Origin of the sequence: Enterococcus sp. DIV0174, assembly GCF_050529065.1 — a bacterium.
Taxonomy (GTDB): domain Bacteria; phylum Bacillota; class Bacilli; order Lactobacillales; family Enterococcaceae; genus Enterococcus_B; species Enterococcus_B thailandicus.
This window is the reverse complement of the sequence record NZ_CP172881.1, coordinates 2,532,672-2,589,532: the sequence shown is the minus strand read 5'-3', so window position 1 is coordinate 2,589,532 and position 56,861 is coordinate 2,532,672. Positions and strand designations below refer to the sequence as shown.

Below are 56,861 nucleotides of genomic sequence, written 5' to 3'. Positions count from 1 at the left end.
AACGGCTACTTCTGAGCGCAATGTATCATAAATATCATCTTCAATTAATGAACTGATTGCTTGGTATTCAGTTAGCGGAATATCCTGCAAAAAACAGCCCTTTTGTGTGCAGTGGAGTACAAGTTTTCCGACAATCTCATGCGCTTGTCGGAAAGGGATTCCCTTGGTAGCTAAATAATCGGCTAATTCTGTTGCATTAGAAAAATCTTTTTGCGTGGAGGTGTACATACGTGATTGGTTGACTTTCATTGTCGCAATCATGCCATCCATAATCGTTAAACTAGCTAGGACTGTTTCACTTGAGTCAAACATACCTTCTTTATCTTCTTGAAAATCTTTATTATATGCAAGAGGCAGACCTTTCATCAATGTTAGAAGACCAAAAAGATTTCCGTAAACTCTCCCGGTTTTCCCTCGAATGAGCTCAGCCATATCTGGATTTTTCTTTTGGGGCATAATAGAACTTCCCGTAGAGAAAGTATCTGTCAATTCAACAAATTGAAACTCATGACTGCACCATAAAATCAATTCCTCGCAAAAGCGCGAAAGGTGCATCATTAAAAGGGAACAGTTACTTAGGAATTCTAAGATAAAATCACGATCACTTACAGCATCTAAGCTGTTTTGATAAATACCAGAAAAACCTAATTCTTTTGCAGAAAATTGACGGTCGATTGGAAAGGTAGTTCCAGCCAGTGCAGCGCTGCCCAGTGGCGATAAATCAATCCTTTTTAAACTTTCTGTAAAGCGTTCCGTATCTCTGGTCAGCATTTGATAATAGGCGAGCAGATGATGGCCAAAGGAGATTGGTTGTGCATGTTGAAGGTGCGTATATCCAGGGGCAATTGTTTCAACATGTTCTTCTGCTGTCTTGACCAAAGTTGTTCGTAATTGCTGAAGTTTGGTGATTAATTCCAAAACAGTTTCCTTGAGAAAAAGATGCATATCTGTCGCAACTTGATCATTTCGACTGCGAGCGGTATGTAACTTTCCTGCAACCGCACCGATTTCTTGATGAAGCAACGTTTCAATATTTAAGTGGATATCTTCGTTTTCAATGGTAAACTGTAACTCATTTTCTGCTAATTTTTGCTGCAAAGTTTCTAAACCAGAAATAATTGCTGAAGTTTCATCTTTAGTTAAAATTCCTGTATGTCCTAACATTTTGACATGAGCTAAGCTACCAAGAATATCTTGCTCTGCTAACTTCTGATCGAAAGAAATCGATGCTCCAAATTCATCAATCCACTGTTCACTTTTTCCTTGAAAACGACCACCCCAAAGTTTTTCCATGTCTATTCCTCCCAAAAAATTATGTAAAACAATGAAGACTTCTTTTTCCTGTTATAACGTAAAGAAATCTTCATTGGCTAATATATTTAAATTATTTGTGACAAGTTTTCTTGCTGCGATTGTACCTCTGCGTGAACCTTAGAAGGTAGTCCCCAAAGTTTGATGAATCCAATAGCGGCTTGTTGATCAAATGTATCTGCCGATGTATAAGTAGCAAGTTCTTCACTGTAAAGGCTATTGGATGACTTCCGCCCCTCCACAATTATATTTCCTTTAAAGAGCTTGACCCGAACGGTACCATTTACATAAATTTGAGTTGATTTTAGAAATTGTAATAAAGCTTCCGTTAAAGGATTGAACCATAAACCATCATAAATCATTTGACCAAGTTGTTGCTCAATCAGTGGTTTAAAGTGCGCTAGTTCACGAACAAAAGTCAAATCTTCCAATTCTTTGTGCGCTTGCATCAATGTTACCGCACCTGGACATTCATAAACTTCACGAGATTTGATACCAACTAACCGGTTTTCAACATGATCAATCCGACCGATTCCGTGTTTACCAGCGAGCTGATTTAATGTCAAGATTAGTTGTGATAAAGACATCTTTTCTTTATTTAATGCAATTGGGATACCTTGTTCAAACGTTAGCTCAATTACATCTGGCTGGTCTGGTGTGTATTCCAAAGCAGTCGTTAACTCATAAGCTCCTGCTGGTGGTGTTGCCCAAGGATCTTCTAGAATTCCGCATTCACATGCGCGACCCCAAAGGTTTTGATCAATTGAATAGGGGTTATCTAAATTTGCAGGAATCGGAATACCATTTTCTTTTGCATAAGCAATTTCTTCTTCACGAGACCACTGCCATTGACGAACGGGCGCAATGATTTTTAAGTCAGGTGCTAACGCATTGATTGCAACTTCAAATCGAACTTGGTCATTTCCTTTTCCGGTACAGCCATGAGCAATGGTTGTAGCTCCTGTTGTTCGAGCAAGCTCGACTAGTTTCTTCGCAATTAAGGGGCGTGAAAGAGCAGAAACTAATGGATATGATTGTTCATAGAAGGTATGTCCTTGAAGCGCGACCAAAGCAAATTCTTGTGCAAATTCCTCTTTAGCATCAATTGCATAAGAAGCACTAGCGCCAACTTGTAAGGCTTTTTCTTTGATAAAGGCAGTATCTTTTCCTTCACCAATATCTAAACAACAAGCAATCACGTCATATCCTTCATCTGTCAGCCATTTAATTGCAACAGATGTATCTAATCCACCGGAATAAGCTAAAATAATTTTCTCTTTCATAAAAAACTCCCCTTACTTTGCATTCTTTTTGAAAATTGATGTTTCAAATAATAGCATCATAAAAATAAAAAAGCAATACTTTTATTTAATAAATATGCATTATATTATAAATAAATTATTTAATATACAAAAAACAATGCAGTTTCTTTCTTTTTTATACAAAAAATAGAATTTTAAATGTAACAGGGAAATGAAAATAGCTAAGAGGTGTAAACTTTTGGAAAATTTTTCATGCGAGCAGAAAAACGTTGACATTATGCAAAGTAGCAGGTAATATGTTAAATGGTATTGTTTGCCCCACAAAGAGCCCCGGAAACTCGAAGTGTATGTCAAACATCAGAACTTAAATTGGAGGAAACTAACGTGCGTACAACATATATGGCCAAACCAGGCGAAGTAGAACGTAAATGGTATGTAGTAGACGCAACTGATGTTCCATTGGGACGTCTTTCAACAGTTGTTGCATCTGTACTACGTGGTAAAAATAAACCAACTTTCACACCTCATGTGGATACTGGCGATTTCGTCATTGTTATCAATGCAGATAAAGTGAAATTAACAGGTAAAAAAGCGACTGACAAAATTTATTACCGTCACAGCAACTACCCAGGTGGATTGAAATCAGTCACAGCTGGCGAATTGCGTGCTAAAAATTCTCGTCGTTTAATCGAAACTTCAGTAAAAGGAATGCTTCCTAAAAACACTTTAGGCCGCAAACAATTTACTAAATTGAACGTATATGGTGGTTCAGAACATCCACATACTGCTCAACAACCAGAAGTTTTAGATATCACAAACTTAATCTAATAGGAGGGAATTTCATTGGCACAAGTTCAATATATCGGCACAGGCCGTCGTAAAAATGCAGTTGCTCGCGTACGTTTAGTACCAGGAACTGGTAAAGTTATTGTAAACAAAAAAGATGTTGAAGAATACATCCCACATGCTGACTTGCGTGAAGTTATCAATCAACCTTTCGCTGTTACTGAAACAAAAGGCGCATATGACGTTTTTGTTAACGTAAACGGTGGAGGCTATGCTGGACAATCAGGAGCTATCCGTCATGGTATCGCTCGTGCATTGCTAGAAGTTGATCCTGACTTCCGTGCAGCTCTTAAACGTGCTGGCTTACTTACTCGTGACGCACGTATGGTCGAACGTAAAAAACCAGGTCTTAAAAAAGCTCGTAAAGCATCTCAATTTTCAAAACGTTAAAAACAGCTTCATATCAGTACTTTCAGGCGTTTCGCAATTCATTTTGCGAAGCGTCTTTTTTTGAGTTGACACCATTGTTGACACCATTCCGGTCTGACTCTTTTTGAGACAATTTACGATAGGCAATTTCACCAATGGGCATTTGAATGACGTTTGGTGTATTTACATAAGTTCTTGTGATATTGGTATCGCTGTGAGTCAAGGCTTCAGAAATTTGTTCCAGAGCGACACCAGCTTGTTTGGCTAAAGTTGCCCCAGTATGTCGTAACTTATGTGGGGTCGCATGGGTAAGGTGTTTATGTCGTCGCTCAATGGATTTCATACGGTAATTTAAATAATCTGTATGAAGCCGTTGATTGATATTCCCTTTATCATCAAAGAAGGTAAAGAGAAGCTGTTCTTCAGTTTGTTCGATTTCAAACTGAGCTAGTTCTGCTTTTTGCTGGACTTTCCACTGTTGAAGTAATTGCTTTAGTTCATTTGGAATATGAAAAATTGTCGTTTTATTCCCTTTTGTGCTTTTTTCATTGCCAAATTTATCCAAGGCTTTACCAATCGTAATCTGGGAAGTAGTGAAATTCACGTTCTTCCATTTGATAGCGTAAGTTTCTGATTTTCGATCAGATAAAAAGAAGGTAGTCAGAAATAATACATAGTCCTGTAAAGTCAATTGCCCACTTTCATAATCACTTTGGACGGCAGTTAGCCATTCTTGAAGTTGTTCAAAGGAAAGGTACAAGTCTTCTTCTTTTTTAGCTTCTTGCAGTTGGTTTTTCTTAGTAGCGTTGATCCGTTTGAGCGATTTTTCTAGTTTATTCCGTTCGATGTATTCAAGCTCTTCTGCCCAATCAAAAATAGAATTAACGTAGCTACGTAGTATTTTGAAGTTTGCGTATTCGGCAGCCTTTTGAGTCATAATTTTTAGAACAAAGGCTTTGTTTTGATTCAGATAGTTCAATGTGTATTTTCCAAACATTGGTAAGATGTGAAGTCGAAAAATATCTTTTGTATTCGCGATTGTGACAGGAGTAGGAGACTTTGTGTTTCGAGAAGTTAAGCCAGCTGTATAAGCATCAATCCAGATATCTTCATAGAAATCTTTGAACAGTGCTTCGCCACCTAGTTCAAAAGCATTCTTTTCTTTGTTTTCCCGTAGCTCTTTAATTTTGGCATAAAAATCAATTTCTGCTTCTTTTGCCTCCTTTCTAGTTTTGAAAGTTTTGGAATAAAGTTTGTTTATACCTATCATCTCTTGGATATCTTGTGGATAGTAAAGCCGTAAACGGTAAGTCTCATTTTCTGTTTTGCTAATTGCCATAGTATTTCCCTCCGAATTTGCGAGCCGAAATCAAATACTATATATGGAGTATAACGATGTCGGAATTATTTTGCTAGGCTTGCTAGCCATTGATCAATGGCGATACGGTCAAATCTATTTGAAACGTGGATTTGAATAAGGGGCAAGCCCTCTTTAATCCAGCCATCTAACGTATTATTGGAAACTTGTAGATAGTTACAAGTTTGTTTTTTATTCATATAGCGGTGTTGCAGGTTTTCCTGTGTCTTAATTTTTTCGATTTCAGTTGTGATTAAATCAGATAGTTAAGTAGAAATGATGCCCATCTGATCATCACTGAGTAAAATTTTCATTTCGGTCATGTTCTCACTTCCTTTGAATTTTGCGTAGGGAATAATGAATTATTTTTTTATCTTGGTATAGCGAACAGTACTTTCTTGAAAATCCATCACTTGTTCTGGATTTCCACCTTCATTTATCGCACTATAAAATATCGGACGTCTTACGAGATACTCATTGGTATAAAGTACCTCTTGATTTGTGGAATCAAAAGGTTGATCCACGAGTTGCTTTGTGACTCTGGGCACTTTGAGATTGCGCGATTTGAAGAAGGCTTTTTTCTTATGCTCTTTCAAATCCAAGTCTTTATCGAAATATTTACTGATATAGCGTCCACGGTTTTCGATACTATTCACATCAATCTTGTTGATTTTGACAAATCCATGTCCCCAGATGGTAGTAAGGCGATTGATAGAGATAAAAGGAAAGTCAAATAGGATGATGTGGTAATGGATCGCACCTCGTTCTTGTTTTTCCCACGTGGCAAGGTATTTTAGATGTGCTTTTTTTGTATGATAGAGTTCATAGTTTAGTCGTTTGATAAATTTTTTAAATTCATTATTCGCATAGGCAATGTCTTGAATGTTTTCTCTGAAAGTGAGGGTTAAAAATTTTGTCTGATTGTCAAAGTTCATATCCACGAGTCTGGCGATTTCAAAGCGCATATTTTGATAGTATTTTTGTTTTCGTTTTAAGCTGTCGTATTGCCCTTGAGCAGATAATTCATCATAGTTTTTTCTTTTATCTCTAGTTGGATTTTCTTCTTCATAAAGCCAAGCTAATTCTTTCTTTCGTTTTGGGTTGGTTTCATTTTTGTCTGCTTTTTGTTTAGGAGTAATGATTGCTTCATAATCATAAATTTCAAGGTACGTGGGAGTTTCAATGATTTTCTGATTATAAGCTTTCAAAAATCATCACTCCTTGATGTGTATTCAGTTGTCAAAGAACCATCATTTTTCGCCTGATGTTGTTCTATAAATCAAGTTAAGGGGAAGTCCTGCAAAGCAGTCCTTCCAGCCTATGGATTTATTGGGCGGTCTTAACGGACAGAAACGGCTCTATGGCGCTGCCCCGCCGTTTCGTCCTAACCACCCAACAAACCCATAGGAAAATTAGTTTTGCGTAGTGTTACCTTGTTTTTTTGGAATCAAAGTTGCCGCATCTGCCGTGGCTGATAAACCATAGCTGACAAATTGAGCGTTAGAGCGACCCCAAGGTGCAATCACTAAATTGGCAAATGTAACCATGGCTAAACCTTGTTGGGTAAGTTCTTCCGGAGTAATCACGGGATTTTCAGATTTGACTTTGACACTGATTTTTTCGTAGCGGAGTTTAGGTAGGATACATTCGTAACTCCAGCCTAGAATTTCCCCATCTTTTTGCCAGCGAGTAACATTGACGACTTGGTATTCTTTTTCGAGTTTTTCTTTTGGTAAGGTAAGATCGTTGATTTTAATTGGCATAATAGCCCTCCTTAGTTATATGTTGAAGGTTTTCATAGAATGTTGGTAGCTACCTTTCTTTTTTTCCTTCGTTAATAACAACAATTTAAATTTGATTTTTGATACTAATCTATTCATTTTTCATCAAAAACTTAGATAGGTATCTGATTACCCTTCATTATTACTACAATTTGGGAGGGGGACATTTTTCGAAAAAAAGGGGGTAGACATTTTGATTGTAAGAGTTTCTTAAGCTTTTATATCCTCAATGGTGAAGGACATTTTTTATAAAACTTAAAAAAGACGTGTAGACGAACCGGGCTTTGCGTTGCTAGCCGGTCTGTTTACACGTCTTCGGAATTTATTTTAGTGATTTTTAGAAATTACGATGACAGCGGGAGAAAATTATTCAATTTACAGATAAGAGAAAATAGTTAAATCAGATATTACTAATACAATTATTACTAGGTTAATAGCGGAGAGGAAAATTCCAAATTTTGAATAGAATCTATATTGTTTCTCGCTCAATCCAAATTTATATTCATTTACCAAATATAATAACCCAAATGCGGCAAGTGGAGTTAAACAGGATGCTAACGTCAATAATTTGAGAAGTGAAAGTTTTTGATTGTCCAAAGATACTGGTTGTGGTTCCTTAGCTTCATAGATAGGAGACGCATCTGGGATAGTATCTCCATCAATTAAATAACTAACCGTAACCTTAAAAAAACTTGCTAATAGATGTAAATTTTCCATATCTGGTTGAGAAAATCCTCGTTCCCAATTCGAGATTGTCTGCCTAGAAACTTTTAGTTGTAGCGAAAGTTCTTCTTGAGTCAAATTATTTTTTTTTCGTAAATTACGTAATCTATTTTCCATTTTTTATCCTCCAAAATGCAATTCCAAATAAATGTCAAAGGATTTTGACAGTAAATTGTAGTGATATCATCGATAATTTCCTTGTAACTTCAAAACCAATTTTATCATATTAGGAGGATGTACAATGAAAAAAAATTTTGCAACTAAAGGAGGGGTAGTATTAGTTTTATCATTAATCTTAGGATCTACTTTGACACCACTAACTACCTTCGCAGCAGAAATAACGGATAATCAAAAAATTGACTATTCAGAATCTCAAAAAGAAAAAAGTGATATAAAAAAACAATTTAACTTATCTGAATGTTATCTAGATTCAATTGATAAAACCCAATCTTTTGAATTGAATCCTGAGCAACAGGATAAATTAGATAAACTGATTTTTCAACATGATAAGGTACGTTTCTTTGGTGTTGATGATGTATTAGCATTAATCGCAATAGCTGGAGTAGGATATGGAGCAGGGCATTGGGCAGCGAAAGAGGCACATAAACGATTTGGTCTTTCTGTAGCAAGCTATAAAAAAAACAGATGGTGGTGGAGAGCTGGGATTTCAGCAGCAGCGGGCATTCCAACGGCAGTGGGCTTTGATGATTATTTCTATGGTATTTAAATAGTTAGAAATGTTTTTATGATGCTTAAAAAGATAAGAAAGATTGCTAATAATTGATTTTAAGAGAGAAGGAAAAATAATGAAATTTTTAAAGATAGGTTCACTGACAATTGCTATGCTGACGGTACTGTCTATAGCAGTAACAACTACTTCTACTGTACAAGCAGCAGAGAATATGACCTCAATCGATAGTTCTGAACCTGATAATCCTACTACCATCATGGGGTTAAAGTTAGATGTAAGTGAACAGAATAGTCTGATAGACTCCAATGAGTCGGAAGATATTGATATTCAAAATCTATCTCAGAATAAAAAGAACTTTCTATTACAAGTGGCAGCAAAGTCAGCAGAGCAAATTGATGGGATTGAGACTGTAGAGCAGCAGGCAGTAGCAGCAGAGTATATTCTTGGAGTGTTTGATTCAAACTCTGATTATTATCAAAATCCTTTGAAGGCTCAATCCGAGATGCAAAATAGATTAAAAGAAGAATTTGGGATTCAAATATTACCTAATCTAAATTCTATGGGCAAATCACATGGGCTGCTTTCTGTTGGCGTTTTAGGTGCAATCATTAATACAGGACTAAGCGTAATTACTGGTGGATCTATTTCTGCTTATGTGAAGAAAAAGGGATGGAATGCGTTAGTAAATGCTCTTCAAAGCAGACTCATGGCTACTTTGAGATTTAAACAATTGGGTAAAATTATTGGAGGCTTGAGTGGAACTATTATGAAAATTTTGGATCCCGGAACATTTATTGCAGAACAAATTGATAATAGTAGATTTGATAAAATTAGAGGTAATGGATGGATTGAATTGTGGTAAAGTTATGAATAGAAATGATTCTTTATGGGGAGAAAGTATATGGATATTATTATAGAAATACTTTACTGGATATTTGTCTTCTCTGATGATTTATTTGATTTTACTACTAAAAATGAAAGAAAGAGTTACTTCAAAGTATTCATTGCTGTAGGAATCTACATGTTGAATATAATAATATTTTTGATATTTTTTCTTATAACTTTATCTATGCTAAAAGTACTAATTGGAGATTTCCAAATTAATTGGGATCTGCTTCTACTAGCTTTATTTATTCTACTAACAATTTATTTTGGTAGAAATGTTGTTGGATATACTTTTCAACTTTTAAGTACTAGAAAGTAAAGTTACTTTGGAACAAAAGTAGTAAAAATAGTTTAGAATAAGTAAGATATAAATAGAAATTCACTAACTTTTATGTTACTCCACCCCACTCCGTAGCTGGTTCAGTATGTTTTATCGAAAGTATCTATTTTTTATTAAGAGGAAACTGTTGATAAATGGAAAAGGGGGTTAAACGGTTCGAGTTTACACTTCAGTTTCATAGTTGGACAAATTTGAGGAGGAATTTCTATGGGTTCTAGAAGAAACGTCAAATTGAGACTCAGACTATTGCAAATTGTTTTCTTATTGTTGATGCTATTTTCACTTTTAAATAGACACTATATTTTGACCTTCAGCTTTGGAATTAGTTCTACAATTTTTTATCTTTTCCAGAAAACTTACAAAGATATTTAGTAATTGAGTTTAAGAGAAAGCTAAGGGGTATAAATGTTAGAGACAACTACTAATATAATAATGACTATCTTTCCAATTTTAGCATACATGTTTGTAGGTATTGATAGAAAAAGATGGTTATCTTGGACTCAAAATAAACAAGTTTTTTTTCTTCTTAGTTGGCTAGCTGTATCTGCTGTACTAGTATATTCTGATCTCTATATCTTAGTTTTAATATCAATAGTGCTTTTTTTAATCGAGCTTTACTTGTAGCTAATAAATTTTTTGAATTGTAATTTTGAAAAAGTTCCTGAAGTAGTAAGAAATGAAAAAATAGAACCTTGTCAGATGATGGTGGAGAGCCGGAATTTCTGCTGAGGCTGGGATTCCAGCTGCGGTTGGATTTGACGACTATTTTATGGGATTTAAGTGAAATATAAAATTAAGGCTTCGAGTGTTTCAGGTGTTTTTTCTGTTACTGATGATTATTTCATTGCTAGAAAAGAGCTATATTCTTGCAGTTAGTTTTGGAGTTACATCTACATTTTTTTATCTTTTTCAAAAGATGCACAATAAGTAAAAAAAAAATAAAAATGGTAATTTGAAAGGAAAACAACAAAAAAATAAAGAATGTATATGAAAGTGAGGGATTTTAATGTTTTTTAAAAAATTAGTACCAGCAATGCTACTTGCAAGTTGTATGACAGGGTTGTTTTTTGGAGGAAGCAATGTTTCTGCATCAGAAGAAAAGAATATGGTTGTTAATAGCGTTCAGTATGAAGGTGTTTTAAAAACAGATGATTCGATTTACTTTAAAGATGTAGATAGCCTAACTACATTCGCATCAAATAATAATTTAAGTACATCAATTGATTTGGAGCCTTATTTCTATGAGGATTCTCAAGGAAATATTCAATTAGACTTAAGCAATCCAGAATTACGAACTAAGTTAAACTTATCAGATAAAGACTTGCGAGATTTATCAGTTTTAAACGAAAAAACAAAATCTATGGATCAATCAAATTTAAGAGGATTTGTTGGACTTCATATTAAGCTAGGATCAACAGTAAGAGGAATGTCGGCAGTAGTTGCTGGGGGATTTGCAGCTGGATATTGTGGGTTTTATCTGAAAAAATTTGCTGTCAATCCAATAACAGCTGGTCTAGTAGGCGCAATTAGCGCTGCTATTGGAGGAACTGTGGGATGGGCAGTTAACAATCACCTAAAACAAGTTGATGTTGGATTGAATATTACTGGAATTTCAATGAGTTATACAGTTAGTGTTCCGTGATGGCATGAAGATGATGGGGGATTTTTTACTAAGTAAATTGCATGTTTTAATGCTAATGTTAACTCTTGTATGTTTTTTTGTATCTTATTTTTTTAATCTTTCCGGATTAATGATGTTACTATTTATTGGTATTCCAGCTATCCTAACAGGATACTTATTTGCAAAAAAAAGTAGTAGAACTAAATAAAGTAAGGTTGATTAATAGATTGATATGAAATATCTACAATTTAATAAAATGCATATATATGATTGATAGTTTTGAATCGGCTCGCAAGTAATTGACACCATTGCTTTCAAATAATTTGAAAGTCAATAAAATTTTTCGTGTTTTAATCTCTCTAAATCGTTGCTATTAAAGCATCATGAAGCTGTTTTAAAAAATGGTTGGGCTAACCAGGTCTTAAGAAAGCTCGTAAAGCTTCTCAATTCTCAAAACGTTAATCAATTCCTTATTGTATCAACGTTTACAAGAATTTTTTGGTTCAAGTTGGTTCAAATTATAAATTTGACAAAGAATTTAAGAGGTTTAAAGCATCAGCATCTTGCTGGTGCTTTTTTTCTGGCATCAATTCAAGATAATAGTTCTGCGTTGTTTGAATATTGATATGACCTAAGCGTTTTGATACATAGGCAATATCAATATCTTGTGAAAATAGAAAAGAAGCATGAGTATCTCTTAGGCCGTGGAAGGTAGTTTTTGGAATATCTAGTTTTTTCAGTAATCTGGCGAGCTTAGCAGATTGTTGAAAGCCGTCAGGATCAAAAAAATATCCATTATCTTTAATCGGGACAGATTTTAGAATATCGTAGACTTCTTGATTAATGGAAATATCTCGTCTTGAATTTTTTGTTTTTAACGAGGTATCTTCAGAAGTTGGACTAAGGGAACGTCTGACATGGATACCATATTCAAAGAGGTCTTCGGGACGTATACCTAAAAGCTCTCCGCGTCTCATGCCAGTTTCTAAGGCAAGGAGTACAAGAATGTTAAACTCATTTTCTCGATGATTAATGACATAAGTACGCAGTTTCTTTAATTCGGTAATAGAAAGTGCACGGTTTCTCTTATCTAAAACTTTCCCTCGTGTTTTGACTAAATTTGCAAAATCGGTAGCAAGATAGCCACGAGCATAAGCATCACGTAATGCCGTTTTGATTTTCAATAGTACTTCATGAGTGGTTTTACGAGAATGAGTTTCTGCATACTTATCTATTTTTCGTTGTACTACAATATCGTTCAAATCCTTTAACTGTATATCGCCAAATAATTTCTTCACCACTTGAGAAGTCCTTTGATAATTTTGAAAAGTCGTTTCTTTTACATCGTTTTTCTTTATGATATGAATCCAGTTTTCAAAGAAGTCAGCAAATGTTGTTGTACGCTCTGCTAATTGTTTTCCATTTCCTTTCTCCAATTCATTTTCCAAAGCCCAACGAGTTGCTTCCTTTTTAGAGCTAAATGATTTTGTCAATTTCTTATGTTGACCATGATTGTAAAGTGAGATCTGAGCTCTATATGAGTTACCACGTTTAATTATACTAGGCATTTATAACAAATCCTTTCACTGAAAGATGGTTGATAAATGCTAGTTGAATACACCGTCATTCTACATGGCGAAAAGCATCTAATCAACCATCCTACGATATTTTAGCTAGATAGAGTGCGTCTTAATAAAATTAATGAGGGAAGTGACAGTGTATCGTTCTTGTCTTCCTATCATAAAACGCTCTAACTCATCGTTTGCGCGAACGAATTTATCAAAAGATTTTGGATCGATCCCTAAAAAATGAGAAGCTTGTTCTCTAGTAAGTAGATAGGGCAATTCATAAGTAGTTATTGTATTTTTCATAGTTTATTTCCTTTCCAAAAATGTTTTTTGGCTGACACAAGGAAATGTGCTATACTCAACTTGTCTAGGGCGGAGTACGTTTATACATTTTAATGTGTAAGCTGTGCTTTGCTTTTTTTGTGTATTTTTTCTGCCTTCATATTTTGAAGACACTGGATATAAAATTCTACTTCTTCCTGATAATAATCAGGCTCAGCAATCAAATTTTCTAATATTTTTTGCTGCCTTGAACTAAGTTCCCCACAGCTAATAATCTCGTTAATCAAATTTGAATCAAAATGATTATCTACCTCTTGAATAAATGCGAGGGTGGGAGAAACGCTGTGAATTAACCAATTCATACTTTTCTCAAAGCTTTGAGGAATTGTTTCTAAAGAAATGGTGGTTGCGCCATGATTGCCAATAAAGGCTGCCCATTTGGCATCGACTTTTGCACCTAGATCATTTGGAGCACGGTCATAAAAACAAATTGCCCCATTAAGTAACTCAAAGAATAGTTTGGTTAAATCATGGGTTTTTGAAATAATCTTTGCCAAGCTTTGCGCTTTCTCTTTTCGATACCGTAGTTCAAAGCGATTTTTTACTTCTGCTTCTTCTAAAGAAATTCCTCGTCGCTTTCGTTGTTCATAATCCTTCTGATAAAAGCAAAAGCGACACTGACTCTTCTTTGAGCCTAAATACAAGGTCTCACCATTTGATTCATTGTTTATGATATCCGTACCGCCATGAGATTCACTCACTTGAAAAGTGGTCCACACATGGCCTAGTGTTACCTTACGCTTCAGTTCTGGAATGCTGAGACTCCCCACAAAATCATCTAAAGTAAAATCAATCCGTGTAAAGTTTCCCTGATAATCTAATACCTTACGGAAGAACTCTTGCCAGTTTGATTTTGCGGTCTTCAAACGCATGGCAAGATGTTTACAGCCTTGACCTGAAAACTCCATTACGGTTCCTTTTACCGTATCGTCAATGGAATACCGAATCGTGATTACTTGATTCCAAACATATTGCCCAATATAGCCCTTTGGCGCATAATCCAGTTCCTCAAAGCGTTCAATAGGCATGCCAATAATCTCTTCAATCAACTTTAAATGTTGATTCGAGAAAAAGTGAATGGTTAGATAATCAATCAAAACACGATTAACTGGAACAATCTCTTCTTGCAAACTATCCAATACAAGATTCAGTTTTTCTGCACTTAATCGTCTCGTTCCTTTTTCTACCTTTGATAGTAACGACCTCGAAATCCCCACTTTTTCTGCTAAATATCGCTGGGTCCACCCCCTTTCTTCTCGAGAAACTCGAATGGCTTCCCCAAGATCATGTTGATTGACTTGGTTCATAGAAAAACCTCCTTCTGCTATTAAATTGTCAAAGAACCATCAGACTTATTTTAAGTACAAATCGATTGTACGCCTGTATTTATTTTAAGTCAATACATTTTGACTTTTTTTAAGTACAAGCGTATACTGAATTTAAGAACTTATCATGAGGAGGAGTTTTCATGGAGATAGACAAGCAAGCAGTGGGCAATCGAATTCGGCAGATTCGTCAAGAGTTAAAGTTGAGTATGGAGAAATTTGGCAAACTAATTGGTGATTTACCACGAAGTACAGTCAATAACTGGGAACGTGGGATTAACCTTCCAAAAACCGAAACCCTTCACCAAATTGCAGAAATAGGCCATGTCACCAACGAATATCTTTTGTATGGTACTCAAGAAAACCAATACATTTTAGAAATGCTTCAAAAGAAGGCAGGTAAGCTTGATCCTAAGATTGAAGGGCTAATAGTAGACGAACTGAAACAAGCCGGTCTTGTTAGTGAAAAAGAAATGGATCGGATGATTGAATTTTTTATTATAAACCTCATTCCACCAACGGAACAAGACCAATTTACTTATCAATGTATCGATGAGAAAAAGCAGCTTTACCTTGGTTCAACTAAATTTGGTAAAGAAGCTCAACTCTATTTACACCATGATAATCAAAATCACATTCTGCACATTCTGCCCTTTACCTTTTCCAACTTTAGTGTGGATCGCTTACTCGTCTATTTAGCAAATCAAGAATCCTATTCCTATTTTGGGAAACATTTGCCCAAGGAACTAGGTGAAAAAGTCATTCTTCTATACTCGATCAATCAATTGACCGGCGATGTTCGAATCGCCCCATTAGTCTATTCAAAAGAAACAGCCTCCTATCAATACACAGAAGATAATCTATACCTATTAGAACAACAATACCTCTATCTTCCATTCGCAATGGAAATCGAGAAAGAACGCCTGTTAAATGCAGCGTATCCGCAATCAAAATAAGGTGACAAGATTGATAAGCATGTGACAAAGAAAACACTGCTAGGACACTCCCAAATGGGTAGTTGTCACAGTTTCCTGTTCTTTGTTAGCCCCCTGTTAGAAAGAGGGGCTTGCCCATGCAGTCCGGCTACGCCGTCCTGCAACAGCATTAAAAAGAGGAAAGACTAGCTTATACGGCGCTGCCGTCGCTAGTCTTTCCTCTTTTTATGCTACTACTTGTCTATTTAGATTTAACTTTCATCAGTCGTAAGCCATTCAAGGTAACTAATATAGTTGCTCCCATATCAGCTAAGATAGCAATCCATAACGTTAACCAGCCTGGAACTACAAGTAATAATGCTAATAGTTTGATTCCCAATGAGAAGGTAATATTTTGCTTAATGATTCTCAATGTTTGTCGACTTAATTTAACTATAAAGGGAAGTTTCTGTAAGTCATCACCCATTAAAGCTACATCAGCTGTTTCTAAAGCTGTATCTGTTCCAGCGCCACCCATTGCGATACCGACTGTTGAGGCAGCTAATGCTGGTGCGTCATTAATACCATCACCAACCATGGCGACTTTTCCATAGGTTTCCTTAAGTGATTTAATATAATCTAATTTATCTTGAGGCATCAAATCGCCTTTTATTTCAGTTACACCTGTTTGTTTTCCGATTGACTGAGCAGTTGTAGCATTATCACCAGTCAGCATTATCGTATGCTCGATTCCTAAATCATGTAATTTTTCAATGACTGCTTTACTTGATTCTCTTAACTCATCAGCTACTGCAATGACTGCTAAAATTTGTTTATCTGTTCCTAAGAGCATTGCTGTTTTTCCTTGTTGCTGAAGTCTTTGGTAATTTTCAATAATCTTTGAGTTATCTGTTAAGATAGATTCAAAAAGCTTTGGACTCCCTACAAGATAGGTAATCCCCTCAATGTTTCCTTGTATTCCTTTTCCAGTAATTGAAGTAAACTCGTCAACAACTACTGATTTATAAGAAATCGCTCTATTATCAGCTTCTTTTAAGATTGCTGACGCGAGAGGGTGTTGAGAATATGATTCTAATGCTGTAATAATTGAGAAATATTTCTCTTCGTCTTTTGAATCAACTGTAGTGAAATCTGTTACCGTTGGTGTTCCTTTAGTCAATGTTCCTGTTTTGTCAAAGGCAATCGCCTTGAGGCCACCAATTTCTTCAAGATAAATACCGCCTTTTACCAAAACACCATTTTTAGCAGAGTTTCCAATTGCTGAAACGATAGACACAGGTGTTGAGATTACTAAAGAACAAGGACAGCCAACAACTAATAAAGAGAGCCCTTGATACAACCAAGTATTCCAATCTCCGTTAAAAAATAATGGGGGAACGATGACGATTAATGCGGCAATCACCATAATGGTGGGTGTATAATATTTCGCAAATTTATCGACAAATGCTTGAGCAGGTGCTCGTTCACCTTGTGCTTCTTCAACTAGGTGAATAATTTTGGCAATTGTCGTGTCGTTCACATGCTTTGTAACTTTGACTTCAAGTGCACCTTCTTCATTAATCGTTCCTGCAAAGATATCATCATTAATATTTTTTTCAATAGGGACAGATTCACCGGTAATCGCAGCCTGATTTACTGAGGAATGGCCTTTAATGACTTGACCATCCATAGCAATTTTTTGTCCAGGCTTAATGATCATAATATCGCCTACTTCGATTTTTGAAACATTAATCATTTGTTCAACATTATTTCTTCTAATTAATGCTTCTTTCGGAGCAATATCCATTAGGGAACGTATTGATTGTCTTGCTTTATCCATTGAAAACCGTTCTAAAGCTTCGCTAATTGCAAATAAGATAACAACGATTGAGCCCTCAGTCCACTCGCCAATAATTGCAGCACCAATGATTGCAATTGTCATAAGAGATTCCATTGAGAAATTCAATTTTAATAGGTCTGAAAATCCTTCTTTAAACAAACTAAATCCGCCGATAATAATCGCTAGTATAAATAATCCTTCTGTTAATAGCGCATCTTCACCGTTAACTACTTGAGATCCTAATGCCAAAATAATTAAAAACAGTGAAACCAATAGGTTCCAGTTTCTTTTCACAAAAGGCTCTTTTGTTTCAATGCGAGGTTCTGTATCATGTTCGGACTGAACTTTAAGATTCTCAAAAGCTCCTGCAGCTTCAATTTCCGCAATAGTCGCTTCGCCTTCGATAGAGATTTTTCCGGCACCGAAATTTACTTTTGCATCGGTAACTTTTGGTATTTGAGAAACATTTTTTTCGAATTTTGCCGCACAATTCGTACAGCTCAATCCTTCAACCCGATAGACTTGTTTTTTTTCACTCATACTAGCACCTCATCTTCTAAATACAGTTTGGAATTTAGTAGTTGGACAAATTTATCATTCTTGATAGAGTAATAAACCAATTTCCCTACTTTCCGACTCACAACAATTCCATTTTTTTTCAATGATAATAAATGGTGTGAGGTTGTTGCCACGGTTGCCTCGATAGTTGCTGCGATATCACATACACATAATTCATCCTCATAACTTAGGGCGTAGATAATTTTTAAGCGATTCTCATCAGCTAAAATTTTGAAGACACTTTTTAAGCTCGAAATATCCTCAGTTTGTAACTTTTCTTTTCCTAGTAAAACTTTATCTTCATGAACACATGAGATTTCACAAATTTCGTTTTTCATACAGCTCCTCCTTTATTCTAATGGATATTTGAATGTAGTGTATCATAGATTAATAGAATAATCAAATTTTAATTTGAATATGTGAGGAGTTATATAGATTGTATGGATGCATCTATATAAGTAGTGATTTTCAAATTAGATTGAATCGAATGCAAATAATAAACTAATTAATTTGAACTGAAAGACAGAAGCATTTGACAAAACATAGATGATTATCTATATTTTTACATAAGCGCCGGCAGTTGGCATCTTAGTTGAAGTGCCAGTCATGTTACTGTTAGTTAAAATATCTAATCGCACAAAAAAAATGGTTCATTCAAAATCCATCAGAATTGTCTGATATCGGAGGAAATAATAATGAGAAAAATTTACTTTTTATGTACAGGCAATTCTTGTCGTAGTCAAATTGCAGAAGGCTATGGGAAAGCGATTTTGCCAACAGATGAATTTGAAATTAAAAGCGCCGGCATTGAACAACATGGGTTAAATCCTAGAGCCGTTCAAGTAATGGCTGAGGAAGGGATAGATATCTCTACGCAAACATCTGATTTGATCGATATGGATTATTTTAATCAAGCAGACCTAATTATTACGCTATGTGGCGATGCCAAAGATAAATGTCCAGTAATTCCAAAAGGGATTAAGCATGTTCATTGGGATTTGGAAGATCCAGCCAAAGCAACTGGAACAGAAGAAGAAATCATTAATAAATTCAGAGAAATTAGAGATGATATAAAAAGTCGTGTAGCGAATTTGCTAGATTAAGTAGCAACTGTCATCTATCTCGGTAAAAGATAAAAAGACGTAAAATGTCCTTTTGATAAATTGGAAAATTAAAGTAAAAGCCGTGCGAAGTGAAACATAAATCTTCGATGGCTCTTACTATTTTAAGAGAAAAGGATCTGCTTTTGGCGTAAAATTGGATTTATCTATCTGACATACTGACGAGTATTTTTTGACCCTATATTTGACCTTCTCAATCACATTTAAGTAGGTGTGACCGGCTTATACAATTATTCGAGAATCTAGTAGCTTAGCTAATTCTGGCCTTGAAACCCCTATTAGACAGCTATCCAGCCATCAATACGGTCTCAAATAAATAAGAGGGGAGGAATAACTCTAAAAAAGATTGATAAACTAGTAAGAAAATTGTATTCAACTACCATTCATCTTTGGTTCAAATTGGTTCAAGTAATATCAATATTAATCCTATTTTATCCATATCAAACTGTTTTTTAGATGTTTGTAATGTTGATATAATTGGATTTCTATTGATAGAAGTACTTGTAATAAGTACGAGTCACATCTCAAAACGTTAATATATCTTATATATCAACATTTCAGACACTTTCCAATTTTTGGAAGGTGTCTTTTTTTTATTTATTACGACTTCGAATCTATAGGTTAGAGGCAACTTGCTTCTAATTATCACCTTTTTCGTCTAATCAGTGAAAAACTAGTTCTGCTCGTCCAACAAAAATTGAGGATCTAACAAATGAGATACGTTATTTCACGAAAATTGTAGAACAGTGAGCCTCTTTCCAAAAACTTTCATCTTCGTAGACTGAACTGTGCAATTCTCACTACACGGTTTTTGTACATTTTTGAACTAACTTGAGAAATTTTCCATCTTTAGAATTTTGTAAAGTCTTGTTGAGCCAAGCGTGATCTGTTTTTCATAAAAAAGTCTTTTTTTAAAGAAAACAAATAATAGTTTATGGATAAGTACACAATTAAGCATGAGATCATCCAATGAGAAAGGATGAGATTGAGTCTAAAAGCACCTAGTACGTGCTAATAGGCTATCGTGTTTTTTAGTACGGCTGTAGATTGCTAGAAATTAGGATACTTTACCAATTAGGCACTTTAAACTGTTATTTAGGTAATTTCTAAAACATGGAACTTTTCAACGAATAAACTAAAAATATCTTATTAATTGATCAATATAAGAAAATAGCTTCAAGGAGATGATGAACCTGCTTTCTCACCTATTTATGGATAGCTAGGTGATTTATTCAGTGGTGGTAGTAACAGTTTTTAAACAATAAAACATGGAGGAAGTATTATGAAAAAGAATTTATTATTAGTTTTACCAATTGTAGGTATCGTAGGATTATTTGTGGGTGCACCAATGCTAACTGCTAACCTTGGGATCTCTTCTTATGCAGCAAAAAAAGTTATTGACATAATTAATACTGGTAGCGCAGTCGCTACAATCATTGCTCTTGTCACTGCTGTTGTTGGAGGCGGCTTGATTACAGCTGGGATTGTTGCTACAGCGAAATCATTGATTAAAAAATATGGAGCTAAATATGCAGCAGCTTGGTAAAAACGTATTAAAGGCGACTATCAAGTCGCCTTTAATTTTCCCAAAAAAACTTCTTTTAGCGCAATATCGGAAACGAATAAATTGGCCATGGTCAACAAAATCATTATTTTTTGTCGCTTCGAGTGTTTACCTTATTTCAGCACTACTATTGGGATTTTTTGATTCCGTTTTTTCTAATGTCATATTTTCATTCAGTGTTTTCGTCTTGCTACTAAATTATAATTTGCCTTTGACTAGTGATGTCTTCAACATGAAAAAATTCAGGGTAGTATTAGCGAATAATCATGGAAAAAAGAGATTTCTTTTATGGTTAATCCTTTATTATAATCCTTTTATTTTAGTAGGCGTTCTGTTTTTTGCTTCTTCTGTATGTGCTAGTTTTATTCAAGGTAATTTTATTCATTCGATTGATCTATTTTTTCTATTCATTTTATCAATTCAAGTGTTGATTGCAGAAATAGTTATGTCAAGAAGAGGAAAGGCAGTCACAACACTTCAATTAGTCTTTTTTTTAGCTACAACTATTTTGCAGATGAATCTTATTATTAAATATGTGCTTTATCTTTTATTGTCAATAATTGGTTATTTGTTTTTTAGGAATCCTAACGATTTTTATTTTCAAAAAGTAACTAAATCTAAAAATAGTACTAGTCGTTCTGTCTTAAAAACGATGTTATACAACGTAATATTCAGTGATAAGAAGCAAAAGATATTCATGCTGGTGCCAGGGGTGATTGCGCCATTAATCGCTCATAAATTAGGTGCTTCGTTTTCCCCTGCAATTACTTTTATTTTAATGTTACTTGTCCAATACGAAATTGTAATTGATAATCAGCTAGAAGATTTCGAAGTACCATTAGCAAAAATTAAAGCTCTAAAATCTGCAAAAATTTCATTTTTTAAAAGATTTGTTTCAACTCTATATTTTAAACTGTCAATGTTCACTATTTTTATTATTTTGATTGCAAATTATTTTTACTCTCGAAATTTTATTGAGTTTATTATTCCGAGTATCGTTGAGACTATCTACATACCGTTAATGTCCATGTATTATTTGTTCTTTTTGGAAAGAGAATTGATGACAAGATCTCATATAAATTCAGTTTTGCGTGAATTTTTGCCGATTACGATTATCTTCACTTTCTTTATTTTTTAGGATGGGGAGGAATTCTTATAGATACTTTAGATGTAAACATTAATATAAAGAAACGGGTAATACTATTTTTTGTGGTTTCAATTTTTATTTTTCTAATTCTATTCTTGTTTTACCAATATAGTGGAATTTTACAAACTGAAGAGTTAGTCTCAACCCCTCCTGTAAAAGGGATAGAATACGTTGAGGCCATCTTTGTCAACAATCTACTAAATTACTTACAGTATTTATTTTTTCCAGTTGCTCCGGCATTAATTATTAAAGACGATATCCTTCTTTCTGTACCTATTGCGCAATCTGCAATCAATTTTGGGGTGATTCAAACATTAAAAAATTTATTTCCTCATGGATTTTTGGAGATACCAAATATTCTTTGTTTTCAATTTTTGTCTATAACCATGTTTTATCAATTATTTTTTAAAGGCTGGAAAACTTTAGTACCAACTTTTATGAAGCTTCGAAAAGTATATTTAGCTTCATTATTAGTTATTTTAATTGCTGCAATAGTAGAAGGGGTATTCTAATGATAGAAATAAAAAGCTTGAAAAAAAAATATACAAATAATCAAATTCTCAATGAGCTGAATTATACTTTAAAGGATGAAATTTACGTGCTATACGGAAAAAACGGAGTAGGAAAAACTACGTTAATGAATTTATTAACAGGGATAGAATCCCCAGATTCAGGAGAAATAAAAAACGAGTCAGGATTATCTTCCTTATATTTAGAAGCGGTAGGAATAGGAATGTCTGATATGTCAATCAGAGATAACATTAAATTGCTTTACTGGTTATATGGGGAGCGATGCACAGATGAAATTCTTGAATTGCTTTCAGAAACTTTATATAGTAAAGAACAGCTTGATACTGAGTATGCTTTAGCTTCTTTAGGAATGAAATTAAAGGTTGGTTTATCACTACTATATGCAGCCAAAGAGTGGGGATTGATCGTACTTGATGAAACATTATCTGGAATTGATCCACAATCTAAGAAAGTTATACTTGAGCAACTAAAAACTAAAAAATGTCCAGTAATTATAGTATCTCATAACTTTGATAATATAAATTCTTACAAAAAAATTGAGCTAACGAAAGAAGGAATAGTAAATCAATGAAAGACAATATATTTTTTAAAGTGATTATGTCAGTTTTCTACTCAATTGTATTGATGTTGATGTTAATAGAGCTAATTACGAAACCGATATTCAAACCTGTATTTGATATAGCTGTTCACGAAACGGGAATACCTGCTAGTAAATTGCTAATAATTTGTGGAATTGCAATCTTTTTGTTTGGTTTTGTTTTACTTTTTTTTCAAACTGTAATTTATTTTATGGGACTTAAACTTTTTAACACTTCAAAAGAGAATCTAACTAAAATCTTTCCTTCAGTGACGCTTTCGATGAGTATTGTTGGAGTGATATTTTTATTTGTTTCAATGTTTATTGACGTTACTAACTCACTAGTTTTATTGAGTACCCCAGCAATCGTTTTACTTTTAAATAGTATTATTTATTACATTCTTTCAAAAGATAGAAAAGGATTTTTAATCATATTGGTTATCTCAATGGTAATGTATGCTATGAATGGTTTAGTAAATAGAATATAAAAAAGAGGCTGTGAATATTCTGCATCCTTCAAAAAAGTTAGGTTTTAGTCTAACTTTTAGGGGCGTTGCATTCACAATCTCTTTTTTTATATTTTTATGGTTAATTTTTGAGAGAAAATTTGGTTTTCAATGGTTGTTTCTAAATCGTAGTTATCGTTTTCTTTAGTTATTTGATTTACATAAAGTAGTCCTAGTCCATGATTGTTTTTATCGCTTTTTGTAGTATATCGTTCTTTCTTTTTGTTCATTTCAGGGAAGGTTCCTTCAAAAGAGTTTTCAATAATAAAATTAGTGCTATTGATATCTTTATTGATAGATATCCAAAGTGATTTATCTTCAGTAGGGATCGTATTTTCAATCGCATTATCTAATAGAATAGATAAAATACGTACTAACATGACTAAGTCAACTGTTTGATCAAAAAATATTGGCTGATTGATTGAGAGAAAAACGGATAGGTTCCTTCTTTTTGCATACTCATATTTATAACTAACTAAGCTTTTTATTTCAATATTTTTAATTTTTGAAAGAGCTGTATTTTGTTTACTTATATTTAAAAGGAACTTTTCTGTAGGTGCCAGCACATGCTCATAAGTATCCTTAATTTGCGCCAGATCCTCATTAGCAATAGCTATTCTAAGTGTGTGGAGTATATTTAAATAATCATGCCGAAACATTGCTAAATCATCATTTAAACGCTCAATCTCGTTATTGTAGTCACTTAGATTTCTCAAAAGTAAGATATTCTGTTCGTTCTCTGTGTGATGTTTTCCAAATTGGATAAGTACCAAAAGTGTAAATAATCCAAGTGAAAAGAACAAGTACATTAGTCCCTTGTCATTCAAAAATAAATCTTGGATAAATTCTATTGGAGCATAACTTGTTGTCAATTCAGAAAACAATACGAGCAAGAATATATTTATAAGTATCATTGGGATAAGATACTTATTGGGTCGTAAATAATCTCGCATTGAAGCGACTTTGTCTGGCTTTGCTACCCTGATTATAAATATATTAAAAGTAAGAAAAATGATGTTTAAAACAGAGACTATTAGTTCTTCTTTTGAATAATTCCTAAAGATGATTGTGTTGATAGATTGTTCGGTGAAATTCAAAAAGGCCGAAATCAATACAGTAAATATACTTAAAAATATGACTAAAGTTTTCTTTTCCTGTTTTTTTAAATAAAAACCAATCAGAACTAAAATTGCAATAACAAAAATATACTGAAATTGAGGGAAAGAGGAGGAGCCAATTACAAAAAGAAAAATAAAGATCAGTATAGCTGAAATTGCCTTATGTTTAAATTTAGTTTGAGAACTTCCTAACAGAAAAAAGTATAAAGAGGTAACAAAGTAACTGGATAAAAATGCCCCAATTAAGTAGAAAATAATCATTTTTTTATTTTAGGTTTTTCTACTTCATAAAACCATTGCCCCATAAATTTAGGTGATGTAATAGCAGTAACATCAATCGCTCCCTTTTCAGCTAACACAGCTGCATCCACTTTCTTTTCAATTTTTTCTTTGAAGTAAGATTTTAAACTTTTCATTTGTAAGCATCTCCTGTAATAAATTTTTTTAATGGAGGATAAATCATTAACGATTGTAATACTAATGTGTAAACAAGAAGATTTTGAATTTCATTAGGACAAAAGATGGAAATGATGAAAATGCCTAAATTTACACTGATCGCTTTAACTTTTGTATTCAAATTTTTTTCTTTTGTCGTTTTCATTTCTGCAGCGTTAAACTGTGGGGCATAAATAGCAGTTAGCACTAAGACTACAATCCCTATTATTGCTAAAGCAAAATAAGAAATTTGGAAATTCATTTTTCCAATAAAATAGGGAATAACTACATAAAAAAGTGCATTTAAAACGGAGCAACCCAGTTTAGATTTTGAATGCCAACCTTTTGAATATTTGCGCGTTACTGTCATTAAAAAGCCTACAATAATGGTTTCTTTGAAAGTCTTAAATAAAGCAGCCAATATGATTATTTCGCAAAGCTTCTGTAACCCTACTAAATAGCATTCAATATAATATCGAGTGTAAATTGATCTTTCGTCGTTATCATCTACTGAAATAAGGAAAATTTTTTGTGCGATGTAGTTTACCATTAAAACTTAATCCCTCCATATAAAAAATATAATAACCCAAATTTTCCCCATTTTAAGATGATCGTCCTATTTGACCATTAAACACTCCTAACATCACAGTATTAACTGTGTGATCTCTTTATAATATTTTCTAGAAATAGGAATTTGGTTCCTACTTTTGGTTTTAATAAGTTTATTTTTACGATCGATATCAGTAATATTATTTATGTTAACAATATAAGAATGATGTACTCTTTTAAAACTTTGATGTAACGGTAATATCTCACTTAACGAACCATAAAACTCCTTATAGAAAGATATACCGTAGATAGCAATTTTGTGCATTCCGATACTTTCAAAATAGCATATAAGAGAAGGATCGAGTCTAAATATATTTGATTTGGTTTCTATTGAGATGAAATCAGAGGTATTAGTTAATGCTTTTGAGTTATTATATGCTGAAACACAGTTAGCAATCTCAGTTGTAAATGTCTCTAAATCATCATTTTTATTGATGAATGTATAAGCATTTACGAGATATTTGTATGATTTCAAGGCAAGTTCATAGTGACTTGAAACAAAAACGATTAGCCCATCTTTATCAATTTCTCTAATTTTTTTCGCACCATTAAAACCGCCTTCGATTTCTTTGTGTAGATCAATGTCAATGAAATACAGGTTCATTTCACTGTTTAAATATACTTTTTCATATATGCTTTCGATGTCTGAATGAAGATGAATTTGTTCATGAGGATCAAGTATCTTTTTTTCAAGAATTTGCTTTAAATAGATACCCTGAACAATATTGTCTTCTAAGATATATATAGCCAAATGATCACCCCTAAATTCATTATTATCATTAAAAACGTTTCATGCTTAATTATCGTACGTATTAAATATAAATAGTATATCATCTCATGGATTTTAATAGAACCCGTCTTTAACTGCTAGAGTCGTTGCGAATTCATTCACTTACGAATATAGTATGGGACAGAGACTTTTAAGGCAATCGAGTACCATTCCATTCTATTTTTTCATGGCACTTTCCAAGTTTTTGGAAGGATTATTTTTTATGAATGTTGCTTGTAATGAAAGTTATTCTGGAAAGTAAGTACTAATTAACTACCAAAATTCAAATTTAGTTTATCCCTTACCAAGTTAAGTCTTTCCATTTTATTTATTTAAAATTATACTTAGTAAAGTAATGAAAACGATGTCGGAAACCATGAAACTGCTACAAATCAGGGAATATCGAATCAAAATTCAATCATTTAATTAAAGTATGGATATAGATCAAAAAGATGAAATAACTATTTTTTCAGTTGGTTTACACATAAAAAATTTGTCACACCAATTTTTACGAGCTGATTATTTTTTGGAAAGGGGGCTCCGTATGTACTCATTAGTGAAACAATTTATAACAGAAAAAGATTTATATCGACAGGTGTTATTGTTGGAACAACTTCTTAATAATTCACAAGTTACAGTCAAAGAGTTAGCCGAAAAAATCGAAACGACGGAACGAACCGTTTTTTCAGATTTGAATTCCGTTCGTAGTTATTTACCTTCTGGTTGGGAAATAGCTACAGACAATAATGGCATCAAATTGATTAGTGAAATTACAGTTGCAACAAATGATATTTGGGAAGTCTTCTTGCCACACTCGATTACTCTTCAATTAGTCAAGGAGCTACTCTTTACAAAGGAATTAAATTTATCCGATTTTTTGTATAACACAGGAATCTCAATGGAAACACTCAAACGCCACACCACAAAGGTCAATCAGAAACTAAAAAATTATCATATTCGCATTCGTTTAAAAGGCGGAACAGCACAGCTAGTTGGAGAAGAAAGCTCAATTCGGATTTTTTATCATAGATTACTTTTGCCATTTACCCATAATAATTATTTTTTTGAAGACTATTTTATTCACGAAGATCATTATCAATACTTTTTAGCGAAAGATATCTCAACTAAACTGAAAGTTGAAACAGAACAGATATTTGGCATTTGCTGGTTCTTTATCAATACGATCAGAATCAAGGCGGGTTGCCAGATCAACCAATTTTCATTTAATCAGAAGGATCCACTGTTATGTTTATATGTCCCATCATTAAAAAAATTGTATAAAAAAGAAGGCATTTATCTTGAAGAATCAGAACTGTTTTTTGCTTTCTTCTGTTTTTTTGAAAGCTGGAATTATAACAATGAATTTGGTGAAGAAGTGAAGACTGTTTTAAATACTGACTATCCTAACTTACTTGAGAAAGCACAAGAAACGGTTCAAAAATTGGCTGAAAAACTCAATCTTCCCAAATTACACGAGACACACTTGAAGTGTAATTTATTGATCCTATTATTGAAATACGCTGAGTCACCCAGTCTTTCAGAGCAGTTTCAATTAGAGTATCAAGAACTGTTGATTCAACAAAATGAAGCATATCCCATCGTCCAAATGATAGGGGAAGAACTATTTCAAGAATTATTGAAAGTCGCATCGATTAAAGAGCAAGCATATTTTGTGAATATTTTTCTTTTGTTGTGCCAGCAAGCAATTTTCTCAATCAAAACACACACCATAACTATTTATCTTATTTTTCAAAGTGAACCTGCTTGGAAATTATTTTTACAACAAGAGTTGTCTGATTATTTAGGCAAACGGATTCGCATTGAACCAATTGAATTGACTCAATTAAATGAGCTCACGTATCAAGCCGGTGATTTGATTGTTTCAAATATCCCAATTGATAGTTCTCCGTTACCGGTTTTTTATCTTTCATTGATACCTACAAAAAATGAGCTCAGTCGGTTGACTGAACTCACGAATCATTCTTACATCTAGCCAGGTCTTCTCTTAGGAGACAGACTCATGGTTAGGTGCTTTTTTTTTGCTTAAAAAATTTTTACTGATTTTTTTCTCAAGCTCAACGATGAAAAACAGAGCCAATGCGTTGCCAAAAATCAATAATTGTTGGTTAAGGGATAAGCTAGTTGTGCCAATCAATTGTTGAGCAGCTGGTAAGAAAATCACGATTGCTTGAAGGATGAACAAGATGCCTAGTGAAATAAACAGGGCTTTGTTTTTCCAGATGCCTTGGTTGAGTGAAGGATCAAGTAATTCGCGACAATTAATCATGTAGACTGCTTGACCTAAAACGATGCTTTGTAACAAGACAGTTTGTTGTAATGCAGCGCCATCGAACTGAATGGATAAGAGGTAGGCAGGCACCATGATTAACAAGGATACGTAGAATATCCGAAAGACATTATACAGTGACAAGATGCCAGCATTTGTTTCTCTAGGAGGGCGCTTCATCACGTTTGGACTTGCTTTTTCAAATCCTAAAGCGTAGGAAAGTGTAATGGTCGTAGCCATATTGACCCACAAAATTTGAACAGTAGTTAGGGGAAGTGGACGGTTCAACAATAAAGCAACAATCACGATTAGCCCTTGTGCTAATGCGGTGGGTAAGAAGAAATTGATTGTTTTTTGCAAATTATCAAAGAGTCTGCGTCCTTCTTTGACTGCTTTAGCAATCGTATGGAAGTCATCATCAGCTAAAACCATGTCTGCGGCTTGTTTGCTGACCTCACTACCTTTGATTCCCATAGCGATTCCAACATCTGCTTTCTTTAGTGCTGGCGCATCATTGACACCATCACCAGTCATCCCAACAATTTCGTCATTTTTTTGTAAAGTTGTGACGATTCGTAACTTATGTTCAGGCGTTGTTCGAGCAAAAACATCAACTTTTTGGACTTGTTTAGCAAGTTCTTCATCTGATAACAAATCGATGTCGACACCTTCTAACACATTTTCTGTGTGCTTCAATCCAATTTGAATGCCAATGGCTTTAGCTGTTTCTTTGTGATCTCCTGTGATCATTTTGACTGAAATTCCAGCTTGCTGAGCTTCTTTGACGGCTTGGATCGCACTCTCTTTTGGAGGATCAATGATACCAGATAAACCAACGAAGTTCAGATTGGTTAAAAGCTCATGGGTTAATTCTGTAGGCTCTGTGAAGGTCTTGTAGGCGAAACCAAGAACTCGTTGGCCTTTTTCTGCTAATTGTGTAGATTGTTTTTCCCAATTTAATTTTTCTTGTTCAGTTAATTGTGATTTTTTCATCAAAACTTCTGGTGCGCCTTTGATGAAAACAAGAAATTGCTTGTCGATAGAATGTGCAGTGGCCATGTATTTGTAACTTGAGCTAAAAGGAATCTTGCCTAGAACTGGTTTTAAAGTTAACTCATCATTTTTGACGTAGTTTAGTAAGGCTAATTCTGTTGGGTTCCCTTTTAATTGCTCGATTGGTTGATCGTCTTTAGTCTTTAATTCTTGACAGTTGTTCATGATCTCTTTCATCATTTGTGGTTCATCAGTTAAGACGTCCATCACGGTCATTTCGTTTTTGGTCAATGTTCCTGTTTTATCGGAGCAAATGACGGTCATCGAACCTAGTGTTTCAATTGTTGGCATGCCTTTGATGATAGCATTTTCTTTTGCCATTTCTTTGACGCCCATTGAAAGGATCATTGTTAAGACAGCGGGTAATCCTTCTGGAATCATTGAGACAATCAGTGCAACTGAAGCAGAGAACATCAGATTCAATTCCAGTCCGTATCTTAAACTAGAAAAGAAAAGTAAGAATACGATCAGGGCCAAAATGCCTTGAAAAATGTATTTATTTAATTGGTGCATTTTTTTAATAAGAGGGGTTGTCTGCACTTGTACAGACTGAAGTGCCTTGTTGATTTTCCCAATCTCAGTTTGATTTCCAATTTCGACAACGATACCTTGGGCAGAGCCTGTTTGAACTAATGTGCCAGAAAATGCCATATTCACTTGATCTCCTGTTGGCGATGTTTCTTCAATCGTGGCACTTTGCTTTTCAACGGCTAAAGATTCCCCGGTCAAAATAGCTTCTTCAATGGTTAAATCGTGTGTGTCAATCAAACGTAGATCTGCCGGGACAACATCTCCTGACTTTAGGATAACAATATCTCCTCGGACGAGTTGTTCCGCATCAATCGTTTCTTGAATACCAGCACTAAGGACGACTGATTCTTGTCCCATCATATTTCTGAGCCCATCTAAAGAGTCTTCAGCTTTTCTTTCTTGCCAGTAACTAATCAACCCATTGATAACGACTACTAACAAAATAATACTCCCGCCAATGATATCTCCGGTGAAAAACTTGAGTAATGCGGCAATCATCAAGACAATCATCAATAAATCCGTAAAATGTTTCGCAAACTTTTGCCATGGCTTCAATTGTTCTTGCTTTTCAATTTTATTTAATCCATCAGTTTCTAAACGAGCTTGACGTTCCTGTTGTGTCAGTCCAGCTGTTTCAGCACGCGTTTTTTGCTTCACTTGTTCAGTTGAAAGTTTATACCATTTCATCTTGTTTCCTCCTGTAATTATTTACTTGATACCTTAAGTATATAGAGAAATTTTCTGATTTCTGGTCGATAATTTCAGGGGAGGGTGAAAAAGATGCGTCATCACTGGAAAAAGGATAACTAATTTGACAAGAAGACTACTTTGATGGTTTAATGGTTTAAAAATATGAACGGAGAATGCAAGATGCCTGATTTTACGAATTTAAAACAAGAATTCTCAGAAGTGAGTGATTTTTTAATCGCTTTGGGTGATGAAAAACGCCAGGCAATTATCATTAGATTGCTAGAAGATCGTGCTTGCCAAGGTGTAAGAGTGAATGAGTTAACTGAAATAACGAATTTATCCCGTCCAGCAGTATCGCATCATTTAAAAATTTTAAAAGAGGCAAAAATTATTGATTATCGTAGTGAAGGAACGAAAAACTTCTATTATCTAACACACGAAACCGCTGAAATCAATAAACTACAAAAATTATTAGTTGACGTGAGTCAAATTATCGCAGAGGTTGATTAACGTGAAAAAAGTCTTGATTGTTGAAACAAATGTTACTCATTATCAGGGGACAACGGAGCCAACTGGATTGTGGTTGGGTGAAGCGGTTGAATTTGTGGCTGAAATGAAAAATGCTGGGATTGAAGTCGATTTTGTTAGCCCAAAAGGTGGATTTGTCCCGCTTGATCCACGCAGTATGAAATACATAGATGAATCAATTCTTGAAATTTATGAAGATCCTGATTTTATTCATAGCGGATTGACGGACACTTTGCGTCCAGACCAAGTGAATCCGGCTGACTATGCTGCGATTTATTATACTGGAGGACATGGTGTGATGTGGGATTTTCCGGATGATTTGTCAATTCAAAATCTTGCGTCTACTATTTATGATAACAATGGGTATCTGGTTTCTGTGTGTCATGGGGTAGCAGGACTATTGAATATAAAGATAAGAGTGGTAACTATTTGATTGAAGGTAAAAATATTACTGGATTTACTACGACTGAAGAAATCATCGCAGGGAAAAAATCTGTTGTCCCATTTTTGAACCAAGTGGCGGTCGAAAAACGTGGCGGCCATTTCAAGAAGAAAAGATTTTATCGTGAATATGCAATCAAAGATGATCGAATGATAACAGGACAAAATCCGTTTTCTGTGCGAGCAGTTGCCAAATTATTGATTGCTGAATTAATTTAATTAACGAACTAGCTAACTAACTTTCTTACGTTGTTGGCTAGTTTTTTTGTGCAGTAAGCTAATACCCTCTTGTCAAAAATATCACTAAGTTATTAACTTGTTCATATACATTATTAAAAAATATTAGTGGTTACATCTTGAATCGCTAATAAAAAAATTATTTAACAAGCAAAAATTCTTGCGTTTCTCAACAAATCACTTTATTATTGACGAGTCAACGATTGACAAGTCAATGGTTAGTGTGAGGAGGAGCAGATGTCTTTAGAAGAAATTAGTCATGTTTTATATCAAATTAAAGTAGCAGATCAAAAGATTATTCAAATTTTTGAAGAGAATATTGGATTGAGTTTGACGCGTTATGAATTATTAACGCTTTTAAGAGAAAAGAATCCTTGTTCACAAAATACGCTACAATCATTCTTACAAATCGATCAAGGAGCGGTAACTAGGCACCTGAAATTATTAGAAACAAAGGGTTACGTTACACGACAACGAAATCCTTTAAATAATCGTGAGGTAGTTGTTACCCTCACCGCTAAAGCAGAAGAGAAACTTTCAAACTGCGAAAGAGAGCACACGGATATGGCTAGCATTTTATCGCCGGCATTTGAACCAGAAGAAATGTCACAGCTATTAGTGTTGCTTAATAAATTAAATACGCAATTATCAGCAATCAAAACGAAAGAAGTGGAATAAAATGGAAAAAGCAAAAGATTTTTCAACAATTATGTATGGCAGAAAATCCGTCCGAGTGTACGATGAAACTTATAAAATCCCCCATGAAGAAATGTTAACCATGATTCAGAAAGCAACCACAGCTCCTTCTTCAGTGAACATGCAACCATGGCGTTTTGTTGTTGCAGAAAGTGACGAAGCAAAAGAAAAATTGCGTCCACTGATTCGTTTCAATACAAAACAAAATGATACATCTTCAGCTATGGTGATGATTTTTGGTGATCTAGAATGTTATGAATATGGTGAAGAAATCTACAATCAAGCATATGAAGCTGGCAAGATGCCAAAAGAAGTTCGTGATCATCAATTGGCAGCAATCATTCCTTACTACAAATCATTTTCTAAATCAGAAATGAACGATATAGTCAAAGTTGATTCTAGTCTTGCTGCAATGCAATTCATGTTGGTCGCACGTGAACACGGGTACGAAACGAATCCAATTGGTGGATTTGAAGCAGACCAACTAGCAGAAGCTTTTGATTTGGAGAAAGAAAGATACGTACCAGTAATCATTTTATCCATCGGAAAAGCAGTAGAAGAAGGGTATGAGTCTGTTCGCTTAGCTGCTGACAAACTAACTACTTTCAAATAAATTCCCATTTTTTAAGTACTCAAGTCAAGATTTATTTATTTTATGATAAATAAAATAAATGCTTACGAGAATTTTTTGTCTGTGCTACGATAATCCTCGTGACAAAATGAAAGGAATGATTTGAGTGCCTACAAATAAAAAAGAAGGAATTATTTTTACTACGATGATGTGCTTTTCAATGGTTTTTGGAATGAGCATCTATAATTTATGGTTACATCAGGAGCTTTACTTGACAAAATTTATGATAGGGCTACTTCCAGGATTTATTGTTGCCTTCATATTAGATGTTTTTGTCATCGGTGTTTTAGCAAAAAAAATTGCATTTAAACTGCCACTGAATCCAGAAAAAAAAGTACCTATTATCTTAACAATTTCTTGTTTAATGGTCACTGGCATGGTTACTTGTATGTCACTTTTTGGTGTAATAATGGAACAAGGAATCTCGGATAATTTATTACCGGCGTATCTGAACGCTTGGAAAATGAATGTCATTGTAGCTTTACCTTTACAACTCCTTTTCGTAGGACCTTTTTCTCGAAAAGTATTGAACATCATCCAAACAAAATAAAAATAGAGTGTGTCATCTCAACAGGTGACACACTCTATTTTTATTCAAAGAAAGCTTGCATTTGATCTCTTACCTGTTGGCACCATAAAATTTCTTGTTGGCAAAGAAGAACTTTTCGTTTGATGACGACATAGCGTCCAAAGTCTTCTTTTTTCGTTGAGGTAAGGCCATCTAATTTGGCTTGGTTTTTTTGAAGTATTTTATTCAATTGTTGTTCACGTGTAAATAGCAAACCATTTGCTGTGTTTTTATCTAATGTAGAAAAGGCATAGATTTTTGCTAAAAATTCGTCTTTTTGTGTTGGTGAGGGTGTCTCTTCCTTAATCCATTCTTCAACGAGTAAACGTCCTTCATTCGTTAGCTCATAAATTTTTTTCTGTGAATGTTGCTCGTTATCTAAGATAGACAAGTAACCTTGTTGCTCGAGTTTCGCTAAAGTTGTGTAAATTTGACTATGGTGTGCCTCCCAGAAAATATTAATCAATTGTTTTAACTCATAGCCAGATCGTGGCTTTGTTAAAAGAACACACAATAGAATATAAGATAAAGTATTCACTGAGTAATACTCCTTTCTCCGTTTTTTTTTATTATATCATAAAAAATATACTCAAATTACATGTGCATATTGACATGTAATTTTAGTTATGTATGATGCTAGGTAGAGGGGAATGATAAATTTGGAGAATAAAATTGAACTGGAAGAACAAACTTCCGAGAAAAATTCAGCATTGGTTGTGGCTGCAACCTGTATGATTGCTTTTATGGGAGTAGGATTAGTTGATCCCATTTTAAAAACAATTGCTTTACAATTAAATGCGACGCCTGCAGAAACCACGCTTTTATTTACGAGTTATATGTTAGTAACAGGTGTAGTCATGTTATTTACGGGATTTTTATCTAGCAGAATTGGTTTGAAAAAAACATTGATGATGGGCTTGTTGATTATTGTGTTATTTGCCGGACTAGGTGGATTATCGAATAATATTGGTTTATTGATTGGCTTACGTGCTGGTTGGGGGATCGGTAATGCACTGTTTGTTTCAACAGCGTTAGCAACAATTGTTAGTATTTTGGTAGGAAACACAGAGAAAGCAATCATGATGTATGAAGCTGCGATTGGCTGCGGAATGGCAATTGGTCCGTTGTTAGGTGGCGTACTAGGAAGTGGATCATGGAGATACCCATTCTTTGGTGTCGCCTTTTTAATGTTGTGTGCTTTTGTTGCATTGGCTATTTTATTGCCTGAAATTGAAAAACCGAAACGTAAGGTTCACTTTTTAGAAGGAGTGAAAGCTTTAGCTAATCATAAATTACGTTCAGTTGGTTTAATTGCATTACTATACAATTTTGGCTTTTTTACTTTGCTGGCATATGCGCCCTTTCTGTTAACTGGTTATACTGAGATGCAAGTGGGATTTGTCTTTTTTGGTTGGGGTGTGTTGTTGGCAATTTCTTCCATTTTTGTAGCACCATTTTTAGAAAGAAAGTATACAACGTACCGTACAATCATGACTGCTTTTGTTTTCTTTACATTTTGTTTGATCCTACTTGGTTTGGGAACATCAATTCCGATACTTGTACCAATCAGTATTGTGTTAGCAGGATTTTTCCAAGGAATCATCAATACATTGTTAACAACTATTGCGATGGAAATTCCAGGTTTGGAGAGAAATGTGGCTTCTTCTAGTTATAGTTTTGTCCGCTTTTTTGGGGGAGCTTTGGCACCATTCATTGCGGGGAAAATAGGAGAAATCTTTGATGAAAAATATTCGTTTTATTTTGCAGCAATTATTGTTTTGTTAAGTTTAGGATTTATTGTTTATCATCGACAATATTTTGTAACAAAAGAAGGAAATCAGAAATAAAAATGAAAAAGATTCTAGATGCTTCGTTATAAAGTTTCTAGGATTTTTTTTATTTTCTTGCTGCGCTGATCTGTACCTTGAATCAAAGTAAATAACGAAGCAATACCTAGATAAATCCAGCTACGCAAATTGAGTATTCTTACTCAAATACTATAGCCAGCTCGTTTGAGCCACTAGTAAAAAAGAATAATATCCGCTAAAATCAAAGGATAAAAGCTAGCGATGATAGTATTTAAAAGAGAAGTGAGAGAAGATAATAGCAACCACATGCGCTAATTCATTAAAGGCAGAACAAATGCCAACTCTAAAAGGTTAAATAAAAATATAAGATGGAAATTAAATCTAATGTAAATATTTTTTCTCTTATTGAACCAGTAGCTAACAGGTAGCAATAAAAGAAATAAGATAGGAGTCATAGTTATCCTCCTAAATTAGTGTTATCTATTAATGTATCAGGTTTAGTTGGGAAATAGCGAGGAGTGAAGAAAAAATGTTTGAAGAAGATTTTCGTGAAGTGGGGCTAACGCTAGTTGAATTACCCATTGAATTGATTGATGGACGACCAGTGTATCGAGGCTATCTTAAAGAATTACCGACAATCAATGCACAAGGTGAGTCTAGAAAAGTCATGCAACAAAAATTAGCAACGATTTATCAAGCGTATCGTACAGAGATGCTGGAAGAATTGGAAGAAGAAAAAGAAAAGACGATGAACTTATCTGTTGATGAGTTGCTTCGATATTACGACGGAGAGACATTTGATGGTTTTTCAATTAATGAAGGAAGTTCTGAGACAGATTCAGAAAATCATTGGAGTTAATCAAATTAGGGAGTGGAACAAAACTAAAAATCCAGTCGTTCGTAATCTAGTTTTCAATAAAAAAGCCTAAATCAACGTTTTCAAAAACGAATTTTAGGCTTTTTTTATTTGGGCTAATTTTGTTCTAGCCCCTATTTAATGAAATGTGTGTTTCAAATGATCTTTATTCAATTGATATTTGTAAGTTAAATGGAAAAAACCTGCAATTAAAAGTGTGAATGTATATGGTAGCGAATAATTAAAAAATGATACGTAATTAATCGCTGCTAATAAACTCAAGGCTAACATATAGCTTACATAAAGCCGGATTAGTAATCCTTTTGGGCCGATTTTTTCAAAATACTTTGTCCATTTTTCTCGCTGCATGCCTTGACTTCTTTTTTTTATCTGAAAGAAAAGTGTTAGTAAAGCTACTCCAAAAAAAGCGGCAATGTTTAGGGAAAATAAATAGACTAAAAAGACGGTTAAAATTTCAAACATGAGAATACCTTTCTATTAGTTGAATCATTAAAAAATAATTTAACTTTTTTGCATAACTTATAGTGAGAGGAAACAACATATGATAACAAATGTTTCTTGTGAAACAAATTAGCTGTTACTCACGGACTTGGCCTTCGCCATAAATGATATATTTTGTTGTAGTTAGTTCATTAAGTCCCATTGGTCCTCTTGCGTGTAATTTTTGCGTGGAGATACCAATCTCAGCACCAAATCCAAAAACAGCACCATCAGTAAATCGGGTAGACGCATTAACATAGACTGCTGCGGCATCTACTTGATTTAAAAACATTTGACTAGCAGCATAGCTGTCTGTAACGATTGCTTCCGAATGTTTTGTGTTGTGGCGGTTGATATGGGTGATGGCTTCGTCGATTGAGTCGACGATTTTTACTGCTAAAACATAATCAAGATATTCTGTATCCCAATCTTCGTCTGTTGCTAAAGATGCCGTTTCTAAATATTCTAGGGAGCGTTGATCTGCGCGTAATACAACGCCACTGTCGACTAATGCTTTTTCAATTACTGGCAAGAAAAAAGGTGCGACTTCTGCATGAATCAATAAAGTTTCAGCAGCATTACAAACAGAAGGACGAGAAGCTTTTGCATTGACGATAATTTTTTTTGCCATTTCTAATTGTGCGTCTTTATCAATATAAATATGATTGTTTCCTGTACCAGTTTCGATAATTGGAACAGTTGCATGAGCTTTGACTCGTTGGATTAAACTTGCTCCCCCACGAGGAATTAAAACATCTAAATAATCAGTCAGTTTCATCAGTTGATCAGCAACCTCGTGAGAAGTGTCTGTCACAAATTGAATTGCGTAAGGAGAATGTCCATTGTCCACCAAAACTTGTTGTAGGATTTCTACCAGTTTTTGATTGGAAACAAAGGCTTCTTTTCCACCACGTAAGATAACTGCATTTCCAGATTTGAAAGCTAAGCTGGCAGCATCTGTTGTGACATTTGGTCGTGATTCATAAATAATTCCAATAACACCAAGAGGCACGCGTTTTTTTCCAATCAGCAAGCCGTCCTCATTTTTCCACATATGATCAACTTTTCCGATTGGATCGTCCAGTTGGGCAACCTTTCTCATTTCCTCTGCCATTGAATGAATTCGTTCAGATGTGAGTCTTAATCGGTCTTGCATCGTCTCGCTAATTTTATTTTGTGTTGCATGAGTCAAGTCTTCTTTGTTTGCTTCGAGAATAGCCACTTGATTTTCTTCAATCGCATCCGCCATTTTAAGTAACAAGTCATTTTTATCCGTTGTACTCATTAAAGCTAAAGTAGTAGCACTGCTTTTAGCATTTTCTCCGAGCTGTCTTAAATCGATCATCATAAATCCTCCTTTGTTTTTATAAAAGTGGGTCGAGTTCTCTCATCAAAAGGTCTTTTAGTTGTGCTTGAAAAAAGTACCGATTTCTTTACCGGCTAAAATATCAAAAATGATTGCTGGATTTTTCCCGTTTGCAAGGACCATAGAGCGGTTTGCATCAAAAATTCGTTTTGCAGCTTGTAATTTGCTGTGCATACCACCTGTTCCAAATGTACTTCCCGCACCACCAGCTTTTGCCATTAAATCGTCATTGATTTCTGTGACCAATGAGTACAGTTCAGCTTGAGCGTTAGTTGAGGGATTGTCAGAATAAAAGCCATCAATATCAGATAAGACAATCAATAAATCCGCCGTAACTAATTGAGTTACGATTGCAGAAAGTTGGTCATTGTCTCCAAATTTTGTCGAATGATCTAACTCATCGACTGCAACGGTGTCGTTTTCATTTACAATGGGGATTGCACCAAGAGCGAGAAGCTGCTCTAAAGTATTGGTTACGTTTTTTCTGCTTTCTGGAAAATCGATTACGTCACGTGTTACTAAAACTTGTGCAGTTTGCTGACCGTAAGTTGCAAACCGTTGATTATAAATATTTATCAACTCACCTTGACCAATCGCGGCGATTGCTTGTTGTTCAGGAATCGTTTGTGGTCTTTGATTCAGATTCATTTTTGTCATTCCGACCCCGACAGCACCAGAGGAAACCAAAATGATTTCTTTTCCGCGATTGCGTAAATCGGTTAAAACAAAAGCAAGTTGATCAATCGCAGCGAGATTTACTTTTCCATTCGGATAAATCAATGTGCTTGTTCCTACCTTGATGATAATTCGTTTTGCTTGAGTTAGTTCTTTGCGCATGAGACACCTCTAATAATTATTTGAATAAATTTTGTATGTAATTTTTTTCTATTCTACTTGTTTTAGTGTCTAAAGTCATGTTTAAAAGAAGAAGTTTTTTTCAATTAAGAAGAAAAAAAGGTCTATCTTTGAAAACTTTTCTACAGGATAACAGAATTTCTTGAAGATTTTGCAAAGAAAGGCCTTTGGTAGTGTGAATATGGTAAAATAAAACATAGTTTATTCTAGGGGGAAGATTCGTGAAAAAAAGAGGTTTTGAAGTTGTTTCTAACTATGCGAGTCAAGAAATCAATTTACCAAAAAGAGCAACACACCACGCTGCAGGATATGATTTTGAAGCTGCGGCAGATATTATTATTCCAAGTATTTGGAAGTCAGGTATAAAAAATGGACTTACTACATTGATAAAATCAATGGGAGAAGAAGCAACAGCAATTGATGAAAAACAATTAAAACCTACTTTGGTGCCAACAGGTATCAAATCCTATATGGGAGAAGATGAATTTTTACAATTAGCTAATCGTTCAAGTAATCCTTTAAAACGGTTTTTGGTTTTAACAAATGGTGTTGGGGTCATTGATAGTGATTACTACAATAATCCAGATAATGAGGGACACATTATGTTCCAGTTTACTAATTTTGGTTTTAAAGATGTGATGATTAAAAAAGGTGAACGAATTGGTCAAGGCATTTTCTTGCCGTTTTTAAAGGCAGATCAAGATGAAACAACAACAAGTCGAGAAGGCGGGTTTGGTTCTTCGAATAAAAACTAAATTGGCCAGAATTTATTAGCTATTTAAAGGAGGCGAGACAATGGCAAAAAAATCAAAGACACAATTTGTTTGTCAAAATTGTGGTTATGTGTCGCCTAAATTTTTGGGACGTTGCCCAAATTGTGGAAAATGGAATACGATGGTCGAAGAGATTGAACAAGATACAAGTGATCGTCGAGTACGCACCAGTTTAACTGGTGAACGAGCAAAGCCTACCAAAATCGACGAAGTAGTCCCTAAAAAAGAGCCTCGTGTACAAACAAAGTTAACAGAGTTAAACCGTGTACTTGGGGGTGGGGTAGTTCCAGGCTCAATGGTATTGATTGGTGGAGATCCGGGGATTGGGAAGTCAACGTTGCTTTTACAGGTATCTCAGCAATTAGCAGCTATTGGGGGAAAAGTTTTATATGTTTCTGGTGAAGAAAGTGCGGAACAAATTAAGCTTCGTGCGGAACGATTAGGAAACATCGATACCGAATTTTATTTATATGCTGAAACAGATATGAATGAAATTAGTCATGCAATTGAACAGCTGAAACCAGACTATGTTATTATCGACTCGATTCAAACAATGACTCAACCAGATATTACAAGTGCGGCTGGTAGTGTTAGCCAGGTAAGGGAAACAACTGCTGAATTGTTGAAAATTGCGAAGACTAATGGTATTGCTATTTTTATTGTTGGACATGTTACTAAAGAAGGCTCGATTGCGGGACCAAGAATGTTGGAGCATATGGTGGATACTGTTTTGTATTTTGAAGGAGAAAAGCATCACAGTTTCCGAATTTTACGTGCGGTGAAAAATCGTTTTGGTTCAACGAATGAGATTGGTATTTTTGAAATGCGTGAACATGGACTAGAAGAAGTATCTAATCCTTCTCAAATCTTTTTGGAAGAACGTTTAGATGGCGCAACTGGCTCAGCAATTGTTGTTGCAATGGAAGGTACTCGTCCAATTTTAGTAGAAATCCAAGCTTTAGTTACACCAACCATGTTTGGAAATGCGAAACGCACGACTACAGGTCTAGATTTTAATCGTGTTTCTTTGATTATGGCAGTTTTGGAAAAACGAGCAGGATTGCTGTTACAAAATCAAGATGCTTACTTAAAAGCGGCTGGTGGAGTAAAATTAAATGAACCAGCAATTGATTTAGCGATTGCGGTAAGTATTGCATCAAGTTATAAAGAAAAAGGAACACAACCAACAGAATGTTTTATTGGCGAAATTGGGCTTACTGGTGAGATCCGACGTGTGAGTCATATTGAACAACGTGTCAAAGAGGTTCAAAAATTAGGATTTACGAAAGTCTATTTGCCAAAAAATAATCTAGGTGGGTGGAAGGCTCCTGTGGGTATTGAAGTTATTGGAGTCGCAACATTAAGCGAAACGCTTAAAAAAGTATTTCAAGCATAAAAATAAAAAAATGAAATGGAGGAACAACTATGCAAAAACGCGTCATTACATTGTTGATGATCATTGCGGGAGCAAGTCTAGGTATTTCTTTTTTACCAGCTGCTTGGCAAGCAATCGGCCAACAAACCAATGGCTGGCTGAACAATACGTTTACTAATAGCCTGTTAGGTGCACTTATTTTCTTTATTTTATCTCTGCTATTAGCAAAACATATTGCTGCTGTGCTGAAACAAGTAGAAGAAAAATTGAGTGAGATTAGTTTAACTTATTTATTGTTTGGAGCAATTGGTACAATTATTGGGTTAACTTTAGGGGTAATTATTTCAACTCCTCTTTACAATATGGAAATTCCATTTGTAAATAGTGTTTTACCCATTCTATTGATGATCTTTTTAGGTTATTTTGGTATGAGAATGGGCACAACTCGAATTGATGAATGGAAGAAAATCTTTGCGCCACGAAACAAGAAAGTGGAACAAGAATTACCAAATCAGTTTGAAAGCCAGTTATTAGAACGTAAATCAGGCGATAATTTCCACAAATATAAAATTTTAGATACGAGTGTTATCATTGACGGTCGAATTTATGATATTGCTAAAACAGGTTTCTTAGAAGGAACGTTAATGATTCCAAATTTTGTTTTATATGAATTGCAATACATCGCAGATTCTGGTGATAGTTTAAAACGAGTTCGTGGACGCCGCGGGCTAGATATTTTAAATGCTTTACAAAAAGAAGAAGGTATCTCTGTTGAAATGTATGATGGAGACTTTGAAGAAATCAGTGAGGTTGATAGTAAACTAATTAAATTAGCTAAACTGTTAGATGGCGTGATTGTTACTAATGATTATAACTTGAATAAGGTCTCTGAGTTTCAAAATGTGCCAGTCTTAAACATCAATGCGTTAGCAAATGCAGTTAAGCCAGTTGTTATTCCTGGTGAGACAATGAATGTTTTAGTCGTAAAAGTCGGAACAGAGCGTCAGCAAGGTGTTGCTTACTTAGATGATGGAACAATGGTTGTCGTTGAAGATGGCCAGCATTATATGAATGAGCATCTTGAAGTTGTCGTAACTAGTGCGTTGCAAACAGCAGCTGGTCGAATGATTTTTGCTAAACCAGCGCATGCAGGTCGGGGTATTGATAACAAAAAAAATTCTGAAACGAAGACAAAATCTTAATTTCATAAATAAAATGAGCCAACTGATGAGGAAATTCAATCGGTTGGCTTTACTATTTGCACTAGAAAAGGTAAAATTTTGCTGAGTGACTTTAAATAAATAATGTTTTTAAGGTCAAAGCTGACGGATTTTTGCTGTTAGTCACATAAGTCTAGTTTGAAAGAAGAGGAAGAAAATGACGAAAGTACGCGTACGCTATGCACCAAGTCCAACAGGGCATTTACATATTGGAAATGCACGAACTGCATTATTCAATTATTTATTTGCTCGCCACAATGATGGAGAATTCATCATCCGTATTGAAGACACTGACCAAAAACGTAACATTGAAGATGGAGAAAAAAGTCAGTTAGAAAATTTAGCTTGGTTAGGAATGGATTGGGACGAGTCTCCTGAAAATCCTGGAGAATATGGTCCTTATCGTCAATCTGAACGTAAAGAAATTTATCAACCACTGATTGATCAATTACTTGCAAGCAATCGAGCTTACAAATGTTACTGTACAGAAGAAGAATTAGAAGCGGAACGTGAAGCACAACGCGCTCGTGGTGAAATGCCTCACTATGGTGGGAAATGTGCAAACTTAACGCCAGAAGAACAAGCTGAAAAAGAAGCTCAAGGGCTAGAGTCAGTTGTTCGTTTCCGTGTGCCACGAAACACAGAATATAAGTTCAACGATATGGTCAAAGGTGAAATTTCATTTGAATCAGATAATATCGGCGGAGACTTCGTCATTCAAAAACGTGATGGCATGCCAACCTATAACTTTGCTGTAGCAGTGGATGATCACTTGATGAAAATTACTCATGTTTTGCGTGGAGATGACCATATTGCAAACACACCAAAACAATTAATGATCTATGAAGCATTTGGTTGGACACCACCAACATTTGGGCACATGACACTGATTATTAACAGCGAAACTGGTAAAAAATTAAGTAAACGTGATGAATCAATCCTTCAATTTATCGAACAATATCGTGAATTAGGTTATTTACCTGATGCAATGTTCAACTTTATTGCATTGCTTGGTTGGTCACCAGTAGGCGAAGAAGAAGTCTTCAGTCAAGAAGAATTAGTGAAAATGTTTGATCCAGAACGTTTGAGCAAATCACCTGCAGCATTTGATGCGAAAAAATTACAATGGGTAAACAACCATTACATGAAAGAAATGGATTTAGCTGAATTAACAGATATGTGTTTACCATATTTGATTGCAGATGGCCGAGTTGAAGAAAATCCTGATGAAAAAACAATTGAATGGGTGAAAAAAATTGTTCAATTATATCAACCACAAATGAGCTATGCTGCGGAAATCGTTGAAGTGTCAGAGTTATTCTTTAATGAACATCCAGTTTTAAATGATGCGGCAAAAGAAGTATTAGCTGGTGAAACAGTTCCAGCTGTTTTGACAGCATTTAAAGCACAGCTAGAAGAAATGGAAGTTGTTGATGCTCCAACAGTTAAAGCAGCTATCAAAGCTGTACAAAAAGAAACTGGTGTTAAGGGCAAAAACTTATTCATGCCAATTCGTGTTGCTGTTTCAGGACAAATGCATGGTCCTGAATTACCAGACACAGTTGAATTATTAGGCCGTGAAAAAGCACTTGCTCATTTAAACCAAGTAATAAAATAAACACGAAGAACAGAAGAAGTAAACAACTAGTTTGTTTTTAGAGAGGCGACGGAAGGTGAAAGTCGTTACAAAGTAGGTGTTGAAATGCCTCTGGGAGTGGTTTTAGCGAACACAAGTAGCTAAAAACGGGTAGCAGACGTTATTTTGCTTCGAGGTAATCTGTTTTGATTATGAAAAAAAGTGGAACCACGCCATTAGCGTCTTTTATTTAAGGAAACTTATTTAAAAGACGCTTTTTATTTATAGTTTTGGTTACATAAATCTGTTATGGAAAGGAGTGAAGGTGAATGAATTGGTTTACGCGAATAATTACTGCTACGAAAAAAAATGATCCTGCTGTACGTTCGACTTTAGAAATTGTTCTAACATATCCAGGATTCCATGCGTTACTTTGGCATCGTCTTTCTCATTTCTTATACCAGCATCGTTTGTATTTATTAGCTAAAATCATTGCCCAATTCTGGCGCTTTTTAACTGGGATTGAAATACATCCTGGTGCACAAATTGGTAAAGGCGTCTTTATTGATCATGGAATGGGCGTAGTGATTGGAGAAACGGCAGAAATTGAAGATGATGTGGTCTTGTTCCATGGTGTGACTTTAGGCGGGACAGGCAAACAAACAGGTAAACGACATCCTACAGTTAAACAGGGCGCGTTGCTCTCTGCAAATGTACAGATTTTAGGTCCAGTGACAATTGGTCGGCATGCAAAAGTCGGAGCAGGGGCAGTGGTACTTAATGATATACCAGATGATGCTACAGCAGTTGGTATTCCGGCAAAAGTTGTTCGGATTAAAGGTGAAAAGATAAGGAGAACAGAATGATAAAAATATATAATACGCTTACTCGAGAGAAAGAAAAATTTGTTCCTATTGTAGAAGGTCAGGTTGGAATGTATGTTTGTGGGCCAACCGTTTATAACTATATCCATATTGGAAATGCGCGGAGTACCATTGCATTTGATACAATTCGTCGTTATTTTGAATATCGCGGCTATCAAGTGAAATATGTTTCGAACTTTACAGATGTGGATGATAAAATCATCCGCGCAGCAAAAGATTTAGGGATCACAGCACCAGAAGTTGCGGATCGCTTTATCCAAGCATTTGAGGAAGATACTAAGGCGTTAAACGTGGAACCAGCAACCTTACATCCAAGAGTAATGGATCATATGCCAGACATTTTATCGTTTATCCAAGTACTGATTGAAAAAGGCTATGCGTATGAAGCGCAAGGTGATGTTTATTATCGGACACGTCGTTTCAAGGATTATGGTCAGTTGAGCGATCAGTCAATTGATGAGCTTGAAATTGGTGCGAGTCAACGAACGGGTGAAGAACAACAGCTGAAAGAAGATCCATTGGATTTTGCTTTATGGAAAAATGCCAAACCGGGAGAAATTTTTTGGGAGTCGCCATGGGGAAATGGTCGTCCAGGCTGGCATATTGAATGCTCTGTTATGGCTACAAAACACTTGGGTGAAACAATTGATATTCATGGTGGTGGACAGGATTTAGAGTTTCCTCATCATGAGAATGAAATTGCCCAAAGTGAGGCCAAAACGGGACAAAAATTTGCAAATTATTGGATGCACAATGGTTATGTAACGATTGGCGAAGAAGATCAAAAAATGAGTAAGTCTCTTGGTAATTTCATTACTGTCCATGAAATGATTCAAACAGTGGATCCACAAGTTTTACGTTTCTTCATGGCAACAACGCAATATCGCCGACCAATTCGTTATAGTGAGGCAACGATAAAGGAAGCTGCAACAAATCTACAACGCTTAAAAAATACGTATGATAACGTTCAATTTCGTAAAGATAGTGCTGCTAGTTCATTGGCAGATGATAGTGACAAAATGGCAGAATTAACTGAGTTAGAAACGCGCTTCATTCAAGAAATGGATGATGATTTCAACGCAGCAAATGGAATCACAGTTGTTTATGAGCTTGCAAAATGGTTAAATACTTATTTGGAACAAGAACAAGTTTCCCTACCAGTTTTAGACCAAGCAATAACTTTATATGCGCAATGGTTAGCGATTTTTGGAATTTTCTTTACTTCCGAAGCGTTACTAGATGAAGACATTGAACAATTGATTGAGGAAAGAAACCAAGCACGCCAAGCGAAAAATTTCGCGCGTAGTGATGAGATTCGGGACTTATTTAAAGAAAAAGGGATCATCCTGGAAGATACACCGCAAGGAACCCGTTGGAGAAGAGAAGTATGAGAGATTACACGCAGCTAAATGGTTTAGCTCTTGCATACGTTGGTGATGCAATTTATGAGATTTATATTCGAGACTACTTGATTGATCAAGGACAAACCAAACCAAATAAATTACACCATACGGCAACAAATTATGTATCTGCTAAAGCACAAGCTTATTTGATTCAAAAAATGTTAGAAGAAAATATTTTAACAGAAACAGAAGATATTTATTATCGTCGCGGTAGAAATGCCAAAAGTCATACAGGTGCTAAAAATGCAGACATCACGACTTATCGAATTGCTACAGGCTTCGAAGCGTTGATGGGGTATTTACATCTAACAAAGCAAACCGAACGAATGGAAGAATTGATTGAATGGTGTATTCAGAAAATAGGTGAAAAAAATGGATAGAAAAAATAATTTTAAAAATAAAAAACGACATACTAACGACTGGAGCAAGCAATCAAAAACATCTCAAAAAAGAACAAAGCAAGAATCAAATCATACGCAAGAAAAAGACGAATCAATTGAAGATAATTTTGTCTTTGGTCATCATGCTGCTGTGGAAGCACTTCAACAAGGACGAGGAAATAAATTGTTTCTCCAAGAAGACGCTCATGGCGAGAAGGTAGATGAGTTAAAAATAATTGCTCGTGACCAAGCAGTTCCCGTGAAATGGGTTCCTAAACAAAAATTGGATACATTAAGTGATCGAGGTGTACACCAAGGTGTGGTGTTGGCTATCACACCTTACGAATACTTATCGTTAGAACAGTTGCTTGAACAAACAAAAACAAAAAAAGAAAATCCTTTCTTTTTGATTTTAGATAGTCTAGAAGATCCTCACAATTTTGGCTCGATTTTGCGAACAGCTGATGCAAGTGGTGTGGACGGCGTAATTATCCCTAAGCATCGCGCAGTAGGAATCACACCAATCGTTACCAAAACGTCTACTGGAGCAGTTGAGCATGTGCCGGTAGCAAGAGTAACTAATTTGATTCAAGCAGCTCAGCAACTAAAAGAAGCTGGTTTTTGGATTTTTGGAACAGACATGTCTGGAACGAATTTTCAGAATTGGAATGCAAAAGGTTCAATTGCATTAGTAATTGGTAATGAAGGGCGCGGTATGAGTCAAGGATTGAAAAAAGAAATGGATGAATTATTGACAATCCCGATGGTAGGGCATGTTCAAAGCCTGAATGCAAGTGTTGCAGCAGGTCTGTTGATGTATCAGGCGTTTTCCCAACGACAGGGGGAGTAAGCTGATGAAGAAACAGTTATTGATTGTCGATGGTTACAATATGATTGGTTCTTGGCCAGAGCTTGTTTTGTTAAAGAAGCAAGACAAAATGGCTGATGCACGTGAAGCCTTGCTTCATCGGTTGTCTAATTATGCAAAATTTGAAGGAATTGAAGTAATTGTGGTTTTCGATGCGCAGCTGGTTCCTGGAATTCAACAAAACTATAAAAAATATCAGCTAGAAGTTGTATTCACCAAAGAAGATGAAACAGCAGATAGTTATATTGAGCGAGTAGCGGGTACGTTGAATGATCGATTGACACAAGTAACAGTTGCTACAAGTGATTTGGCGGAACAATGGGTAGTGTTTTCACAAGGAGCCTTACGAACTTCTGCGTATGAGTTGTATAAAACAATCAAAAAAACAGAAGAAACAATAGCCCAAGAGAATATAAATATGCGTTTTATTGATTTTCGACGTAATTCTCCTTGGAATGATGAACAATTGCATAAATTGTCTAAAAAGTTAGACGATTTAATGAAAAAGGACAGATAACCACGTTATCAGATTAAATAACACGATTTTTGATGCTAATATTCCTCCATAATAGAGATTATGGAGGATTTATTTATGCCTGAGGAGTTATTACGTGCTGCACGCAATGGTGATGAAGAAGCATTTTCTACCCTTTATCAGAAATATTATCCACTTTTATTACGCTTAAAAAATAGTTATTATGTGCGGAATTTTATGAATGAAGATTGGGAGCAAGAAGCACGTGTTGCGTTATATCAAGCATTAAAAACCTATGAAAATAACAAAGGAGTTAGTTTCGGTAGTTATTACAAAAGCGTTATTACTAACCAAATTTATTCGTTATTAAGGAAACAAAACGCATTAAAACGCAGAGATCAAAAAGACGAAGTTTCTATGGAACAGAAAATGGAATCTGAAGGACCAGATTTCTTAGCAGAAGTGACAACTCAAGAACCTGTAGCAGTCCAACAACTGCTGTTGAATGAAGCAATTGAAACATGTGAAATCCATTTTTCAAAAAGAGAAGCGCAAATTTTTCATCATTACATGCAAGGAAGTGATTTTTCCTACATCGCAAAAGATTTATCAATGGATATTCAGCAAGTAATGAGTGGATACAGTCGTGTAAAACAGAAAATCAAGAAGCATTTGAAAGCGTACAGTGAAGAATGCTAGTTAACATTCTTGTTTCAACTGTTTTTTTTTATTGCATTTCTTTTTTTTATATGGTAGACTTGAAAAGTTTTGGACTATCTGTTATAATCGATAACGAGGTGAACTGTATGCCAACAACTTTAGCTACAATCAAGAAAGATTTAGAAGGTCGTATCGGCAGCCAAATCATGTTGGTTGCTCAGACAGGAAGAAAGCGTCAAACAGAACGCCGCGGCGTTTTAACAGAAACCTATCCTTCAGTATTTGTCGTTGACTTAGATCCTGAAGAAAACTCTTTTGAACGAGTGTCTTACAGCTACTCTGATGTATTAACTCGTACAGTAGAGATTGAATTTTTAACAGAAGCAGTTTAAAAGCTGACGGGCCTTATGTGGTTCGTTTGCTTTTTTATTTTTGAACAAGTAATCTATAAAAAGAAAACTTGTTAGGAGGCTACTGAATGAATTACCAAGTGAAAACATTTGATGAATTAACGACAAAAGAATTTTATATGCTAGTAAAAGAAAGAATTGCCGTTTTTGTGGTCGAACAAAATTGTCCATATCAAGAAGTGGATGAAATCGATCCTGAGGCATTGCATACGTTTCTGACAGATGAGCAAGGAAATGTAGCAGCTTACACACGGATTTACAAAGAAGAAGATGCTGTTCATTTTGGTCGAGTCTTGGTAGCCAAGGAACATCGTCAATCGGGATTAGGTAAGCAAATTGTTCAACGGACGTTGGAAGTTATTGAACAAAAGTATCCAAATACGCCAATTATTATTGGTGCACAAGATTATCTACGTTCGTTTTACGAATCATTTGGTTTTAATGCCATTTCCGATGTTTATTTGGAAGATGATATTCCTCATATTGATATGAAAAAATAAAAAAACTTGAAACAACAAAATTTGTTGTTTCAAGTTTTTTTATTTTGTGGTTGATTCGTCTTCTACTTTTGCTTGAAGTGTTGAACGACCATTATCTTCAGCTACTTGTTGTGCCAGTAAATCACGAATGTCACTTAAGTATTGTTCAGCAGTTGGCTCATCAAGAACCTCTTCTTCTGTTTTACGTAAATCTTTTGCACTGTTGGCTGCTTTGACCACTAAGAACAAAACAAAACCTGTAATTAAAAATGTAATAATAGCACTAACAACATTACCAAATGAAAAAGTTACGCCTTTGACAGGTGTGACATCTAATACAGACAATGCTCCGTCCAAATCAGAAGTACCAGTGACAAGAGCAACTATCCAACCAATTAATGGTGTAATCAATCCTTCTACGATTTGATTAACGATTCCCGTGAATGCACTCCCAATAACAACCCCAACAGCTAGGTCGAGCACGTCGCCACGCATAATAAACTCTTTAAATTCTTTAATCATAAAACCCCTACTTTCTTTTTCCTTACCCTTAGTATATCTAAGAATAAAAAAATATAAAAACAATAAACGCTTTTGTTCGCGAAATGCTTGAATATTAACCTTCTATGCTATACTAGAAACAACTGTAACGATAAAAGGAGCACAACGACTTATGACGAATAAATTGGCGGAGGGCGTGAATTTACATGTCCTGCAAACAAAAAAATATAAAACGATTCGAATCTTTATTCGATTTACAACACGTCTTGATCGAGCAGTCATTACGCAACGGTCATTACTGAGCAGTTTGTTAGAAACAAATAGCTTAAACTATCCAGATCAAACACAGCTTAGCGCGAAATTAGCTGAATTATATGGTGCAAGTTTTGGCTGGAATGTAAGCAAAAAAGGAAATTTGCATTGGCTGAACGCAGGCATCAGTTTTGTTAATGGTGATTATGTAAATGACTCAAAGATTCTGCTCCAAGTTGTTGACTTTTTGAAAGAGGTTATTTTTGCACCAAATATTGTGGCGGGGCAGTTCGATAATCAAACGTTTGATTTAGAAAAAAATAATCTGAAAACTTATTTAGAAAGTTTGGACGAAGATAAACAAACCTTAGCTTCATTAGCACTACAACGTCTTTACTTTGAGCAAACAGATGCTCAAAGAATCCCTAGTTTTGGAACAGTAAAAGACTTAAAAGAAATTACAGCAGAGTCACTTGCTACGTATTACCAGAAAGTCTTAGCGGAAGATCAAGTCGACATTTTTGTAATTGGAGATGTGAATGAGACGGAAGTTACTGAAGCAATTCAAACATTACCATTTACTGACCGCGAATTTGTACACCCAGAAATTTTTTATGCGCAACCACAATCAAATGTAATCAAAGAACGCCAAATGCATGAATCTGTTGTACAAGCCAAGTTAAACTTAGCTTATCAAACCAATGTTTATTACAACCAACCTGAGCGTTTTTCATTAATGGTGTTCAATGGTTTGTTTGGTGGGTTTCCGCATTCAAAATTATTTATGAATGTGCGCGAAAAAGAAAGCTTGGCTTACTATGCTTCTAGCAGTGTGGACACGTTCCGTGGATTTATGACTGTTCAAACAGGCATTGATGGGAAAAATCGCGAAAAAGTTTTACATTTGATTCATAAACAATTAGAAAGTTTACGAAATGGAGAAATCACTGACCTTGATTTAGCTCAAACAAAAGCAATGTTGAAAAATCAATACTTGCTATCACTTGATGCACCTCAAGCAGCGATTGAATCGACTTATTTAGATAACTGGCTACCAGAAACCAAATTAACAGATGACGAGTGGCTAGCTCGACTGGAAAGTATCACAATCAAAGATGTTCAAAAAATTGCAGATCAAGTAGAGCTTCAAGCAATTTTCTTTTTAGATGGAGGAAGCATGAATGAATAAAACCGAGTATTCACAAATTAATGAAACGCTTTATCATGAAGTGCTACCAAATGGATTGACCGTTTACTTGTTGCCAAAAAATGAGTATCACAAAACTTATGGCTTATTTAGCACTAATTATGGCTCAATCGATAATGAATTTATTCCTTATGGAGCAACTGAAAAGATAAAGGTACCTGATGGAATTGCCCATTTCTTAGAACACAAATTATTTGAAAAAGAAGACGGAGATGTTTTCCAATTGTTTGGACAACAAGGTGCGTCTGCAAATGCATTTACTAGTTTTACCAAAACAAGTTATTTGTTTTCAACGACGGATCAAGTGGAAAAAAATTTATTGACACTATTGGACTTTGTACAAGCACCCTATTTTACTGAGGAAACAGTCAACAAAGAAAAAGGAATCATTGGACAAGAAATTCAAATGTATGAAGATGATCCTAACTGGCGTCTATTTTTTGGTATTTTGAATAACTTATATCCAAACCATCCTTTACACATTGATATTGCAGGGACGGTTGATAGCATCGACAAAATTACTGCCGATGATCTGTATACTTGTTATCACACGTTTTATCAACCAAGTAATATGGTTTTGTTTTTAGTTGGAAATTTAGATCCAGAGAAACTAATGGAAGTTATTAAAGAAAATCAAATGAGTAAAGAATTTCCACCAGCACAAGAAATCAAGCGATACTTCCCTGAAAATAATGATGAAATTATCGAGGAAAGTCGTCTGAGAGCAGCTGTGACACGTAAAAAATTCGTATTGGGAATTAAAGGTGTTGACGAGTTGCCAGCAGATGGCTATCAATTGATGCGCTATAAAACAGCATTGAATCTCTTATTCCAATTACTGCTAGGAAATACTTCCCAAAACTATTTGAAACTTTACAATGAAGGAATCATTGATGACAGTTTTGGTTTTGAATTTAGTTTAGATCGTGAATTTCATTTTGCTGATTTTAGTGGTGATACGGATGAACCAAAACTTGCTGCGCAGCAAGTACGGAAAATCATTCTTGGTTTTGAGAAAGATCCAGAAGTAAATGAAAAAAATCTTGAATTATTGAAGAAAAAAATGTTAGGGAAATACTTCCAATCACTTAACTCCATTGAGTATATTGCTAACCAATTTACCCAAAGTCTTTATGGTGCGTATACTTTATTTGATTTGCCAGAAGCGATTGAATCAATCCAATTAGCTGATGTATTAGCTGTTGGTTCGGCATTTTTAGTGGCAGAGACGTTTAGTGAGTTTTATATGGAACCACAGGGTGAGTGAGATGCCAACGGCGTTAGTTATGGGAGCTAGTGGGGATATTGGTGAAGCGATTTGTCGTCAGTTGGCGCAAGAGGGCTGGTCATTGTATTGTCACTATCATCGCAATGAAAAAAAAGTATTAAATTTCGTTTTAGACTTGCAAAAATGTTATCCGCTGCAAGATTTTTTTATGGTATCCTTAGACATGTTAAGCATGGAAGAAATACCGAAATTTACACAAGGATTATTTCAAGTTGACAGTGTCATTTTTGCATCAGGATTTACGAAATATGCTTTGTTTAAGGAGTATACGGAATTAGACATGGACCAGCTTTGGCAAATTCATGTGAAATCTCCGCTATTGCTTTTGCAAAGGCTAGAAACAAAACTTGCTCGGTCTGATTATGGCAGAATTGTGTTTATTGGTTCTGTTTACGGGATGCAAGGAAGCAGTATGGAAACAGTTTACAGTGCTGTTAAAGGTGCCCAACAAGCATTTGTTAAAGCATATGCAAAAGAAGTTGCAACATTAGGAATAACGGCCAATGTCATAGCGCCAGGAGCTGTCGCAACAGCGATGAATCAGGACTGGTCTAAGACAGAATTAACGGAATTAAAAGAGGCAATCCCGCTAGGAAGACTAGCTCAGCCAAAAGAAATTGCTGCTGCTGTCACATTTTTATTACAAAAAGAAGCGGCCTATGTCACCGGAATTACACTACCAGTAACGGGTGGTTGGCTAGAATAAAAAGACTGGAGAAGATGAACGAGTGGCTTTTGAAACCATTGGGGAAAAATTACGGCAAGCTCGTCTAAATAAAAAAATATCTTTAGACGAATTACAACAAATTACAAAAATTCAAAAACGTTACCTTGAAGCAATCGATAACGACGAATTCGATCAACTTCCTGGTAAGTTTTATGTACGTGCATTTATTCGTCAGTATGCGCAAGCTGTTGGAGAAGATGGCGATAAACTTGTGGATGTTTTCGATGGAAAAAGAAAATTATCTGATGGCTCAGAAATTAAAAGACCAGAGCCAGAAACTGTGAGTGGTTCACGAAAAGCAATGCACCAAGAAGAATTTAAACCAAGTAAATTTTGGACAAGTCTGCCTGTTGTTTTGTTAGGATTGGTTGCAGTTGCAATCGTGATTGTTGTTGGTTATATGACGTGGCAAGATCGACAAGCGGCACCAATTATTAGTGAAGCGAGCTCATCAATGACAGTCGATGGATCAATTGAGGAAACAAAGCAATCCTCACAATCAAGTGAATCAACGTCAGCACAATCTTCGACAGTTGAATCCACGACTGAAGAAAAGAAGATGACGATTACTGCTGGTACAGATACAACGAATGCAATTGATGTGAACATTATTGATGCAACGGAGCCTTTAACACTGGAATTCACAGCGAAAGATCGTGTGTGGGTAGGTGTGATGGTTAATGGTGCGTATGTTTACCAAGGAACACTTGCAACTGGTGAATCACAGAGTACACAGATTGCTGCTAATGTGCCTAATGCAGTTGTGACAATTGGTGCAGCAAGCAATATTTCAATTAAAGCAAATGGGGAAGATGTTCCAGTGAATGCTGGAGAAAATAATTTAAGTCCCAAAAACGTTAACCTTGCTATCCAATACGCAGAATAATTCAAACAAAACTGCAATAAAAATCCACTCGATTTTTATTGCAGTTTTTCAATAGTAAAATGAATAATTTTTTTCGTGAGTGAAAAAAGTAAGTTATTTCTGTGGAAACTTTAGTGAGACTCACGTAAAATGAACAAGAAAGGAGTGCAATAGTGTGAATTTACCAAATAAATTAACTGTATTAAGAATTTGTATGATTCCAATCTTTATCCTTGTTGTAGGAGTACCTTTGGATTGGGGACAATTGACGGTGGGAACAACAACTGTTGCTGTAACACAGATAGTTGGAGCAATCATTTTTGCAATTGCAAGTATTACGGACTGGCTTGACGGGAAAATTGCTCGTTCTCAAGGTTTAGTAACAAACTTCGGGAAATTTGCCGATCCTTTAGCAGACAAAATGTTAGTTATGACAGCATTTATTATGTTAGTTGGTCAAGATAAAGCACCAGCATGGGTTGTTGCGATTATTGTTTGCCGAGAATTAGCGGTAACAGGTTTACGCCTATTATTAGTTGAACATGGTGAAGTAATGGCAGCTGCATGGCCTGGAAAAGTGAAAACTGCTACTCAAATGGTTGCAATCATTTTGTTGCTTATCAATAACATTCCATTTAACTTGATTGGTCTTCCATTAGATCAAATTATGCTTTATGCATGTTTAGTATTCACAATCTATTCTGGTGTTGATTACTTTGCCAAAAATAGTGCTGTGTTTAAAGGCTCAATGTAATTTCGATAAAAGCTTGGTGACAATTTTGTCCCAAGCTTTTTTTAAATAAAAAAATATTTTCGTTATAGCGTATTAATTATTAGGGAGAGGAAAATTTATGAAAGCAGAGATTATTGCAGTAGGAACAGAGCTACTTCTTGGTCAAGTGGTCAATACAAACGCAACTTTTTTGGCTGAGCAGTTAGCAGATCTTGGTATTGAAGTCTACTATCAGACAGTTGTTGGGGATAACAAACAAAGACTAGATGAGTTGATAGGCTTAGCAGAGTCACGAAGCGAGTTAATTATTTTGTGTGGTGGGTTAGGTCCTACAGAGGATGACTTAACCAAAGAAGTAACCGCTGACCATTTGGGGAAAGGGTTGGTTCAAGATAGAGAAGCCTATCAAAAATTATTAGAGTTTTTTGAAACAACCAAGCGTAAAATGACTGCGAATAATTTACAACAGTCACAAACTATTGAAGGAGGTATTGTTTTACCAAATCGTACAGGGCTAGCTGTTGGGACATTTATCCAAGAAGAATCTCATGCGTATATCCTACTCCCTGGGCCACCAAGTGAACTGAAACCAATGTTCATTGAGCAAGTGCGTCCATTATTGATCGAAAAATTTCCTTCAAAAGAAAAATTAATTTCACGCGTCTTACGTTTTTATGGCATTGGTGAATCACGATTAGTTACAGAACTAGCCGAACTAATCTCAACACAAATCAATCCGACGATTGCACCCTATGCGAAACCCAATGAAGTTACCTTACGTTTAACGGTTAAAACCAATGATATTCATGCCGGTAATCAAGCATTGCTTGCACTGGAAGAAAAAATTCAGGAACGGGTGGGCAAATATTTTTATGGCTATGGAGATGATAATTCGTTAGAAAAAGTTGTGGTCGATTTGCTAAAAGAAAGAGGGAAAACAGTAACTGCTGCTGAAAGTTTAACTGCAGGAGAGTTTCAAGCAACATTAGGAAAACTTTCCGGTGTTTCTGAAGTTTTTCCTGGAGGATTCGTGACATACTCAGAAGAAACAAAAGCCGATTTTTTAAACATCGATCCGCAATTTCTGGAAAAATATGGAACTGTGAGTCAAGAGTGTGCCGAAAAAATGGCTGAGCAAGCAAGAAAGTTAGCGAAAACAGACTATGCGGTATCGTTTACAGGCGTTGCAGGACCAGGTATGCTTGAAAACCAAGCCGTCGGAACAGTTTGGATTGCTGTAGCTTCAGCTGAGGAAGTAAGTGCAACTAAGTTTCAATTTACGCGCGGACGTGAAGCAATTCGTCGCAACTCGGTAATGGAAGGTCTGAATATGTTACGTAAGCGGATTTTAAGAAAAAAATAAAATGCGAATATTTGTTCGGTTTTTCTTGCTTTTTAATTCTAAAACCGCTATGATAATTGTATTGAAATGACGTTGTTAATGTGAATATAAGGAGGATTATCGTATTGGCAGATGATCGTAAAGCGGCCTTAGATGCTGCGTTAAAGAAAATTGAAAAAAGTTATGGTAAAGGTTCTATTATGAAATTGGGCGAGAAAATCGACCAACAAATCTCAACAATTCCAAGTGGTTCACTTGCTTTAGATGTAGCATTGGGAGTAGGTG

General features: G+C 35.2%; 61 protein-coding genes, 1 pseudogene and 1 other annotated feature (2 of these 63 cut by a window edge). Of the genes and pseudogenes, 40 read left to right on the top strand and 22 right to left on the bottom strand.

Going from position 1 to position 56,861, the window contains the following annotated elements:
- Both argH and IGJ93_RS12410 read right to left on the bottom strand, forming a co-directional pair.
- Positions 1-1,293 carry the 5' portion of an argininosuccinate lyase gene (gene argH, locus IGJ93_RS12415; protein ID WP_067484484.1) on the bottom strand. 102 nt of this gene lie to the left of the window's left edge, so 1,293 of the gene's 1,395 nt are visible here — the first part of the coding sequence; its start codon is at positions 1,291-1,293; its stop codon lies off the left edge, out of view.
- An 86-nt stretch (positions 1,294-1,379) separates the two neighbouring features.
- On the bottom strand, positions 1,380-2,594 hold the full coding sequence (locus IGJ93_RS12410) for an argininosuccinate synthase (protein ID WP_270344892.1): 1,215 nt from the start codon (positions 2,592-2,594) through the stop codon (positions 1,380-1,382).
- Between the two features lie 378 nt (positions 2,595-2,972).
- On the opposite strand from IGJ93_RS12410, the gene rplM reads away from it, so the two are divergent.
- Positions 2,973-3,401 (top strand): 50S ribosomal protein L13, encoded by a 429-nt coding sequence (gene rplM, locus IGJ93_RS12405; protein WP_306294856.1) that lies wholly within the window; start codon positions 2,973-2,975, stop codon positions 3,399-3,401.
- Between the two features lie 15 nt (positions 3,402-3,416).
- Complete coding sequence (gene rpsI, locus IGJ93_RS12400; RefSeq protein ID WP_067484493.1) at positions 3,417-3,809, top strand: 30S ribosomal protein S9; 393 nt, start codon at positions 3,417-3,419, stop codon at positions 3,807-3,809.
- Positions 3,810-3,831: 22 nt separating this feature from the next.
- Here rpsI and IGJ93_RS12395 read toward each other — a convergent pair whose 3' ends face one another.
- The 5 genes from IGJ93_RS12395 to IGJ93_RS12375 all read right to left on the bottom strand — a co-directional run bounded on the left by IGJ93_RS12395 (position 3,832) and on the right by IGJ93_RS12375 (position 7,766).
- Positions 3,832-5,127, bottom strand: coding sequence for a site-specific integrase (locus tag IGJ93_RS12395; RefSeq protein WP_285700903.1), 1,296 nt, complete (start codon positions 5,125-5,127; stop codon positions 3,832-3,834).
- Positions 5,128-5,192: 65 nt separating this feature from the next.
- On the bottom strand, positions 5,193-5,399 hold the full coding sequence (locus IGJ93_RS12390) for a helix-turn-helix transcriptional regulator (RefSeq protein ID WP_306294855.1): 207 nt from the start codon (positions 5,397-5,399) through the stop codon (positions 5,193-5,195).
- Between the two features lie 108 nt (positions 5,400-5,507).
- A complete protein-coding gene (locus IGJ93_RS12385; protein WP_095803877.1) occupies positions 5,508-6,353 on the bottom strand; it encodes a rolling circle replication-associated protein in 846 nt (281 codons plus the stop codon).
- A gap of 204 nt (positions 6,354-6,557) precedes the next feature.
- Positions 6,558-6,908 (bottom strand): hypothetical protein, encoded by a 351-nt coding sequence (locus IGJ93_RS12380; protein ID WP_095803876.1) that lies wholly within the window; start codon positions 6,906-6,908, stop codon positions 6,558-6,560.
- Positions 6,909-7,301: 393 nt separating this feature from the next.
- On the bottom strand, positions 7,302-7,766 hold the full coding sequence (locus tag IGJ93_RS12375) for a helix-turn-helix domain-containing protein (RefSeq protein WP_270344885.1): 465 nt from the start codon (positions 7,764-7,766) through the stop codon (positions 7,302-7,304).
- Between the two features lie 124 nt (positions 7,767-7,890).
- Here IGJ93_RS12375 and IGJ93_RS12370 point away from each other — a divergent pair, with 124 nt between their 5' ends.
- The 4 genes from IGJ93_RS12370 to IGJ93_RS12355 all read left to right on the top strand — a co-directional run bounded on the left by IGJ93_RS12370 (position 7,891) and on the right by IGJ93_RS12355 (position 11,207).
- Complete coding sequence (locus IGJ93_RS12370) at positions 7,891-8,376, top strand: hypothetical protein (protein WP_270344884.1); 486 nt, start codon at positions 7,891-7,893, stop codon at positions 8,374-8,376.
- Positions 8,377-8,455: 79 nt separating this feature from the next.
- A complete protein-coding gene (locus tag IGJ93_RS12365; protein WP_270344883.1) occupies positions 8,456-9,202 on the top strand; it encodes a hypothetical protein in 747 nt (248 codons plus the stop codon).
- A 39-nt stretch (positions 9,203-9,241) separates the two neighbouring features.
- Positions 9,242-9,544 carry a hypothetical protein gene (locus IGJ93_RS12360; protein ID WP_270344882.1) on the top strand — a complete coding sequence of 101 codons (303 nt, stop codon included), beginning with the start codon at positions 9,242-9,244 and terminating at the stop codon, positions 9,542-9,544.
- A gap of 1,027 nt (positions 9,545-10,571) precedes the next feature.
- Entirely contained in the window at positions 10,572-11,207 is a 636-nt protein-coding gene (locus IGJ93_RS12355; protein ID WP_071868165.1) for a hypothetical protein, read from the top strand.
- A 497-nt stretch (positions 11,208-11,704) separates the two neighbouring features.
- Here IGJ93_RS12355 and IGJ93_RS12350 read toward each other — a convergent pair whose 3' ends face one another.
- From IGJ93_RS12350 to IGJ93_RS12340, 3 genes are all read right to left on the bottom strand, one after another.
- Positions 11,705-12,754 (bottom strand): tyrosine-type recombinase/integrase, encoded by a 1,050-nt coding sequence (locus tag IGJ93_RS12350; protein ID WP_002406008.1) that lies wholly within the window; start codon positions 12,752-12,754, stop codon positions 11,705-11,707.
- Positions 12,755-12,859: 105 nt separating this feature from the next.
- Positions 12,860-13,057 (bottom strand): hypothetical protein, encoded by a 198-nt coding sequence (locus tag IGJ93_RS12345; RefSeq protein WP_002372025.1) that lies wholly within the window; start codon positions 13,055-13,057, stop codon positions 12,860-12,862.
- Between the two features lie 89 nt (positions 13,058-13,146).
- Positions 13,147-14,403, bottom strand: coding sequence for a replication initiation factor domain-containing protein (locus tag IGJ93_RS12340; protein WP_311801828.1), 1,257 nt, complete (start codon positions 14,401-14,403; stop codon positions 13,147-13,149).
- A gap of 161 nt (positions 14,404-14,564) precedes the next feature.
- Here IGJ93_RS12340 and IGJ93_RS12335 point away from each other — a divergent pair, with 161 nt between their 5' ends.
- Positions 14,565-15,377, top strand: coding sequence for a helix-turn-helix domain-containing protein (locus IGJ93_RS12335; protein WP_002406006.1), 813 nt, complete (start codon positions 14,565-14,567; stop codon positions 15,375-15,377).
- A gap of 220 nt (positions 15,378-15,597) precedes the next feature.
- Here the strand turns inward: IGJ93_RS12335 and cadA are convergent, their stop codons facing one another.
- Positions 15,598-17,715 carry a cadmium-translocating P-type ATPase CadA gene (cadA, locus tag IGJ93_RS12330; RefSeq protein ID WP_002372033.1) on the bottom strand — a complete coding sequence of 706 codons (2,118 nt, stop codon included), beginning with the start codon at positions 17,713-17,715 and terminating at the stop codon, positions 15,598-15,600.
- A complete protein-coding gene (gene cadC / locus IGJ93_RS12325; RefSeq protein WP_002372035.1) occupies positions 17,712-18,071 on the bottom strand; it encodes a Cd(II)-sensing metalloregulatory transcriptional repressor CadC in 360 nt (119 codons plus the stop codon). The genes cadA and cadC overlap by 4 nt, the downstream gene beginning before the upstream one ends.
- 357 nt (positions 18,072-18,428) lie before the next feature.
- Between cadC and arsC the strand changes: the two genes are divergently transcribed.
- The 6 genes from arsC to IGJ93_RS12295 all read left to right on the top strand — a co-directional run bounded on the left by arsC (position 18,429) and on the right by IGJ93_RS12295 (position 23,161).
- Positions 18,429-18,836: an arsenate reductase (thioredoxin) gene (gene arsC / locus IGJ93_RS12320; protein WP_002372037.1), complete on the top strand. Its 408-nt coding sequence runs from the start codon at positions 18,429-18,431 to the stop codon at positions 18,834-18,836.
- Positions 18,837-20,136: 1,300 nt separating this feature from the next.
- Positions 20,137-20,400 (top strand): uberolysin/carnocyclin family circular bacteriocin, encoded by a 264-nt coding sequence (locus IGJ93_RS12315; RefSeq protein WP_067484535.1) that lies wholly within the window; start codon positions 20,137-20,139, stop codon positions 20,398-20,400.
- Positions 20,384-21,556: a hypothetical protein gene (locus tag IGJ93_RS12310; protein WP_176694881.1), complete on the top strand. Its 1,173-nt coding sequence runs from the start codon at positions 20,384-20,386 to the stop codon at positions 21,554-21,556. Before IGJ93_RS12315 ends, IGJ93_RS12310 begins: the two co-directional genes overlap by 17 nt.
- A gap of 71 nt (positions 21,557-21,627) precedes the next feature.
- Positions 21,628-22,077 (top strand): hypothetical protein, encoded by a 450-nt coding sequence (locus IGJ93_RS12305; protein WP_067484538.1) that lies wholly within the window; start codon positions 21,628-21,630, stop codon positions 22,075-22,077.
- Entirely contained in the window at positions 22,077-22,667 is a 591-nt protein-coding gene (locus IGJ93_RS12300; RefSeq protein WP_071869002.1) for an ATP-binding cassette domain-containing protein, read from the top strand. The genes IGJ93_RS12305 and IGJ93_RS12300 overlap by 1 nt, the downstream gene beginning before the upstream one ends.
- Positions 22,664-23,161 (top strand): hypothetical protein, encoded by a 498-nt coding sequence (locus tag IGJ93_RS12295; protein WP_430596958.1) that lies wholly within the window; start codon positions 22,664-22,666, stop codon positions 23,159-23,161. The genes IGJ93_RS12300 and IGJ93_RS12295 overlap by 4 nt, the downstream gene beginning before the upstream one ends.
- 86 nt (positions 23,162-23,247) lie before the next feature.
- On the opposite strand, the gene IGJ93_RS12290 is transcribed toward IGJ93_RS12295, so the two are convergent.
- The 4 genes from IGJ93_RS12290 to IGJ93_RS12275 form a co-directional block, all read right to left on the bottom strand.
- Positions 23,248-24,558 carry a GHKL domain-containing protein gene (locus tag IGJ93_RS12290; RefSeq protein ID WP_231885453.1) on the bottom strand — a complete coding sequence of 437 codons (1,311 nt, stop codon included), beginning with the start codon at positions 24,556-24,558 and terminating at the stop codon, positions 23,248-23,250.
- Entirely contained in the window at positions 24,555-24,713 is a 159-nt protein-coding gene (locus tag IGJ93_RS12285) for a hypothetical protein (RefSeq protein WP_157495874.1), read from the bottom strand. Before IGJ93_RS12285 ends, IGJ93_RS12290 begins: the two co-directional genes overlap by 4 nt.
- Positions 24,710-25,282, bottom strand: coding sequence for an accessory gene regulator B family protein (locus IGJ93_RS12280; RefSeq protein WP_067484547.1), 573 nt, complete (start codon positions 25,280-25,282; stop codon positions 24,710-24,712). The genes IGJ93_RS12285 and IGJ93_RS12280 overlap by 4 nt, the downstream gene beginning before the upstream one ends.
- 93 nt (positions 25,283-25,375) lie before the next feature.
- A complete protein-coding gene (locus IGJ93_RS12275) occupies positions 25,376-26,092 on the bottom strand; it encodes a LytR/AlgR family response regulator transcription factor (protein ID WP_067484549.1) in 717 nt (238 codons plus the stop codon).
- A gap of 562 nt (positions 26,093-26,654) precedes the next feature.
- Here IGJ93_RS12275 and IGJ93_RS12270 point away from each other — a divergent pair.
- Positions 26,655-28,103 (top strand): helix-turn-helix domain-containing protein, encoded by a 1,449-nt coding sequence (locus IGJ93_RS12270; RefSeq protein ID WP_067484550.1) that lies wholly within the window; start codon positions 26,655-26,657, stop codon positions 28,101-28,103.
- Between the two features lie 12 nt (positions 28,104-28,115).
- On the opposite strand, the gene IGJ93_RS12265 is transcribed toward IGJ93_RS12270, so the two are convergent.
- Positions 28,116-30,668: an HAD-IC family P-type ATPase gene (locus tag IGJ93_RS12265; protein ID WP_071869004.1), complete on the bottom strand. Its 2,553-nt coding sequence runs from the start codon at positions 30,666-30,668 to the stop codon at positions 28,116-28,118.
- Between the two features lie 183 nt (positions 30,669-30,851).
- On the opposite strand from IGJ93_RS12265, the gene IGJ93_RS12260 reads away from it, so the two are divergent.
- The 5 genes and pseudogenes from IGJ93_RS12260 to IGJ93_RS12240 all read left to right on the top strand — a co-directional run bounded on the left by IGJ93_RS12260 (position 30,852) and on the right by IGJ93_RS12240 (position 33,754).
- Positions 30,852-31,181 carry an ArsR/SmtB family transcription factor gene (locus IGJ93_RS12260; protein WP_071869005.1) on the top strand — a complete coding sequence of 110 codons (330 nt, stop codon included), beginning with the start codon at positions 30,852-30,854 and terminating at the stop codon, positions 31,179-31,181.
- 1 nt (position 31,182) lies between these two features.
- A pseudogene (locus IGJ93_RS12255) lies at positions 31,183-31,859 on the top strand (type 1 glutamine amidotransferase domain-containing protein).
- A gap of 255 nt (positions 31,860-32,114) precedes the next feature.
- Positions 32,115-32,555, top strand: a complete 441-nt coding sequence (locus IGJ93_RS12250; protein WP_067484562.1) for a MarR family winged helix-turn-helix transcriptional regulator — start codon at positions 32,115-32,117, stop codon at positions 32,553-32,555.
- A gap of 1 nt (position 32,556) precedes the next feature.
- Positions 32,557-33,186, top strand: a complete 630-nt coding sequence (locus tag IGJ93_RS12245) for a nitroreductase family protein (RefSeq protein ID WP_067484565.1) — start codon at positions 32,557-32,559, stop codon at positions 33,184-33,186.
- Between the two features lie 124 nt (positions 33,187-33,310).
- On the top strand, positions 33,311-33,754 hold the full coding sequence (locus tag IGJ93_RS12240) for a DUF2798 domain-containing protein (protein WP_067484568.1): 444 nt from the start codon (positions 33,311-33,313) through the stop codon (positions 33,752-33,754).
- Between the two features lie 40 nt (positions 33,755-33,794).
- On the opposite strand, the gene IGJ93_RS12235 is transcribed toward IGJ93_RS12240, so the two are convergent.
- Complete coding sequence (locus tag IGJ93_RS12235) at positions 33,795-34,310, bottom strand: PadR family transcriptional regulator (RefSeq protein ID WP_071869008.1); 516 nt, start codon at positions 34,308-34,310, stop codon at positions 33,795-33,797.
- Positions 34,311-34,422: 112 nt separating this feature from the next.
- Between IGJ93_RS12235 and IGJ93_RS12230 the strand changes: the two genes are divergently transcribed.
- Both IGJ93_RS12230 and IGJ93_RS12225 read left to right on the top strand, forming a co-directional pair.
- Positions 34,423-35,619: an MFS transporter gene (locus tag IGJ93_RS12230; protein ID WP_218657995.1), complete on the top strand. Its 1,197-nt coding sequence runs from the start codon at positions 34,423-34,425 to the stop codon at positions 35,617-35,619.
- Between the two features lie 490 nt (positions 35,620-36,109).
- Positions 36,110-36,439, top strand: a complete 330-nt coding sequence (locus tag IGJ93_RS12225; protein ID WP_067484575.1) for a hypothetical protein — start codon at positions 36,110-36,112, stop codon at positions 36,437-36,439.
- Between the two features lie 135 nt (positions 36,440-36,574).
- Here IGJ93_RS12225 and IGJ93_RS12220 read toward each other — a convergent pair whose 3' ends face one another.
- From IGJ93_RS12220 to proB, 3 genes are all read right to left on the bottom strand, one after another.
- A complete protein-coding gene (locus IGJ93_RS12220) occupies positions 36,575-36,919 on the bottom strand; it encodes a hypothetical protein (protein ID WP_067484577.1) in 345 nt (114 codons plus the stop codon).
- Positions 36,920-37,034: 115 nt separating this feature from the next.
- The gene (locus IGJ93_RS12215; protein ID WP_086270514.1) at positions 37,035-38,282 is read right to left on the bottom strand and encodes a glutamate-5-semialdehyde dehydrogenase; all 1,248 of its coding nucleotides are present in this window, start codon (positions 38,280-38,282) and stop codon (positions 37,035-37,037) included.
- 57 nt (positions 38,283-38,339) lie between these two features.
- Positions 38,340-39,140, bottom strand: coding sequence for a glutamate 5-kinase (proB, locus tag IGJ93_RS12210; RefSeq protein WP_067484580.1), 801 nt, complete (start codon positions 39,138-39,140; stop codon positions 38,340-38,342).
- Positions 39,141-39,379: 239 nt separating this feature from the next.
- Between proB and IGJ93_RS12205 the strand changes: the two genes are divergently transcribed.
- The 12 genes from IGJ93_RS12205 to IGJ93_RS12150 all read left to right on the top strand — a co-directional run bounded on the left by IGJ93_RS12205 (position 39,380) and on the right by IGJ93_RS12150 (position 49,682).
- Entirely contained in the window at positions 39,380-39,913 is a 534-nt protein-coding gene (locus tag IGJ93_RS12205; protein WP_071869011.1) for a dUTP diphosphatase, read from the top strand.
- A gap of 40 nt (positions 39,914-39,953) precedes the next feature.
- Positions 39,954-41,327, top strand: coding sequence for a DNA repair protein RadA (gene radA, locus IGJ93_RS12200; RefSeq protein WP_067484585.1), 1,374 nt, complete (start codon positions 39,954-39,956; stop codon positions 41,325-41,327).
- 29 nt (positions 41,328-41,356) lie between these two features.
- On the top strand, positions 41,357-42,508 hold the full coding sequence (locus IGJ93_RS12195; RefSeq protein ID WP_067484588.1) for a PIN/TRAM domain-containing protein: 1,152 nt from the start codon (positions 41,357-41,359) through the stop codon (positions 42,506-42,508).
- 175 nt (positions 42,509-42,683) lie between these two features.
- A complete protein-coding gene (gene gltX / locus IGJ93_RS12190) occupies positions 42,684-44,144 on the top strand; it encodes a glutamate--tRNA ligase (protein WP_067484591.1) in 1,461 nt (486 codons plus the stop codon).
- Positions 44,141-44,352 (top strand) — a binding site (T-box leader). Its footprint overlaps the gene before it by 4 nt.
- 79 nt (positions 44,353-44,431) lie before the next feature.
- A complete protein-coding gene (gene epsC / locus IGJ93_RS12185) occupies positions 44,432-44,968 on the top strand; it encodes a serine O-acetyltransferase EpsC (protein WP_067484593.1) in 537 nt (178 codons plus the stop codon).
- On the top strand, positions 44,965-46,377 hold the full coding sequence (gene cysS / locus IGJ93_RS12180; protein WP_067484595.1) for a cysteine--tRNA ligase: 1,413 nt from the start codon (positions 44,965-44,967) through the stop codon (positions 46,375-46,377). The genes epsC and cysS overlap by 4 nt, the downstream gene beginning before the upstream one ends.
- Complete coding sequence (locus tag IGJ93_RS12175; protein WP_067484597.1) at positions 46,374-46,769, top strand: Mini-ribonuclease 3; 396 nt, start codon at positions 46,374-46,376, stop codon at positions 46,767-46,769. Before cysS ends, IGJ93_RS12175 begins: the two co-directional genes overlap by 4 nt.
- Entirely contained in the window at positions 46,762-47,619 is an 858-nt protein-coding gene (gene rlmB, locus IGJ93_RS12170; protein WP_067484599.1) for a 23S rRNA (guanosine(2251)-2'-O)-methyltransferase RlmB, read from the top strand. Before IGJ93_RS12175 ends, rlmB begins: the two co-directional genes overlap by 8 nt.
- A 4-nt stretch (positions 47,620-47,623) precedes the next feature.
- Positions 47,624-48,154 carry an NYN domain-containing protein gene (locus IGJ93_RS12165; RefSeq protein WP_067484601.1) on the top strand — a complete coding sequence of 177 codons (531 nt, stop codon included), beginning with the start codon at positions 47,624-47,626 and terminating at the stop codon, positions 48,152-48,154.
- A 75-nt stretch (positions 48,155-48,229) separates the two neighbouring features.
- Positions 48,230-48,811, top strand: coding sequence for a sigma-70 family RNA polymerase sigma factor (locus IGJ93_RS12160; protein WP_067484603.1), 582 nt, complete (start codon positions 48,230-48,232; stop codon positions 48,809-48,811).
- 107 nt (positions 48,812-48,918) lie between these two features.
- On the top strand, positions 48,919-49,164 hold the full coding sequence (locus IGJ93_RS12155; protein WP_067484607.1) for a Veg family protein: 246 nt from the start codon (positions 48,919-48,921) through the stop codon (positions 49,162-49,164).
- Between the two features lie 86 nt (positions 49,165-49,250).
- Positions 49,251-49,682 (top strand): GNAT family N-acetyltransferase, encoded by a 432-nt coding sequence (locus tag IGJ93_RS12150; RefSeq protein ID WP_067484610.1) that lies wholly within the window; start codon positions 49,251-49,253, stop codon positions 49,680-49,682.
- A 39-nt stretch (positions 49,683-49,721) separates the two neighbouring features.
- Here IGJ93_RS12150 and mscL read toward each other — a convergent pair whose 3' ends face one another.
- Positions 49,722-50,183 carry a large conductance mechanosensitive channel protein MscL gene (mscL, locus tag IGJ93_RS12145; protein WP_067484613.1) on the bottom strand — a complete coding sequence of 154 codons (462 nt, stop codon included), beginning with the start codon at positions 50,181-50,183 and terminating at the stop codon, positions 49,722-49,724.
- Between the two features lie 151 nt (positions 50,184-50,334).
- Here mscL and yfmF point away from each other — a divergent pair, with 151 nt between their 5' ends.
- The 7 genes from yfmF to recA all read left to right on the top strand — a co-directional run.
- Positions 50,335-51,603 carry an EF-P 5-aminopentanol modification-associated protein YfmF gene (yfmF, locus tag IGJ93_RS12140; protein WP_067484616.1) on the top strand — a complete coding sequence of 423 codons (1,269 nt, stop codon included), beginning with the start codon at positions 50,335-50,337 and terminating at the stop codon, positions 51,601-51,603.
- The gene (gene yfmH, locus IGJ93_RS12135; protein ID WP_071869013.1) at positions 51,596-52,888 is read left to right on the top strand and encodes an EF-P 5-aminopentanol modification-associated protein YfmH; all 1,293 of its coding nucleotides are present in this window, start codon (positions 51,596-51,598) and stop codon (positions 52,886-52,888) included. Before yfmF ends, yfmH begins: the two co-directional genes overlap by 8 nt.
- A gap of 1 nt (position 52,889) precedes the next feature.
- A complete protein-coding gene (ymfI, locus tag IGJ93_RS12130) occupies positions 52,890-53,615 on the top strand; it encodes an elongation factor P 5-aminopentanone reductase (protein WP_071869014.1) in 726 nt (241 codons plus the stop codon).
- Positions 53,616-53,637: 22 nt separating this feature from the next.
- Positions 53,638-54,522: a helix-turn-helix domain-containing protein gene (locus IGJ93_RS12125; RefSeq protein WP_071869015.1), complete on the top strand. Its 885-nt coding sequence runs from the start codon at positions 53,638-53,640 to the stop codon at positions 54,520-54,522.
- A gap of 154 nt (positions 54,523-54,676) precedes the next feature.
- Entirely contained in the window at positions 54,677-55,255 is a 579-nt protein-coding gene (gene pgsA, locus IGJ93_RS12120) for a CDP-diacylglycerol--glycerol-3-phosphate 3-phosphatidyltransferase (protein WP_067484631.1), read from the top strand.
- Between the two features lie 97 nt (positions 55,256-55,352).
- Complete coding sequence (locus IGJ93_RS12115) at positions 55,353-56,597, top strand: competence/damage-inducible protein A (RefSeq protein ID WP_284590949.1); 1,245 nt, start codon at positions 55,353-55,355, stop codon at positions 56,595-56,597.
- 104 nt (positions 56,598-56,701) lie between these two features.
- Positions 56,702-56,861, top strand: the 5' portion of a protein-coding gene (recA, locus tag IGJ93_RS12110; protein ID WP_067484637.1) for a recombinase RecA. Its footprint extends 887 nt past the window's final position; 160 of the gene's 1,047 nt are visible here — the first part of the coding sequence; the start codon lies at positions 56,702-56,704; the stop codon falls past the right edge of the window.

What these genes read in the sequence shown, in the direction of transcription:
- IGJ93_RS12410 (WP_270344892.1), bottom strand. Translation starts at nt 2,594, where the DNA reads ATGAAAGAGAAAATTATTTTAGCTTATTCCGGTGGATTAGATACATCT.
- rplM (WP_306294856.1), top strand. Translation starts at nt 2,973, where the DNA reads ATGGCCAAACCAGGCGAAGTAGAACGTAAATGGTATGTAGTAGACGCA.
- IGJ93_RS12395 (WP_285700903.1), bottom strand. Translation starts at nt 5,127, where the DNA reads ATGGCAATTAGCAAAACAGAAAATGAGACTTACCGTTTACGGCTTTAC.
- IGJ93_RS12380 (WP_095803876.1), bottom strand. Translation starts at nt 6,908, where the DNA reads ATGCCAATTAAAATCAACGATCTTACCTTACCAAAAGAAAAACTCGAA.
- IGJ93_RS12375 (WP_270344885.1), bottom strand. Translation starts at nt 7,766, where the DNA reads ATGGAAAATAGATTACGTAATTTACGAAAAAAAAATAATTTGACTCAA.
- IGJ93_RS12370 (WP_270344884.1), top strand. Translation starts at nt 7,891, where the DNA reads ATGAAAAAAAATTTTGCAACTAAAGGAGGGGTAGTATTAGTTTTATCA.
- IGJ93_RS12365 (WP_270344883.1), top strand. Translation starts at nt 8,456, where the DNA reads ATGAAATTTTTAAAGATAGGTTCACTGACAATTGCTATGCTGACGGTA.
- IGJ93_RS12360 (WP_270344882.1), top strand. Translation starts at nt 9,242, where the DNA reads ATGGATATTATTATAGAAATACTTTACTGGATATTTGTCTTCTCTGAT.
- IGJ93_RS12355 (WP_071868165.1), top strand. Translation starts at nt 10,572, where the DNA reads ATGTTTTTTAAAAAATTAGTACCAGCAATGCTACTTGCAAGTTGTATG.
- IGJ93_RS12350 (WP_002406008.1), bottom strand. Translation starts at nt 12,754, where the DNA reads ATGCCTAGTATAATTAAACGTGGTAACTCATATAGAGCTCAGATCTCA.
- IGJ93_RS12345 (WP_002372025.1), bottom strand. Translation starts at nt 13,057, where the DNA reads ATGAAAAATACAATAACTACTTATGAATTGCCCTATCTACTTACTAGA.
- IGJ93_RS12340 (WP_311801828.1), bottom strand. Translation starts at nt 14,403, where the DNA reads ATGAACCAAGTCAATCAACATGATCTTGGGGAAGCCATTCGAGTTTCT.
- IGJ93_RS12335 (WP_002406006.1), top strand. Translation starts at nt 14,565, where the DNA reads ATGGAGATAGACAAGCAAGCAGTGGGCAATCGAATTCGGCAGATTCGT.
- cadA (WP_002372033.1), bottom strand. Translation starts at nt 17,715, where the DNA reads ATGAGTGAAAAAAAACAAGTCTATCGGGTTGAAGGATTGAGCTGTACG.
- cadC (WP_002372035.1), bottom strand. Translation starts at nt 18,071, where the DNA reads ATGAAAAACGAAATTTGTGAAATCTCATGTGTTCATGAAGATAAAGTT.
- arsC (WP_002372037.1), top strand. Translation starts at nt 18,429, where the DNA reads ATGAGAAAAATTTACTTTTTATGTACAGGCAATTCTTGTCGTAGTCAA.
- IGJ93_RS12315 (WP_067484535.1), top strand. Translation starts at nt 20,137, where the DNA reads ATGAAAAAGAATTTATTATTAGTTTTACCAATTGTAGGTATCGTAGGA.
- IGJ93_RS12310 (WP_176694881.1), top strand. Translation starts at nt 20,384, where the DNA reads ATGCAGCAGCTTGGTAAAAACGTATTAAAGGCGACTATCAAGTCGCCT.
- IGJ93_RS12300 (WP_071869002.1), top strand. Translation starts at nt 22,077, where the DNA reads ATGATAGAAATAAAAAGCTTGAAAAAAAAATATACAAATAATCAAATT.
- IGJ93_RS12295 (WP_430596958.1), top strand. Translation starts at nt 22,664, where the DNA reads ATGAAAGACAATATATTTTTTAAAGTGATTATGTCAGTTTTCTACTCA.
- IGJ93_RS12290 (WP_231885453.1), bottom strand. Translation starts at nt 24,558, where the DNA reads ATGATTATTTTCTACTTAATTGGGGCATTTTTATCCAGTTACTTTGTT.
- IGJ93_RS12285 (WP_157495874.1), bottom strand. Translation starts at nt 24,713, where the DNA reads ATGAAAAGTTTAAAATCTTACTTCAAAGAAAAAATTGAAAAGAAAGTG.
- IGJ93_RS12280 (WP_067484547.1), bottom strand. Translation starts at nt 25,282, where the DNA reads ATGGTAAACTACATCGCACAAAAAATTTTCCTTATTTCAGTAGATGAT.
- IGJ93_RS12270 (WP_067484550.1), top strand. Translation starts at nt 26,655, where the DNA reads ATGTACTCATTAGTGAAACAATTTATAACAGAAAAAGATTTATATCGA.
- IGJ93_RS12265 (WP_071869004.1), bottom strand. Translation starts at nt 30,668, where the DNA reads ATGAAATGGTATAAACTTTCAACTGAACAAGTGAAGCAAAAAACGCGT.
- IGJ93_RS12260 (WP_071869005.1), top strand. Translation starts at nt 30,852, where the DNA reads ATGCCTGATTTTACGAATTTAAAACAAGAATTCTCAGAAGTGAGTGAT.
- IGJ93_RS12250 (WP_067484562.1), top strand. Translation starts at nt 32,115, where the DNA reads ATGTCTTTAGAAGAAATTAGTCATGTTTTATATCAAATTAAAGTAGCA.
- IGJ93_RS12245 (WP_067484565.1), top strand. Translation starts at nt 32,557, where the DNA reads ATGGAAAAAGCAAAAGATTTTTCAACAATTATGTATGGCAGAAAATCC.
- IGJ93_RS12230 (WP_218657995.1), top strand. Translation starts at nt 34,423, where the DNA reads ATGATAAATTTGGAGAATAAAATTGAACTGGAAGAACAAACTTCCGAG.
- IGJ93_RS12225 (WP_067484575.1), top strand. Translation starts at nt 36,110, where the DNA reads ATGTTTGAAGAAGATTTTCGTGAAGTGGGGCTAACGCTAGTTGAATTA.
- IGJ93_RS12220 (WP_067484577.1), bottom strand. Translation starts at nt 36,919, where the DNA reads ATGTTTGAAATTTTAACCGTCTTTTTAGTCTATTTATTTTCCCTAAAC.
- IGJ93_RS12215 (WP_086270514.1), bottom strand. Translation starts at nt 38,282, where the DNA reads ATGATCGATTTAAGACAGCTCGGAGAAAATGCTAAAAGCAGTGCTACT.
- proB (WP_067484580.1), bottom strand. Translation starts at nt 39,140, where the DNA reads ATGCGCAAAGAACTAACTCAAGCAAAACGAATTATCATCAAGGTAGGA.
- radA (WP_067484585.1), top strand. Translation starts at nt 39,954, where the DNA reads ATGGCAAAAAAATCAAAGACACAATTTGTTTGTCAAAATTGTGGTTAT.
- IGJ93_RS12195 (WP_067484588.1), top strand. Translation starts at nt 41,357, where the DNA reads ATGCAAAAACGCGTCATTACATTGTTGATGATCATTGCGGGAGCAAGT.
- gltX (WP_067484591.1), top strand. Translation starts at nt 42,684, where the DNA reads ATGACGAAAGTACGCGTACGCTATGCACCAAGTCCAACAGGGCATTTA.
- epsC (WP_067484593.1), top strand. Translation starts at nt 44,432, where the DNA reads ATGAATTGGTTTACGCGAATAATTACTGCTACGAAAAAAAATGATCCT.
- cysS (WP_067484595.1), top strand. Translation starts at nt 44,965, where the DNA reads ATGATAAAAATATATAATACGCTTACTCGAGAGAAAGAAAAATTTGTT.
- IGJ93_RS12175 (WP_067484597.1), top strand. Translation starts at nt 46,374, where the DNA reads ATGAGAGATTACACGCAGCTAAATGGTTTAGCTCTTGCATACGTTGGT.
- rlmB (WP_067484599.1), top strand. Translation starts at nt 46,762, where the DNA reads ATGGATAGAAAAAATAATTTTAAAAATAAAAAACGACATACTAACGAC.
- IGJ93_RS12165 (WP_067484601.1), top strand. Translation starts at nt 47,624, where the DNA reads ATGAAGAAACAGTTATTGATTGTCGATGGTTACAATATGATTGGTTCT.
- IGJ93_RS12160 (WP_067484603.1), top strand. Translation starts at nt 48,230, where the DNA reads ATGCCTGAGGAGTTATTACGTGCTGCACGCAATGGTGATGAAGAAGCA.
- IGJ93_RS12155 (WP_067484607.1), top strand. Translation starts at nt 48,919, where the DNA reads ATGCCAACAACTTTAGCTACAATCAAGAAAGATTTAGAAGGTCGTATC.
- IGJ93_RS12150 (WP_067484610.1), top strand. Translation starts at nt 49,251, where the DNA reads ATGAATTACCAAGTGAAAACATTTGATGAATTAACGACAAAAGAATTT.
- mscL (WP_067484613.1), bottom strand. Translation starts at nt 50,183, where the DNA reads ATGATTAAAGAATTTAAAGAGTTTATTATGCGTGGCGACGTGCTCGAC.
- yfmF (WP_067484616.1), top strand. Translation starts at nt 50,335, where the DNA reads ATGACGAATAAATTGGCGGAGGGCGTGAATTTACATGTCCTGCAAACA.
- yfmH (WP_071869013.1), top strand. Translation starts at nt 51,596, where the DNA reads ATGAATAAAACCGAGTATTCACAAATTAATGAAACGCTTTATCATGAA.
- ymfI (WP_071869014.1), top strand. Translation starts at nt 52,890, where the DNA reads ATGCCAACGGCGTTAGTTATGGGAGCTAGTGGGGATATTGGTGAAGCG.
- IGJ93_RS12115 (WP_284590949.1), top strand. Translation starts at nt 55,353, where the DNA reads ATGAAAGCAGAGATTATTGCAGTAGGAACAGAGCTACTTCTTGGTCAA.